The 57,671-nt window shown below is 39.1% G+C and carries 48 protein-coding genes and 1 pseudogene (1 of these 49 running past the window's edge); 26 read left to right on the top strand and 23 right to left on the bottom strand.

The features are described from left to right. A protein-coding gene (gene zigA / locus RMA95_RS08145) for a zinc metallochaperone GTPase ZigA (RefSeq protein WP_311070099.1) crosses the window boundary here: on the top strand, positions 1-360 show its 3' portion. The gene continues 906 nt to the left of window position 1, outside the view; only the last 360 of its 1,266 coding nucleotides appear in the window; its start codon lies beyond the left edge, outside the window; the stop codon is at positions 358-360. Positions 361-394: 34 nt separating this feature from the next. Here zigA and RMA95_RS08140 read toward each other — a convergent pair whose 3' ends face one another. Further along, positions 395-1,507: an acyltransferase gene (locus RMA95_RS08140; protein WP_311070098.1), complete on the bottom strand. Its 1,113-nt coding sequence runs from the start codon at positions 1,505-1,507 to the stop codon at positions 395-397. Between the two features lie 352 nt (positions 1,508-1,859). Between RMA95_RS08140 and hutC the strand changes: the two genes are divergently transcribed. From hutC to murI, 10 genes are all read left to right on the top strand, one after another. After that, on the top strand, positions 1,860-2,612 hold the full coding sequence (gene hutC, locus RMA95_RS08135) for a histidine utilization repressor (protein ID WP_311070097.1): 753 nt from the start codon (positions 1,860-1,862) through the stop codon (positions 2,610-2,612). Then, on the top strand, positions 2,609-3,184 hold the full coding sequence (locus RMA95_RS08130; RefSeq protein WP_311070096.1) for a HutD family protein: 576 nt from the start codon (positions 2,609-2,611) through the stop codon (positions 3,182-3,184). Before hutC ends, RMA95_RS08130 begins: the two co-directional genes overlap by 4 nt. 251 nt (positions 3,185-3,435) lie before the next feature. Then, entirely contained in the window at positions 3,436-5,112 is a 1,677-nt protein-coding gene (gene hutU, locus RMA95_RS08125) for a urocanate hydratase (protein ID WP_002054061.1), read from the top strand. A gap of 87 nt (positions 5,113-5,199) precedes the next feature. Then, the gene (gene hutH, locus RMA95_RS08120; RefSeq protein WP_311070095.1) at positions 5,200-6,738 is read left to right on the top strand and encodes a histidine ammonia-lyase; all 1,539 of its coding nucleotides are present in this window, start codon (positions 5,200-5,202) and stop codon (positions 6,736-6,738) included. A gap of 64 nt (positions 6,739-6,802) precedes the next feature. Then, positions 6,803-8,215, top strand: a complete 1,413-nt coding sequence (locus RMA95_RS08115; RefSeq protein ID WP_151749423.1) for an amino acid permease — start codon at positions 6,803-6,805, stop codon at positions 8,213-8,215. A 51-nt stretch (positions 8,216-8,266) separates the two neighbouring features. Beyond that, entirely contained in the window at positions 8,267-9,472 is a 1,206-nt protein-coding gene (gene hutI / locus RMA95_RS08110; RefSeq protein WP_191000949.1) for an imidazolonepropionase, read from the top strand. 10 nt (positions 9,473-9,482) lie between these two features. Beyond that, complete coding sequence (hutG, locus tag RMA95_RS08105) at positions 9,483-10,403, top strand: formimidoylglutamase (protein ID WP_311070094.1); 921 nt, start codon at positions 9,483-9,485, stop codon at positions 10,401-10,403. A gap of 254 nt (positions 10,404-10,657) precedes the next feature. Continuing rightward, the gene (locus RMA95_RS08100) at positions 10,658-12,484 is read left to right on the top strand and encodes a DUF885 domain-containing protein (protein WP_311070093.1); all 1,827 of its coding nucleotides are present in this window, start codon (positions 10,658-10,660) and stop codon (positions 12,482-12,484) included. Between the two features lie 98 nt (positions 12,485-12,582). Next, complete coding sequence (locus tag RMA95_RS08095; RefSeq protein WP_311070092.1) at positions 12,583-13,221, top strand: HAD family hydrolase; 639 nt, start codon at positions 12,583-12,585, stop codon at positions 13,219-13,221. Positions 13,222-13,244: 23 nt separating this feature from the next. Further along, positions 13,245-14,045, top strand: a complete 801-nt coding sequence (gene murI / locus RMA95_RS08090; RefSeq protein WP_311070091.1) for a glutamate racemase — start codon at positions 13,245-13,247, stop codon at positions 14,043-14,045. Positions 14,046-14,100: 55 nt separating this feature from the next. Here murI and RMA95_RS08085 read toward each other — a convergent pair whose 3' ends face one another. After that, on the bottom strand, positions 14,101-15,321 hold the full coding sequence (locus tag RMA95_RS08085; RefSeq protein ID WP_263614869.1) for a hypothetical protein: 1,221 nt from the start codon (positions 15,319-15,321) through the stop codon (positions 14,101-14,103). 997 nt (positions 15,322-16,318) lie between these two features. On the opposite strand from RMA95_RS08085, the pseudogene RMA95_RS08080 reads away from it, so the two are divergent. Further along, positions 16,319-16,613, top strand: a pseudogene (locus tag RMA95_RS08080) (hypothetical protein). 185 nt (positions 16,614-16,798) lie between these two features. Here RMA95_RS08080 and RMA95_RS08075 read toward each other — a convergent pair. From RMA95_RS08075 to RMA95_RS08025, 11 genes are all read right to left on the bottom strand, one after another. Further along, positions 16,799-18,226 carry a DNA cytosine methyltransferase gene (locus RMA95_RS08075; RefSeq protein WP_311070090.1) on the bottom strand — a complete coding sequence of 476 codons (1,428 nt, stop codon included), beginning with the start codon at positions 18,224-18,226 and terminating at the stop codon, positions 16,799-16,801. 62 nt (positions 18,227-18,288) lie between these two features. After that, positions 18,289-19,512 (bottom strand): PP_RS20740 family protein, encoded by a 1,224-nt coding sequence (locus RMA95_RS08070; RefSeq protein WP_311070089.1) that lies wholly within the window; start codon positions 19,510-19,512, stop codon positions 18,289-18,291. Between the two features lie 11 nt (positions 19,513-19,523). Beyond that, entirely contained in the window at positions 19,524-21,461 is a 1,938-nt protein-coding gene (locus RMA95_RS08065; RefSeq protein ID WP_311070088.1) for an ATP-binding protein, read from the bottom strand. 502 nt (positions 21,462-21,963) lie between these two features. Beyond that, a complete protein-coding gene (glmS, locus tag RMA95_RS08060) occupies positions 21,964-23,802 on the bottom strand; it encodes a glutamine--fructose-6-phosphate transaminase (isomerizing) (protein ID WP_199999757.1) in 1,839 nt (612 codons plus the stop codon). A 12-nt stretch (positions 23,803-23,814) separates the two neighbouring features. Then, positions 23,815-25,179 (bottom strand): bifunctional UDP-N-acetylglucosamine diphosphorylase/glucosamine-1-phosphate N-acetyltransferase GlmU, encoded by a 1,365-nt coding sequence (gene glmU, locus RMA95_RS08055; RefSeq protein WP_199999756.1) that lies wholly within the window; start codon positions 25,177-25,179, stop codon positions 23,815-23,817. An 8-nt stretch (positions 25,180-25,187) separates the two neighbouring features. Beyond that, positions 25,188-25,721, bottom strand: coding sequence for a phosphatidylglycerophosphatase A (locus RMA95_RS08050; protein WP_199999755.1), 534 nt, complete (start codon positions 25,719-25,721; stop codon positions 25,188-25,190). Continuing rightward, on the bottom strand, positions 25,699-26,616 hold the full coding sequence (gene thiL / locus RMA95_RS08045) for a thiamine-phosphate kinase (RefSeq protein ID WP_009503935.1): 918 nt from the start codon (positions 26,614-26,616) through the stop codon (positions 25,699-25,701). The genes RMA95_RS08050 and thiL overlap by 23 nt, the downstream gene beginning before the upstream one ends. A gap of 15 nt (positions 26,617-26,631) precedes the next feature. Next, the gene (gene nusB, locus RMA95_RS08040) at positions 26,632-27,081 is read right to left on the bottom strand and encodes a transcription antitermination factor NusB (protein ID WP_311070087.1); all 450 of its coding nucleotides are present in this window, start codon (positions 27,079-27,081) and stop codon (positions 26,632-26,634) included. Positions 27,082-27,084: 3 nt separating this feature from the next. Continuing rightward, positions 27,085-27,555, bottom strand: a complete 471-nt coding sequence (gene ribE, locus RMA95_RS08035) for a 6,7-dimethyl-8-ribityllumazine synthase (protein WP_001007829.1) — start codon at positions 27,553-27,555, stop codon at positions 27,085-27,087. Between the two features lie 11 nt (positions 27,556-27,566). Continuing rightward, positions 27,567-28,688: a bifunctional 3,4-dihydroxy-2-butanone-4-phosphate synthase/GTP cyclohydrolase II gene (gene ribBA, locus RMA95_RS08030; protein ID WP_311070086.1), complete on the bottom strand. Its 1,122-nt coding sequence runs from the start codon at positions 28,686-28,688 to the stop codon at positions 27,567-27,569. A 240-nt stretch (positions 28,689-28,928) separates the two neighbouring features. Beyond that, a complete protein-coding gene (locus RMA95_RS08025; protein ID WP_263614866.1) occupies positions 28,929-30,236 on the bottom strand; it encodes a hypothetical protein in 1,308 nt (435 codons plus the stop codon). Between the two features lie 59 nt (positions 30,237-30,295). Here RMA95_RS08025 and serB point away from each other — a divergent pair, with 59 nt between their 5' ends. From serB to RMA95_RS08010, 3 genes are all read left to right on the top strand, one after another. Continuing rightward, positions 30,296-31,519, top strand: coding sequence for a phosphoserine phosphatase SerB (gene serB, locus RMA95_RS08020; protein ID WP_200027011.1), 1,224 nt, complete (start codon positions 30,296-30,298; stop codon positions 31,517-31,519). Positions 31,520-31,928: 409 nt separating this feature from the next. Further along, positions 31,929-32,264 (top strand): ciprofloxacin tolerance protein AciT, encoded by a 336-nt coding sequence (gene aciT / locus RMA95_RS08015; RefSeq protein WP_004704819.1) that lies wholly within the window; start codon positions 31,929-31,931, stop codon positions 32,262-32,264. A 253-nt stretch (positions 32,265-32,517) separates the two neighbouring features. Continuing rightward, positions 32,518-32,997 carry an SCP-2 sterol transfer family protein gene (locus tag RMA95_RS08010; RefSeq protein WP_263614865.1) on the top strand — a complete coding sequence of 160 codons (480 nt, stop codon included), beginning with the start codon at positions 32,518-32,520 and terminating at the stop codon, positions 32,995-32,997. 39 nt (positions 32,998-33,036) lie between these two features. Here the strand turns inward: RMA95_RS08010 and dtd are convergent, their stop codons facing one another. Then, positions 33,037-33,480, bottom strand: coding sequence for a D-aminoacyl-tRNA deacylase (gene dtd / locus RMA95_RS08005; protein ID WP_005109240.1), 444 nt, complete (start codon positions 33,478-33,480; stop codon positions 33,037-33,039). A gap of 168 nt (positions 33,481-33,648) precedes the next feature. Between dtd and pncB the strand changes: the two genes are divergently transcribed. From pncB to RMA95_RS07985, 4 genes are all read left to right on the top strand, one after another. Then, positions 33,649-34,863 carry a nicotinate phosphoribosyltransferase gene (gene pncB / locus RMA95_RS08000; RefSeq protein ID WP_311070085.1) on the top strand — a complete coding sequence of 405 codons (1,215 nt, stop codon included), beginning with the start codon at positions 33,649-33,651 and terminating at the stop codon, positions 34,861-34,863. Between the two features lie 150 nt (positions 34,864-35,013). Then, entirely contained in the window at positions 35,014-35,862 is an 849-nt protein-coding gene (locus RMA95_RS07995; RefSeq protein ID WP_311070139.1) for a rhodanese-like domain-containing protein, read from the top strand. Next, the gene (asd, locus tag RMA95_RS07990) at positions 35,859-36,710 is read left to right on the top strand and encodes an archaetidylserine decarboxylase (protein WP_311070084.1); all 852 of its coding nucleotides are present in this window, start codon (positions 35,859-35,861) and stop codon (positions 36,708-36,710) included. The genes RMA95_RS07995 and asd overlap by 4 nt, the downstream gene beginning before the upstream one ends. A 135-nt stretch (positions 36,711-36,845) precedes the next feature. After that, positions 36,846-37,280 carry a hypothetical protein gene (locus RMA95_RS07985; RefSeq protein ID WP_263614862.1) on the top strand — a complete coding sequence of 145 codons (435 nt, stop codon included), beginning with the start codon at positions 36,846-36,848 and terminating at the stop codon, positions 37,278-37,280. A 56-nt stretch (positions 37,281-37,336) separates the two neighbouring features. On the opposite strand, the gene RMA95_RS07980 is transcribed toward RMA95_RS07985, so the two are convergent. Then, a complete protein-coding gene (locus tag RMA95_RS07980; protein ID WP_311070083.1) occupies positions 37,337-38,098 on the bottom strand; it encodes an AcfC family putative adhesin in 762 nt (253 codons plus the stop codon). Positions 38,099-38,337: 239 nt separating this feature from the next. On the opposite strand from RMA95_RS07980, the gene RMA95_RS07975 reads away from it, so the two are divergent. Continuing rightward, positions 38,338-39,534 (top strand): alpha/beta fold hydrolase, encoded by a 1,197-nt coding sequence (locus RMA95_RS07975; RefSeq protein WP_311070082.1) that lies wholly within the window; start codon positions 38,338-38,340, stop codon positions 39,532-39,534. 67 nt (positions 39,535-39,601) lie between these two features. Here RMA95_RS07975 and phoR read toward each other — a convergent pair whose 3' ends face one another. The 3 genes from phoR to RMA95_RS07960 form a co-directional block, all read right to left on the bottom strand. Next, positions 39,602-40,960 carry a phosphate regulon sensor histidine kinase PhoR gene (gene phoR / locus RMA95_RS07970; protein WP_263614859.1) on the bottom strand — a complete coding sequence of 453 codons (1,359 nt, stop codon included), beginning with the start codon at positions 40,958-40,960 and terminating at the stop codon, positions 39,602-39,604. 9 nt (positions 40,961-40,969) lie between these two features. After that, the gene (gene phoB / locus RMA95_RS07965; RefSeq protein ID WP_000650776.1) at positions 40,970-41,680 is read right to left on the bottom strand and encodes a phosphate regulon transcriptional regulator PhoB; all 711 of its coding nucleotides are present in this window, start codon (positions 41,678-41,680) and stop codon (positions 40,970-40,972) included. 255 nt (positions 41,681-41,935) lie between these two features. After that, on the bottom strand, positions 41,936-42,607 hold the full coding sequence (locus RMA95_RS07960; RefSeq protein WP_198071896.1) for a TetR/AcrR family transcriptional regulator: 672 nt from the start codon (positions 42,605-42,607) through the stop codon (positions 41,936-41,938). Positions 42,608-42,803: 196 nt separating this feature from the next. Between RMA95_RS07960 and RMA95_RS07955 the strand changes: the two genes are divergently transcribed. After that, the gene (locus tag RMA95_RS07955) at positions 42,804-43,637 is read left to right on the top strand and encodes an SDR family NAD(P)-dependent oxidoreductase (RefSeq protein WP_311070081.1); all 834 of its coding nucleotides are present in this window, start codon (positions 42,804-42,806) and stop codon (positions 43,635-43,637) included. Between the two features lie 55 nt (positions 43,638-43,692). Here RMA95_RS07955 and RMA95_RS07950 read toward each other — a convergent pair whose 3' ends face one another. The 5 genes from RMA95_RS07950 to RMA95_RS07930 form a co-directional block, all read right to left on the bottom strand. Next, positions 43,693-45,060 (bottom strand): MATE family efflux transporter, encoded by a 1,368-nt coding sequence (locus RMA95_RS07950; RefSeq protein ID WP_311070080.1) that lies wholly within the window; start codon positions 45,058-45,060, stop codon positions 43,693-43,695. A gap of 105 nt (positions 45,061-45,165) precedes the next feature. Next, on the bottom strand, positions 45,166-46,320 hold the full coding sequence (locus tag RMA95_RS07945) for a pyridoxal phosphate-dependent aminotransferase (protein WP_311070079.1): 1,155 nt from the start codon (positions 46,318-46,320) through the stop codon (positions 45,166-45,168). A 27-nt stretch (positions 46,321-46,347) separates the two neighbouring features. Continuing rightward, positions 46,348-47,658, bottom strand: a complete 1,311-nt coding sequence (locus RMA95_RS07940) for a DUF445 domain-containing protein (protein WP_263614855.1) — start codon at positions 47,656-47,658, stop codon at positions 46,348-46,350. Between the two features lie 13 nt (positions 47,659-47,671). Then, on the bottom strand, positions 47,672-48,235 hold the full coding sequence (locus RMA95_RS07935; protein WP_311070078.1) for a CC0125/CC1285 family lipoprotein: 564 nt from the start codon (positions 48,233-48,235) through the stop codon (positions 47,672-47,674). Positions 48,236-48,295: 60 nt separating this feature from the next. Next, the gene (locus tag RMA95_RS07930; protein ID WP_191028761.1) at positions 48,296-48,835 is read right to left on the bottom strand and encodes a DUF924 family protein; all 540 of its coding nucleotides are present in this window, start codon (positions 48,833-48,835) and stop codon (positions 48,296-48,298) included. A 168-nt stretch (positions 48,836-49,003) separates the two neighbouring features. Here RMA95_RS07930 and gshA point away from each other — a divergent pair, with 168 nt between their 5' ends. From gshA to RMA95_RS07905, 5 genes are all read left to right on the top strand, one after another. Continuing rightward, positions 49,004-50,581, top strand: a complete 1,578-nt coding sequence (gene gshA / locus RMA95_RS07925; protein WP_311070077.1) for a glutamate--cysteine ligase — start codon at positions 49,004-49,006, stop codon at positions 50,579-50,581. A 14-nt stretch (positions 50,582-50,595) separates the two neighbouring features. Further along, a complete protein-coding gene (locus tag RMA95_RS07920; RefSeq protein WP_263614852.1) occupies positions 50,596-51,111 on the top strand; it encodes a disulfide bond formation protein B in 516 nt (171 codons plus the stop codon). Between the two features lie 167 nt (positions 51,112-51,278). Further along, positions 51,279-54,599 (top strand): type VI secretion system Vgr family protein, encoded by a 3,321-nt coding sequence (locus RMA95_RS07915; RefSeq protein ID WP_311070076.1) that lies wholly within the window; start codon positions 51,279-51,281, stop codon positions 54,597-54,599. Further along, positions 54,586-55,200: a hypothetical protein gene (locus RMA95_RS07910; protein ID WP_311070075.1), complete on the top strand. Its 615-nt coding sequence runs from the start codon at positions 54,586-54,588 to the stop codon at positions 55,198-55,200. The genes RMA95_RS07915 and RMA95_RS07910 overlap by 14 nt, the downstream gene beginning before the upstream one ends. A 2-nt stretch (positions 55,201-55,202) precedes the next feature. Beyond that, a complete protein-coding gene (locus RMA95_RS07905) occupies positions 55,203-57,560 on the top strand; it encodes a hypothetical protein (RefSeq protein ID WP_311070074.1) in 2,358 nt (785 codons plus the stop codon). Positions 57,561-57,671 lie beyond the last annotated feature (111 nt).

The following is a 57,671-nucleotide window of genomic DNA, read 5'->3' as shown; positions in this document are numbered from 1 at the left end:
GTCGTGCGTTCTAAAGGCTTTTTCTGGTTGGCTGCTGAACCGACATTGGCTTATTCATGGTCACAAGCGGGAGCAATGGCTCGACATGGCCTAGCAGGTTATTGGTGGGCGGCCGTTGCAGAAGAAGATTGGCCGAGTGACCTTGCCAGTATTGAAGAAATTAAGAAAAACTGGGATGCACGCACAGGTGATGCGCGTCAGGAACTGGTGTTAATTGGTATGCAAATGGATGAGCAAGCTTTAATACAACGCTTCGACCGTTGCCTGTTAAGTGATGAAGAAATGGCTTTAGGACCACAAGCTTGGCAGAACTGGTCGAACCCTTTTAAGCAAGATGATGAAACTATGTTGATTGCTTAATAAAATAAAGCCCCTATTTTAAAGGGGCTTATTTTTATGATTTATCTTTAATGAAAATCTTTCGAATGTAGCTGTTAAGCGGTGTCGAATAATATTTTTCAATCGCTGCGCTGATAATAAAGGTCAGAATCAGATAGCCAATTAAAAGCATAATTTTGATGCTAGCGTCGGTTTGAGCTGGAACAAAAGCAACTTTCATAAGACCCAGCACAACCAGATGAAACAAATAAGTCTCATAACTTCTTTGCCCTAACCAGACCATCACTTTAGTCAATGAGTTATGCGCCTGTGTTTCGGAAGGATGCTGAAAACACAAAATGAGTAAGCCTGTGGCAAGAGCAAATAAGCTAATACCCCATGTGCTGACTTCTTTAATTGGCGCATATAAATATAGCGCGGTCATGCTCAAAATAAGCAACCAACAAAAAGGTTTTTTATAAGTCCAGTTTGGTCGATATGTATGAGAAAAAATCGCCGTTAAACAGCCAATCGCTATGCCATCAAAACTTGAAAAATAATGATATAAATAGGCGCCGCTTTCTTCCCCAAAATGCAGAGATCTAAAATAAGGCCCGTATAAAATTACTCCAACAAGTACAGCAATAAAGACCTTATTACTACGCGTGAACAGGCACAATAATGGAAAAACAAAGTAAAAAACTTCTTCTACAGAGAGCGACCATAACACGCCCAAAGCGTAGTTTACCCAACCAAATTTAATAATCAGGATATTCATCCAGAAGGTTAAAGCTGCAAATATGGTTAAGGGATAGGAAACCTCAATGCCATTGGGGGCTTGGTTCATAAAGGGTTTTAAGTCAAATGAACCAAGTATGCTGACCCCTAAAATGAGTAATATCAGACACGGTAAAATACGTGCTGCCCGTCGGATATAAAAATGCTTGAGGTTAATTGCGGAAAACTGTTTGTCTCGTTTTAACGTGTGATGGGTGATTAAAAAACCCGAAATCACAAAAAACATGGTGACGCCATAATTTCCGTTTCTTGCGATGACTGTGCTAAATGCTTCACCTAAAAAATCAAAACCTAAACATGTATCTTTAAGTTTATAAGGAATATTAAAATGATGTAAAAGAACCAACAGGATAGACATTCCACGCAGAATATCTATTTTATAATTACGCATTCGATGTGCTTCCAGCTTTATTAATATACTGTGTGGCAGAAGAATACTATCGATCAGTTATTTTAAATAAAAATTTTAAGCATCATTTCGTAAACCAGAAAAGACCATATTTTTGCTTCTTTGAATTGAGCCAAGGCATAGCAGAAATAATTATTAAATAAATATTTATAAAGCCTTTATATATTTGAATTTCTCTACATAAAACTTTAAATTAGCTCTTGTCGAGCTATGTTTATTTTTTAAACTTTTTAAAATCTATTTAATTCATCAATTAACATGTTGTATGTGGTTGTATATACATAGCATGTCAAATAAAATACTGTTTTGCCTGCCGCCTTTTTGAGTATTTGTTATGCCCAGAACATCAAAACAAGAACATGTTGAGCTTTCGATTGAAGCTGATAGTCCAGTTCCTTTATATCAACGCGTAAAACAACTGATTTCACAAAAAATTTATGAAGGTTCATGGGCTGTAAATAAAAAAATTCCTTCGGAAAGTGAGTTGGTCAATCAACTTGGCTGTAGCCGTATGACGGTAAACCGTGCGCTTCGTGAATTAACGACTGAAGGGTTGTTGGTTCGAATTCAAGGCGTTGGTTCGTTCGTTGCTGAAGGGCAAGGCCGAACTGCACTTTTTCAAATTAATAATATTGCCGATGAGATTATTGCACGAAACCATAAGCACCACGCTGAAGTTTTAGTCTTAGAACAAATTTATGCAAATGCAGAGCAAAGCGTGTTAATGCAGACTCGCGAAGGGCAAAGATTATTTCACTCGATTATTGTGCATTATGAAAATGATGTACCTGTTCAGGTCGAAGATCGTTTGGTTGATGCAGCGCTTATTCCAGATTATCTACAACAAGATTTTAAAACCATTACGCCTAATGCTTACCTCATGGCGAAAGCACCTGTGTCAGAGGGTGAACATATTGTTGAGGCAGTTTTAGCATCACCGCAAGAGTGTAAATGGTTGAAGATTACCAAAGCTGAACCATGCTTACTGATCCGTCGCCGTACATGGTCAAACAAACAACTCATTTCAAGTGCGCGTTTGATTTATCCGGGTAGCCGCTATTATCTCGAAGGGAAATTTAACCCATGATTGAATTGATCAGGGCCGATCAATATACAAAAATGCTTTGGAAAAACGGTGCGGGCTTTACTTTAGAGATTGCGCGAAGCCAAGGTGAGGCTGACTTTGAGTGGCGCATTTCGATGGCTGATGTGACCACTTCTGGGCCATTTTCGCTATTTCCCAATAAGCAGCGCATTATTAGCGTACTCGATGGACAGGGCATGGTATTGCATGTCGATGATCTTCCTGCCAAAACGCTGAACCAAGGCGATATTTTTGCTTTTCATGGTGAGAGTCAGGTTCAAAGTGAACTGGTCGACGGTGCAATTCGAGATTTAAATTTAATTTATGACCCTGCAAAGTTTCATGCTCGTTTTCAGTGGTTGAATGATGCAGCGGAGCAGGCATTTATTAGCTCGGCAGACCTGATTTTTATTTTTAATCAGGGTGGTGAAACACAAGTAAATGTGGATGATCATTCCGTTCAGCTTGCTGCTCACGAGACGCTAAAAATTGGGAAAAACGCTGGCGTGACATCAATCAGTTTTCCCAAAAAACAACTCAAAAGCTGCTATGTCATTGAGTTAATTCAACGATAAAAAGACATCATTTACGACTTAAAAAGCACATGTCGATTTAAAAGATATGTGCTTTTTTTATGCCTAATATAAAAATAAATTAATTTAATTCATAAGCTTATTCAATTTTTTTAAAAAAATATGGATCACCCTCTTCACGCCGAAAAATATTTGTGTAGTATATGGATGTATATACAAGTTAATACATTACTATACAAATGCAGAGACAAGTGATGTTCTGCTGATGTAAGCTCAAAGGAAGGAGTCCGACTGTGACAACAACGACAACAAAATTTCGTGATGTAGAAATTCGTGCACCACGCGGCACTGAATTAACGGCTAAGAGTTGGTTAACTGAAGCCCCATTACGTATGTTGATGAATAACCTTGATCCGGACGTTGCAGAAAACCCGAAAGAGTTAGTTGTATACGGCGGTATTGGTCGTGCAGCACGAAACTGGGAATGTTTCGACAAAATTGTAGATACGTTAAAAAATCTTGAAACTGATGAAACTTTATTGGTTCAATCAGGCAAACCAGTAGGTGTATTTAAAACTCATAAAGATGCACCACGCGTTTTAATTGCAAACTCAAACCTTGTACCGCACTGGGCAAACTGGGAACACTTCAACGAGTTAGACGCAAAAGCACTTGCAATGTACGGTCAAATGACAGCAGGTTCATGGATCTACATTGGTAGCCAAGGCATTGTACAAGGTACTTATGAAACTTTCGTTGAGGCAGGCCGCCAACACTACAACGGTGATTTAAAAGGTCGTTGGGTTCTTACCGCTGGTTTAGGTGGTATGGGTGGCGCTCAGCCTCTAGCTGCAACACTTGCAGGTGCGTGTTCTTTAAATATTGAATGCCAACAAGCAAGTATCGATTTCCGTTTACGTACCCGTTATGTAGACGAACAAGCGACTGATTTAGACGACGCTTTAGCGCGTATTGACCGCTATACAAAAGAAGGTAAAGCAATTTCAATTGCGCTTCATGGTAACGCTGCTGAAATTTTACCTGAGCTTGTTCGCCGTGGTGTACGTCCAGACATGGTGACTGACCAAACAAGTGCACACGATCCACTCAATGGCTACTTACCAGTAGGTTGGACTTGGGATGAATACCGTGAACGTGCGAAAACTGAACCGGAAGCTGTGGTAAAAGCTGCAAAACAGTCGATGGCAAAACACGTACAAGCGATGCTCGATTTCCAAAAAATGGGTGTCCCAACATTTGACTATGGTAATAACATCCGTCAAATGGCGAAAGATGAAGGCGTAGCAAACGCTTTTGATTTCCCAGGCTTCGTACCTGCGTACATCCGTCCATTGTTCTGCCGTGGTATTGGTCCATTCCGTTGGGCAGCACTTTCTGGTGACCCAGAAGATATTTATAAAACAGATGCCAAAGTTAAAGAGTTAATTCCTGATGATGAACATTTACATCACTGGTTAGACATGGCGCGTGAACGCATTAGCTTCCAAGGCTTACCAGCACGTATTTGTTGGGTTGGTCTAGGCTTACGTGCAAAACTTGGTTTGGCATTTAACGAAATGGTTCGTAGCGGTGAATTGTCTGCACCAGTTGTGATTGGTCGTGACCACTTAGACTCAGGTTCGGTTGCAAGTCCAAACCGTGAAACTGAAGCAATGCAAGATGGCTCAGACGCAGTATCAGACTGGCCTTTATTAAATGCGTTGTTAAATACAGCAGGCGGCGCAACTTGGGTGTCTTTACATCACGGTGGTGGTGTAGGTATGGGCTTCTCTCAACACTCAGGCGTTGTGATTGTGTGTGATGGTACAGATGAAGCTGCTGCACGTATTGCTCGCGTACTGACCAATGACCCTGCAACAGGTGTTATGCGTCATGCCGATGCAGGTTATGAAATTGCGATTAACTGTGCGAAAGAGCAAGGCTTACACTTGCCAATGATCACGCAATAAAAATACATGGAAGAACTAGCGGTGCTTTTTGCAATTGTGAAAAGCACCGTCTCAGCAGAATATAGTGCAAAAAATTAGGAAGCCAACATGGAATTACTTATCCAACCGGGAAAATTGACCTTAGCCGATTTACGTCAAGCGTACCTTAACCCGATCAAAGTTAAATTGGATGAAAGTGCTTCATCTGCAATTGATGCAAGTGTGGCTTGCGTTGAGAAAATTGTAAATGAAGGGCGTACAGCTTACGGTATTAACACGGGCTTTGGCTTACTTGCGTCAACCAAAATCGCTCCTGAAGATTTAGAAAAGTTACAACGTTCATTGGTTCTTTCGCATGCAGCAGGTGTAGGTGAAGCACTTGATGATGCAATGGTTCGTTTAATTATTCTATTGAAAGCAAATAGCTTGGCGCGTGGTTTCTCTGGTATTCGTCGTAAAGTAATTGATGCTTTGTTGGCTTTAATTAATGCCCAAGTTTACCCACACATTCCACTTAAAGGTTCAGTAGGCGCTTCAGGTGACTTGGCACCACTAGCACACATGTCTTTAGTGTTACTTGGTGAAGGTAAGGCACGTTATAAGGGTGAATGGTTACCAGCAGTTGAAGCTTTAAAAGTTGCAGGTTTAGAACCAATTTCTTTAGCTGCTAAAGAAGGTTTGGCACTTTTAAACGGTACACAAGTGTCAACTGCTTATGCATTACGTGGCTTGTTTGAAGCTGAAGACTTGTTTGCTGCTGCAACGGTTTGTGGTGGCTTAAGTGTTGAAGCAATGTTGGGTTCACGTGCACCATTCGATGCTCGTATTCACGAAGTACGTGGCCAACGTGGTCAAATTGATGTAGCTGCGGCTTATCGTGACCTTTTAACAGACTCAAGTGAAATTGCACATTCACATGAAGACTGTAGCAAAGTTCAAGACCCGTACTCTTTACGTTGCCAACCACAGGTGATGGGTGCATGTTTGACGCAAATCCGTCAGGCTGCTGAAGTATTAGAAATTGAAGCAAATGCTGTATCGGATAACCCGCTTGTTTTTGCTGAACAAGGTGACGTGATTTCTGGTGGTAATTTCCATGCAGAACCTGTTGCAATGGCGGCAGATAATTTAGCATTGGCGATCGCTGAAATTGGCTCACTGTCTGAACGTCGTATTTCGATGATGATGGACCGCCACATGTCACAACTTCCACCATTCTTGGTTGCAAATGGCGGTGTTAACTCAGGCTTTATGATTGCACAAGTGACAGCTGCTGCACTTGCGAGCGATAATAAGGCATTAGCACATCCTGCAAGTGTTGATAGTTTACCAACTTCTGCCAATCAGGAAGACCACGTATCGATGGCTCCGAATGCCGGTAAGCGTCTTTGGTACATGGCTGACAACGTTCGTGGCATTTTAGCTGTTGAATGGTTAGGCGCTTGTCAGGGTTTAGACTTCCGTGAAGGTTTAAAAAGCTCGCCTAAACTTGAACAAGCTCGTAAAATCTTGCGCGATCAAGTTCCTTACTACAGCGAAGATCGTTTCTTTGCTCCGGATATCGAACAAGCTAGCGAATTGCTTGCGAGTGGTTGCCTAAACAAGTTACTCATTCCAAAACTGCTCCCTAGTTTATCTGAAGTGTGATTGATAAAACGGTCACATGGAGTGGCCGAATCCAACTAAATTTCCTCAAGGATTGGAGATTAAAATGTCACAAAACTCCACACTACAGCGGGGTTTGAACACCCGCCATATTCGTTTCTTGGCATTGGGCTCAGCAATTGGAACTGGGCTTTTCTATGGTTCGGCAACTGCCATCAAAATGGCAGGGCCTTCAGTATTACTTGCGTATATCGTTGCAGGGATTGCAATTTATATCGTTATGCGCGCACTGGGTGAAATGGCTGTCCATAACCCTGTCTCTGGCTCATTCAGTCACTATGCATCTCAGTACATTGGTCCGTTGGCAGGTTTTACGACTGGGTGGACTTACGTGTTTGAAATGGTGATTGTTGCAATTGCCGATGTCACTGCGTTTGGTATTTATATGGGGTTCTGGTATCCCGATGTACCGCGGTGGATCTGGATTTTGTCTCTCATTATGTTCTTGGGTGCAATTAACCTTATTCATGTAAAAGTCTTTGGTGAACTCGAATTTTGGCTTTCAATTGTCAAAGTCAGTGCCATTGTTGCCATGATTATCGGTGGTTTAGGCCTTATGTTTTATGGCTTCCATGTTGATCACAGCAATGTTGTACCGGGGCTTCAAAACCTATGGATTTATGATGGTTTCATGCCGCATGGTATTGCAGGTTTAGTGGCATGTTTATCTGTAGTTGTATTTGCCTTTGGCGGTATCGAAATTATTGGTTTAACCGCAGGTGAGTCACAAGACCCGAAAACCACCTTACCAAAAGCAATTAATGCTGTTCCAGTCCGTATTTTACTGTTCTATGTACTCACTATTTTTGTACTGATGTCGATTTTCCCATGGAACCAGATTGGTAGCCAAGGTAGCCCGTTTGTACAAATTTTTGAAAACTTAGGCATTAAATCTGCTGCAAATATTTTAAACGTTGTGGTGGTAACTGCTGCAATTTCAGCAATTAACAGTGATGTATTTGGTGCAGGCCGTATGTTGTACGGTATGGCAAATCGTGGTCAAGCACCGCAAGTGTTCAAGAAACTTTCACGTAATGGTGTGCCTTGGATGACTGTTGTGGTTATGGCTGGCGTGCTGTTAATTGGTGTGGTACTGAACTACCTGATTCCTGAAAATGTATTTGTCATCATTGCATCAATTGCAACGTTTGCAACTGTTTGGGTATGGCTCATGATCTTGCTTTCGCAAGTGGCAATGCGCCGTAAATTATCTACTGCTGAAATTAAGGCACTGGATTTCCCTGTATTCGGCTGGCCATATGCACCTGCTTTTGCAATCGGGTTTATGGTGTTCATTTTAGTGATGATGGGCTACTTCCCAGACTCGCGTCCTGCAATTTATGTAGGTGCGGCATGGCTTGTTCTGTTAACCATTGCGTATCGCATTTGGGTAAAGCCGGAGCAAAGCTTGGGAAAGGAAAGTGAGCCTGTCCAGCAAAACATAGAAATGGAAAGCTAACAAATCAACTGCCCAATGGTTTTACTGTTGGGCAGTTTCGAGGATAGGCTAATGAAAAAACTTTGGCAGAACTGCCATATTGCCACCATGCAAAATGGGCAATATTCTTATATCGAAGATGCTGCAATTGTTACCGAAGGGCATCTCATCCATTGGATTGGAAAACAACAACAACTTCCTACCGACACTTATTCCGAAACAGTTGACCTAAATGGTGCTTGGGTGACCCCAGGTTTCATCGACTGTCATACGCATAGTGTATTTGGTGGCAACCGTAGCGTTGAGTTTGAAAAGCGCTTACAAGGCGTAAGTTATGCTGAAATTGCTGCAAGCGGTGGCGGTATTGCAAGTACAGTACGCGCAACCCGTGAAGCCAGCGAAGAACAATTACTTAAATCAGCCCTTAAGCGTATTCGCTGCATGCAGCAAGACGGTGTAACGACTATCGAAATTAAGTCTGGCTACGGGCTCAACTACGAAAATGAGCGCAAAATGCTGCGTGTGATCCGTCAAATTGGTGAAGCTTTACCAATGACAGTCAAAAGCACCTGTTTGGCTGCTCATGCTTTACCGCCAGAATACAAAGACCAAAGCGATGCTTATATCGAGCATATCTGTACAGAAATGCTGCCTAAATTGCACGCTGAAGGTTTAGTCGATGCTGTAGATGCATTCTGCGAGCATTTGGCATTTTCACCCGCTCAGGTCGAACGTGTTTTTAAAACAGCACAATCATTGGGGCTACCCGTTAAGCTTCATGCTGAGCAGCTTTCATCGCTAGGTGGTTCAAGCTTGGCAGCACGTTATCATGCTTTGTCGGCTGACCATTTAGAGTACATGACCGAAGATGATGTCAAAGCTATGGCAGAGTCGGGTACGGTTGCTGTGTTATTGCCGGGTGCCTTTTACCTATTACGTGAAACACAATACCCACCGATTGAAAGCCTGATTAAGCATGGCGTGCGTATTGCGCTGTCGAGTGATTTAAATCCGGGGACATCTCCGGCACTTTCTGTGCGTTTAATGCTGAATATGGGCAGTACGCTCTTCCGTTTAACGCCTGAGCAAGCATTAGCAGGTGTCACCATTCATGCGGCACAAGCGCTTGGTTTAGAGCAAACGCACGGCAGTTTAGAGCAAGGTAAAGTCGCTGACTTTGTGGCTTGGGATATTGAACATCCATCTGAAATTGTTTACTGGCTTGGCGGAGATTTGCCTAAGCGAGTCGTTCAGCATGGACAAGAAGTTATTTTTTAAACGGTGTCACATGAATCACACATTTAAATGGCAAGGCCGACATGATGGCGAGGGTGAAGCACATCAACGTATTCACCATATTGTGAATACCACCCAACATGCCGAATTTGCCCTGATTGGTTTTAGCTCCGATGAAGGCGTGAAACGTAACAAAGGCCGAGTTGGTGCTGCCGATGCGCCAGATGCGATTCGCACACAACTGGCTAACTTACCGATTCATCACCCAGTGAGTCTGGTTGATTTGGGTACAGTGACTTGTGAATATGAGAATTTAGAGCAAGCACAAAGCGAGTTAGCAGAACAAGTCGCAAATAGCCTGCAAAATGGTTTAAAGCCGATTGTATTGGGCGGTGGACATGAAGTTGCATTTGGTAGCTTTAGTGGTCTGTTCCAATATGTACAAGCCCACGCGCCAGATAAAAAAATAGGCATTATTAATTTCGATGCCCATTTCGATTTGCGTGAAGCAGAGCATGCCACCTCTGGAACACCTTTTTTACAAGCAGCAAGGCTTTCAGAACAGCATCAAAAACAATTTAATTACTTATGTATTGGGGTTGCCAACCATGCCAATACTAAAGTTTTGTTTGATACCGCCGATGCTTTAAATTGTTCATATTTAAGAGATCATGAGGTTAATATTTTTAACCTACCAAACGTGCTTGCAGCGGTAGATGCTTTTATTGCAAAAGTAGATTGCCTGTACGTTACGATTGATTTAGATGTCTTCGCGGCTGCGGTTGCACCGGGGGTCAGTGCGCCAGCCGTAAAAGGAATTGATTTAGCCACTTTTGAAGCAATTTTTAAGCATATTCAAGAGACTGGAAAAATCAAACTTTTAGATATTGCCGAGTGCAATCCAAAATTTGATTTAGACAATAGAACAGCAAAACTGGCTGCCTATATTGTTTATCAATATTTGTTTTCTTGAGAAACAATTTTTAATGTAGAAATGAAAAAGTGCACTGAGATCGCTCATGTGCGCTTTTTTTTGACTTTCTGGTAAATTAAAGTCAAATAGGGAATATAGATAGCAACTATAAATAATTTAATTAAAAAGAAAATTAATTTATAAAATCATTGAGTTAAAAAAATACTCGATTTTTACACTATTTTTTAGGTTGCTTGGCACGTAATTTGTTTTGTCTATATTTTAAACTTCGTTAAATATGTTTGGATAATTAAATGAAAAACAGAACCTTACATTTTGCTTGTATCAGTATTTTATTTTGGATGTCTCATTCTTCTAATGCTACACCCCCCGAAATAAATACAAATACCACCGAAAAATCACAAGCTAAACAAAACAGTAATGTCTCTGTTCGGGTGAAAGCTTTAAATCAGCTTTTACAAGAACAATGGGAATATACTTTGAAAAATAACCCTGAAACTGCCACGACATTAGGCGATTTACGCTACAACGATCGATGGACCGAGTCTTCAAAAAATCAGATTGAGAAAGATAAAAAAACTACTCAAAATTTTTTAAAACGTTTTGAAGCAATCGATAGCACAGGATTTTCAGCAACTGATCAATTAAATAAAGATTTAATGATTTATCAGTTGAAAGAGACACTTAAAAGTTATGATTTGAAATTGTATGAGATGCCTTTTAATCAAATGTGGGGGCTACATTTACAATTTCCGGGATTTATTAGTTCGATTCCCTTTGATAATGCTAAACAATATCAAGACTATATTGCTCGTTTAAAACAAATTCCTATCATTCTTGATCAAGGTATTCAGTTAGCGAAACAAGGGCAAAAAGACGGGTTGATGCCACCCAAGTATTTAATTGAAAAAGTGGCAAAGCAGATTAATAGCATTGCAACTCCCGCAGGGAAAGACAGTGTGTTTGCTTCTCCATTAAAGCAATTTCCAAATAATATTTCGAAAGCAGAACAAGAACGTTTAAGCCGTGAAATCCTACAGGCCATAGATCAAAATGTTCGGCCTGCTTATCAAAAACTTGGAACGTTTATTCAGAAAGATTACTTACCTCATGGACGACAACACGAGGGTATATGGAGCTTGCCAAACGGTGACGAGCTTTATCGTTTTTATGTAGAAAATAATACGACCACACTAGAGAGCCCTGAAAATATTCATCAGCTCGGATTGAAAGAAGTTGCTCGTATAGAAGCGGAAATGCTGAAAATTGCTAAAGCACAAGGTTTCAATGACTTAAAAAGTTTCCAACAATCCTTAAAAACAAATCCCGCTGTTTTCCCAAAATCTCGTGAAGAAATTTTAGAGATTTATCGCGGGTATATTGCCCAAATGCAACCAGAGTTGCCGAAGCTATTTGGTTTATTACCTAAAAATAAAGTCGAAGTTTTACCTGTAGAGCAATATCGAGAAAAAGAAGCGGCAGGTGCGGAGTATCATCAAGGCACGCCTGATGGTTCACGCCCCGGACAAGTTTATGTAAATACTGGCGACTTCTCTGAACGTTCCAAAATATCAATGGAAGCGACTGCTTACCATGAGGCAATTCCCGGCCACCATATGCAGATTGATATTGCCCAAAACCTGCCAAACTTGCCGATGTTCCGAAAGCAGCCCAACCATACCGCTTATATTGAAGGATGGGCACTTTATGCCGAGCAGTTGGGTAAAGATGTTGGTTTCTATAAAGACCCGCTTTCGGACTATGGAAGACTATCGAGTGAGTTGTTCCGTGCTTGTCGTTTAGTGGTGGACACTGGCGTACATTATAAAAAGTGGACCCGTCAGCAAATGATTGATTTTATGCGGGAACACTCAGCTTTAGATGAACCTGATATTCAGGCAGAGACTGATCGCTATATCGCTATTCCTGCCCAAGCATTGGCATACAAAATGGGCCAACTCAAAATTTTAGAGCTACGAGAGCTTGCGAAACAGGAGCTTGGAGACCGTTTTGATATCAAAGCGTTCCACGACATGGTTTTAAATGCAGGAACCTTGCCTTTAAATATACTCGATGCCCGTATTAAAAATTGGATAAAGGAACAAAAAGCGGCAGCTTAAAATAAATTCGAAATTTAGGTCAGGTCCTCGTTGGGCCTGATTTAAAAACCAATAGAAAACAGAATATAATAATAAAAAATATATTTTCGAAACTAGAAATGGAAAAAAACCTAAAAGAATATCAGGCTATTATTTTTGATTTAGATGGCACTTTAGTCGACTCCTTTCATTTTTTTCTAAGCGTTTTAAATCAACTTTCCGCAAAGTATAAGTTTAAATCGGTAAGCCTTCACGAAGTCGAGTACTACAAACAACTTACGCCTAGAGAAATTATGAAAGAGATGAATGTCTCTCGATGGAAACTGCCTTGGATTGCGAAAGATTTTATTCAGTTAATGAAAGAAAGAGATGAAGAAATTCATTTGTTTGAAGGTATGCGGGACCACTTAATTGAACTGCATAAGCGTGGATATACGCTCGCAATTATTACTTCAAACTCTAAAGAAAACTGTCAAAATGTACTGGGTAAAGAACTCTGTGAGCTTTTTAGTCATATTGATGGCGGCTCGTCTATATTTGGCAAAGCGAAGCGGATAACGCGTGTTCTCAACATTTTGGATGTAAGTAAAAACCATGCCATTTATGTCGGCGACCAAACCACTGATGGCGAAGCTGCACATAAAGCAGGCATTGATTTTGCTGCGGTAGGTTGGGGTTATACATCGGCCGAAAAATTAAAAACCATTCAGCCCAAAGTCGTGCTCACAGACTTGGCAACCATGAAAGAATTCTTCTAAATACATGAAATACAGGATAAATCATGAATAACAATAACAACCCGATTGGAATGATTGATTCTGGTTTAGGCGGGCTGTCTCTCTTTAAGCATATTCGGGAGGCTCTTCCAAATGAAGATATTATCTATTTCGCCGACTCGAAATATGTCCCTTATGGAGATAGAGAAAGCGACTGGATTGTTTCACGAACCACGCATTTAATTTCAAACTTAGTTACTCATGGCAAATGCAAAGCGATTGTGATTGCTTGTAACACCATGACGGCCGTAGCGGTTGAAACGATTAGAGCGCAAATTAATGTGCCGCTTATTGCGATAGAACCAGCGGTAAAACCTGCTGTGGCAATGACCGTGAGCAAGCATATTGCTGTTTTGGCAACTGCCACCACTGTGAAGGGCAAAAACTTAAAAAGTTTAATTGAAACGTATGCGCAAGATATTAAAGTGTCTTTGGTGCCTTGTATTGGTTTGGCCGAAAAAATTGAAACGGGCAAAGCACATACCGCGGAGGTTAAAGATTATTTAAAAAATATTTTGGCACCGTTGGTCGAGCAAAAAGTCGATACGATTATTTTAGGATGCACACATTATCCATTTGTTTCAGACACGATTCAGGAAATTGTAGGCTCTGATATTCAAATTATTGAGCCTTCGGAAGCTGTAACAGCGCAATTAATTCGGCAGCTCAATCAATATCATTTAAATTCTGAAAGTCCAAATGAGGGAAATCATATTATTTGGACCAGTTCAGACCCGTTGGAAGTTGCGGATGTTACTTTTTCTTTGTTAGGTAAGCATTTACCTGTAAAAGATATCGCAATATAAATTTTATAAGGATGGTAAGAGAGCTTTCTCTTACCATCTTATGTTCTAGCCCAAATTAAGCACTTTTAAGTTCCCAGCGCTGTTTTGGGTCATTAGATCGTTGACTAATACCTACAGATGAACCCCAAGTATGTGTCAGTACAGCATCTGGTTGGCCTTCTACAAAGATATAACCATCTTCAAATGCCCACTTAGTTTGGTACTGGCGACCCGCACCTTGCAAGAAAACACGGCCACTATGCCAATTAATTGGTTTTATTTCTTTACCATTGGTACTGTTTAATGCGGTTTGGAGTTGTTCAAAAGACTCATTTGACTGTAAACCTGTCTGCAAAATCTTTTTGACCGTATCCATATTTTTTTCATTCGTATGTAAATCTAGAGTTTTTCTAAGCTCTAAAAGAACTTTTACGGCTTCTTTTTTAAGGTCTTGAGTATTTTCATATTCTTTAAATACTTTTGCATGAAGCTCATGAATGCTCTCTTTCTTGATTTTTTTTAGAAGAGTATCAATATTTTGATGGTGTAAATGCAATCGGAACTCTGACCTTGAAGTCCAATCTTTTTGATCCAAGACATCTAATTGCACCGCGGCAAGAATGATCTTATAAAGTTGTTCATTATGCTGAGCGAAAGGATTCACAGACAAATTTTTAAGTTCAGGAATATCTAAACCTAGAAACGGAGATTTAGCATATTCATGGAACTTGTGTTCGATGCTACGAATTGAATTATGAGCCAGTACCGTATTTAAAGAATCATTCAGCTTAGTTTCATCAAGTTTGCCAATGAGTTCGGATTTAATTGTTTCTTCGCCGTTACTATGAATAAATGTTTTTAATAAACGAACAATATCAAGACCTTCACTTGTTTGTAAATGGGCTAGTGTTTCTTCATCTTGTTTTGGCAAAAGACTAAGGAAATGTTCTAAGTCTTTGTCTAATAATTTATATGCAACCGCATTTGTCTTAACATGAGCACCGAGCACCCAACGAGAACGGATATCTTTAACTTTGTTATAAAGCATATTCACTCTGTGACCCCAACTGTCTGCACTACTGTCAAAATACCAAAGCTCTTCGTCTATATTTTTAACCTTGTCATGTACCGTAAATTCACGGTCATTTGTATGAGAGTAAGCTAACTTACCCGTTTCACCACGCGCAGTTACTGCATCTTGTACACCATTGGTTTGACCACCATACAAACTTGAAATACATGCACCTGTTTCTTTGTTAACGATTCTAAAGTTTCCTTCTGGAAAGCCATTAGCCATGATATGTCGCTCCTTATAATTAGAAAGTTTTTGTAATAGTCGAAATTAATAGTTATCAAGTAAATTTCGAAGCGTGATTTATACCATAATTTTCCACATATAAATCCAAGTGTTTTTGTTGGTTTTTGTATATAACATGTTGATTTAATTGTATTTATTAGAATGTCTTAATAAAGGCCAGAGACTATGCTTTAGAGCTTTATAAATTCAATAAAGCTATAGAGAAATAAGTTTTAGAAAAGATGCTAGAAGTGTTCGCTTATCAACTTATGGGGTAGGGCGCTCTATAAGATGTTTTATCCCTAGATATTTTTCATTTTAGACATATTTATATAAACTATTAAATTAGAATTAACGATTAGTCTATTTTATTAACTAAATATATATAACCCAGGTTTATATTTTAAATTTAATTAAAAGCTATAAATATAAAATAAGGGTTAATATTATTTAAACATTAATTAAATTATTATATTTAAACTTTTTCATTAAAATAAATTGACGTAATTAAAATCACCGATTATTATCTCGTTGCTGGCCTACATTGCCAGCCGGTTTTGACAGACCGAGTCTAGCGTATGGGTTATACTTCCTCAGTATTTCCCTTGTGGAACCTTTGTGCCCCCTTTTTCTCTATGGTAGGGCGGAAGGGGGACGCGTACGCGCGTGCTGATCGCTAGACCAGTCTGTCAACCCTCTTTCGTTCTACCACCCTAAATTAATTCGCGGTGATTTGGTGGTAGAACTCCATTTTTAAGGAGTTGGCCATGCCATTATTTAAACTCATTTTCTCTGTTATTTAATTATTTTATTTATTTAAAATTTAGGTTTTTGCGACCTAATTTTTTAAATTTATAAATTATTTCTATTTTAAAATTTTAATTATTTTATTTTCCTATATTTGTGGGAGGATTAACTGTTATTTAAAAATTATTTTAATATTTATTTTAATTATATTTTTACTTTATTTAAATTTATAAATAATCATGAGAATAATATGAAACTTCATAAATTTATATTGGTTTTAAACCTTGTGGTTGGTGCTTACAGTATTACAAACGATGACGCCAATGCTCAGCAGGAATTTAAAAGAATTTGTTGGTCAGGTGAACACATGCAAGCCAGTTGTAATTGTGTTTGCCAACAGCTTGCACAGGTGTATTCACCTCAAACCGTACAACGTTTAAAACGCACCAGTTTGCAAAGTCCTGTTCTCCCACAGGACTTTGCCCCTAACTTGTTTAGCAGCATTCAACGCTGCGATAAAACTCAAATGGGCTAAGTTCGCTTAGCTCCTTTATCTCTGTGTCGCAATGATCTCTCAAACTTTAAATCAGCGCAAAAGTAAAAGTCCGTTGTGGCATAGGGGCCTAGGGGAGAGTTCTTTATGTTCTGGTATGAACGCAATAAAAAAGCCCGATAGGCAATTAATGCGTATCGGGCTTTTTAATATGAGTTATCAAACTTTGGAGTAGATCTATGCATTAGCAAGCGTTTTCGAAGCCTTACCATCTAAATTACTGCCTTGATGTTCCGCTATTTCTTTCTGGTAATTAAGTAATTCTAGTTTTAGCTCATGACAAATATTGTTAAATTCATTTAATAAAAATAACCCAATACCCTCAGCCATTAATGGAGGAATGGCATTCCCGACTTGAGTATATTTAGGGCAGCTTACTTTTCTTCTATCCCCACCAGTTGTATAAGGCCCATGAAATTCGAACCAATCCGGAAAGGATTGCAAACGAGCACATTCTCGGACAGTCAAGATACGTGGCTCATCATAGTGTAATAAATCATCTGGCAATGTTGTGATAGTTGGGGCACATTCCGATGCATCTAAAACTTTAGTAATCTGTTTTTTTGTATTGAAAGTATCTAATACATAATCTTTTGGTAAAGTTCGCATCCTCCGTAATTGATATTTTTCAGATAGATAAGGGCTATTTAGGTCTTTTAAAATTCTTTTAAACTTTGCTTTGATTATTGGAGTATGGTTAGCTAATCTCAGACCAGTAGGTAAAAAATCCTGACTAAGACCATTTCTCATTAAATCAATGTAATTTCTATTTAAATTTTCAGGATGATGTGTACTGGAGATTTGTAGAAACTTATCACTTGAAATATCAGTGACGTTTTTTAATTTATAGGCACGATTATACTTGTTTAAAGTTTTTAAATCAGCAATAGCTTCTTGAGCAGAAACTTTGTCTGGCAAATTCTTTTTAGATTTAAATACTTTAGCAAATTGATTAAATCGCTTTTCAAAGAAAGGAGTAATTTTTTGACTAAATTCCAATATTTGTTTTTGAGATAAGGATGAATTGATTTCAATTATCTCTTCAAGGCTAATACCAAATAATATAAATCGAATTCTATGCTGAGGAACACCCCAGACAGAGCAATCTTCAATAAACGTTAGTGGCAAATAGCCTAATTCTGCTAATTTACTTTTGATACTATTAGCCGTGGCTGGTTTATCTTTGATTTTATATGTTATTCCTTTAACATTTTCCATTAAAATAATTTTAGGGCGTACCAAAGAAACTACTTTCAGATAGTCATAGACTAATGTACTTCTTGGGTCATTGGGATCTCTACGCCCAGCAGTTGAGAAACCCTGACAAGGAGGACCTCCAGCAATTAAATCAATAGATTTAGTACGACCTAATTCTGCTAAAAGATGAGATTTTTCTAATATAAGCTTGTGTATATCATAAGGCTGAATAGGTAGATCTTGTTGACTCCACTGATATTGATTAGAACTTGTTCCATCAATTAAGTTGAATTTTAAAGATTTAAATGCATCTGGATTTTTTTCTATAGCAAAATTACCCGTAAGACCTGCCTGAAGAAGTCCTAAAGAAAGTCCGCCACAACCTGCAAATAAATCTATAAAGTGCATAACTCTATTTCATAACCAAACATAAGTAATGTAAAGGACAAGGTTGAAGAAGTCCAGGAGTATTATGCTTTATCACTACTCATGACTTCAGTTGATATTAACGGTTGAGGTTGTTCTAATCCTTCCATAATACTATTGATGTGTTCAGCAGTTGTTTGTAATTTCTCCAAGTCATTAGTACATATTTGATTTAAATAATCATCAGTGTGATAACCAGCCTCTTTTAAAAGATCAATTTGTTCTTTAACGAATTGAGCATAATATTCAACGCCACCTTCAATCATTATGTCATCTAAATTTTTAATATTTGATAGCTTATTTAAAGGATTTTTGGCTTGTTCAGCTTTGGTTGGAAGAGGTGGATTAGCATCAGGAAAGTTCATGACACGTGTAAAGACAAAACACATAGACATCATATCATTGGTGTTTTCTCCAGTAATGTCGTACCGAACCACGTTACTCAATTTTACTTTAAAATGCCGATTATGTGCAGTTTTAATAAGCCAATTCATTAAACCAACAACGAGCATATTGATATGCTTTTGATTTTGTAAATCAGATCTAACAACCAAATTATTATTCAAGAGAATATTGGAAAAGACTCTAATAAACTCTTGGAAATAAATTTCTTCACTTAAATTCTCATCAATACAGGCAACTAGTTCTTCATAGAGTGTCGAATTTGTAGTGTCCTTTGATGATCTTGTGGTGATAAATAGCAACCAACCTTCGGAAATCTTTTGAAATTGATACTCCATAAAGTTGTGCAAAGCTTTCAAACGATTTTCAGTAGCATTCGGGATGACATTTTCACAAAAATCCAAATTTACTACATCGAAGCAGCCAAACTCATTCAATTTATCAAATGCAATAGATGAGGTGTTTTCAAGATAATCAAAATTGAGTTGCTCAACTTTAGAGCTTTTATCAACCCCATCTAAATCCATAATTTTACTAAGTTGAGTTTGGGCAGACGACCAACCTTTTTCAGTGTTAATTAAACCAAATAAACAAATCTTTTTCTCAAGTGATGGTAATTTTTGCTGAAAGAAACGAATATCCAATAAATCATTACCTGGTAATCCAAAATATTTAATAGTATCTATACCAGGCTTTAATTTTCTTACAATGTGTTCATCAATCTGCTTCCACCATTGTTTGTGGCGAATCCACTGTTTTCTTGGTTTATGCCATGGTAAGAACTGTTTTTTTTCACTGACATTATCTGTAATTACTTCAGATGTTCCAAAATCATCAAATGTAGTATCAAAATCATCAAATTTCATTTTTATTACTCTCAATCTACATTCAAAACTTTAGAAATCATTTCAAATATGGTTTTTCTATCGTCAGCAGATAAACCGTCGAGTAAATCAAAAGAATCAAGAACTTGAATAATAGCTGACACTTTTTCCTTTAATACTTCTTGGCGTGGGTTTGGCCTTTCATCACCAATCCATCTTGAAAATTCATTCTGATCTATTACATAACTATCAATTTTACTTTCATTATTTGAAACAAACTCAACAGGTCTAATTTCATCAATTTCTTTACCTTGTTTCTTAGCAGCATCAATGACCAAATCTGATAATGATTGACTACGAAAATTAGTAATAGTTTCAGAATTCTTATGACGTTCTTCTCTTTTAATCTCTTTATACTTACTAATAACTTGTCTTAAGGCATCGTGAAGCCAACGCATAATAAGTTGATAGTGTGGATGTGATATATTAAAAGACTCTCTATCAATATTTAATGCTGAATCTAAACCTTCATTTAGAAAAATTTCAGCTGTTAATTGCCCTCGAATAGTATATTCTGAAACTTGATATTTCATGAATGTAGTGTCAAATAGAATACCAGAAGCATTATTTATTCTTAGAATAACTCCATTATGCTCTTTAGGAATTACTTTTGGACACCATAGAATGTAGGCATCAAAAGATAATTCTCCACCAGTAATATTTGGCTCATATCTGCTTAAATCTGGTTTTGCTGAGCCAATAAATAGAATAGGTTCTTTTACAATAGCTTGAGTAGAGGGTAGTTGGGTAAATTTAATAGGTCTAAATAACTCAACATCATCAATAAAAACTTGGAAACCAGTAGAGTTCGTTTCAGTTTTAAGGGTAAACAAATCTTTAATAGTTGTATTATTATTCAATAAAATTTTTTCTGATTTACCACCTTTTTTATTGCTTAATTGAAAAACATGAGGATATTCATCATTAGTTAATAAAAATGGATGCTTTTCAATGTAATCTACGGGAACAGATAAACCTAAGACCCATAACATATTTAAATAGTTATCAAGGTCTTCTTCTAATTTTGGTGTAACTGTAGTATTCGTCCTTTCAATCATAGAATTATAAAATTTAGTAAATTTTTCTTTTGGAGTATCTTGTTTATCCCAAGGTAACTTTGGTTCAATTTCTAACTTTTCATGATCATTGATATCTGTACATCCTATATGAAAGGTTCTTTGTATCACTTCGCTTTCATCATCTACAGATTCTTGAAGCCAGAGATCAACACTCTTAAGTTGGTCTTTAGCACTTTTTTTTATATTTTTTAAAATAATATCAGTACCATGCGCCTTAGTGTTAGATGTTTTCTCAGTCTTAATCTTTACTACGCCAGTATCGAAACTTTCCCCTCTTTTTTCTTTTGAAGAAATAATTTGTTCTGAGTAATTATTAAGTTCAATGTCTGCAATAAGATAATAATCTGTACCAGCTTGTTTCGTCACAATAGTAAATGTTCGAGTAAGTTGAGCGACACTAAATAAACCAATCCCAATTTTACCTATAAGTTTTCTTTTTTTCTGAGGACTTAAAGTAGGATCATCTTCATTTGTTATACCTAGAGATGTATTTTTAGGATTGGCACTTCTTTTGGCACTGCCACCAATGTGATAAATCAAATTCGCTAAAACTTCTATGGACATACCATTTCCATCATCTCTGATAGTCATATGGTTAAATCTAGGAGCATCGGTATCTATATATACTGTTTCAGCATCAGCATCATAGGCATTTGAAATTAATTCACGAATTGCTGAGGAGGGTTGGCGATAGATACCATCGGTAACTCTTGCTAATACTTTCTCATCAGTAGAAAGTTTTGCCTCAGAAACCTCGCCATTTTTTAATTTGGTTATTATGTCAGTAACTAAAGTATCTTGTTTGTTATTTATATCATCTGATGGTGTTGTATTTTCAAGTTTATTTGTCACGATTAAGTCCCAAACTTACAATATATTATTTATTAATTTAGACATAATATATGAAAATTTACGTAAATTTAACTTTCTAGATAATTATTTAGTCTATTAAGCCATGTTTCTATTTCATTTGCAGAGATTTCTTGTTTATAGGTATCCATCCCTTGGATGATTCAAAATACTATTCTTTAAGCTTATTTCTTTCAGAATGCCTTTAGGCAAACGTGAATATTGAGTGATGATCAGCTCAAGTACTTTAGCTCTATCACTATATTCCATTGATTTATATCTTTAAGGAGTAGTGGTTTCTTATAGTCAGAAAGATCACTATCTAAGATCACAATATTTTGATTATTAAACTGCAAACTGACTTTGGCTATACATCTAGGAATGCCTTCATTTTTATATCGATTTTTTAATCAGGCAATAAAAAGCCCGATAGGCAATTAATGCGTATCGGGCTTAATCAATCAGTTATTAAAGCAGGTGATGCCTTAATAATGATCTTTTTGAATTACTCTACAGTTACTGACTTCGCCAAGTTACGTGGCTGGTCAACGTCTGTACCACGTAATACAGCAACGTGATAAGACAACAACTGAACTGGTACGCTATAAATGATTGGAGCAAGCCATTCGTTTACTGCTGGAATTTGTACAACGTGTTGACGATCTTTTTCGACTACGCCGCTATTTTCATCAGCGAAAACAAATAATTCACCGCCACGTGCCTGAACTTCTTCCATATTCGACTTAAGCTTATCAAGCATTTCGTCGTTTGGCGCAAGAATCACGATTGGCATTTCAGTATCAACAAGTGCCAATGGGCCGTGCTTTAACTCACCAGCCGCGTAACCTTCTGCGTGAATATATGAAATTTCTTTAAGCTTTAATGCACCTTCCAAAGCGATTGGATAGTGTGTGCCACGGCCTAAGAATAAGCAGTGTTGTTTTTCAACGAACAATTCTGATAAACGTAAAATTTCAGAATCTTGCTTAAGCGTATCAAGAATGACTTTCGGGCTGTGCCACAATTCACGAGCAATCTCTTCAATCATGACATTGCTAATACGCTGTTTTACTTGTCCAATTTTTAGAACGAGTAGCATAAGCGCAGCAAGCTGAGTCGTGAAAGCTTTCGTTGATGCAACACCAATTTCAGGTCCAGCAAGGGTCAATAAGTGGTGATCAGTTTCACGAACCATCGAAGACGTAGCAACGTTACAGATAGTCAAAGTTTGAATATCGATATTGTTTGCTTTCGCACGTTTTTGAGTTTCACGTAATGCAGCTAAAGTATCAGCTGTTTCACCTGATTGAGAAATACAGATATAAAGCGTATTTTCAACAATCACAGGTGTGCGATAGCGGAATTCACTTGCGATTTCAACTTGGCAAGGCACGCCAATCAGTTGTTCAAACCAATACTTCGCGATCATGCCTGAGTGGTAGCTTGTACCACACGCAATAATTTGTACGCTTTGAATTTTGCTGAAATCTGCCTCTGCATCTTGCAAGAAATCTTCGCGTAAGCTGTTGCCATCAAGTGCTTGAGAAATCGTTTGTTTGATTGCTTCTGGTTGCTCATAAATTTCTTTGAGCATGTAGTGCTTGTATTCACCTTTTGAAGCATTGCTTACTGTTGCGTCAAGCTCTTTCACTGGACGTTCAACAGGTTGACCGTTTGCAAATACTTCAATTGAGGTACGAGTCAGGCGAGCAATATCACCTTCTTCTAAATACATAAAACGGTTAGTTACAGGTAACAATGCAAGTTGGTCTGAACTAATAAAGTTTTCACCAATACCCACACCAATTACGAGTGGTGAACCTTCACGTACAGTGATTAACTCATCTGGGTAATCGCTATGGATAATACCTAGTGCGTATGCACCTTTAAGCTGAGGAACAACTGATTCTACTGCTTCAAGTAAGCTGTCAGTGCTTTTTAGTGCTTCTGCAACTAAGTGAGCAACAACTTCTGTATCTGTTTGAGAAGTAAATACATACCCTAGAGCTTGAAGGTCATCTTTAAGCTCTTGATAGTTTTCGATAATACCGTTGTGAACTACTGCCACTTTACCCGACATATGTGGGTGAGCATTATTTTCAGTTGGTTTACCATGTGTTGCCCAACGTGTATGAGCAATACCGACTACCCCAGTGAGCTGGTGTTCAGCAACAGCATCGGCAAGATTAATCACCTTACCTACACGACGCTCACGTAAAACTTCTTCATTATTCAGTACAGCAACGCCCGCTGAATCATAACCGCGATATTCAAGACGTTTTAAACCTTCGATTAAAATCTCGGTTACACAACGCTCTGCAACGCCTCCGACGATACCACACATAATTCAATCCTCTTATTTTTTAACCTTTTGGGGACGTTGATAATTTGCCTTAGAAATTTGTTGAGCACGTTCAAAGGAGAGACTTTGTTCAGCTACATCTTTCGTAATCACAGAACCCGCACCGACTGTTGCTCCATTTCCAATAGTCACAGGCGCAACCAGCGAGCTATTAGAACCGATAAAGACTGCATCGCCAATAGTGGTTTTGTGTTTATTTGCACCATCATAATTGCAGGTAATTGTACCTGCCCCAATATTTGAGTCAGCACCGATCTCGGCATCACCTAAGTAGGTGAAATGATTCGCTTTACTGCCAAGACCAATGGTTGTATTTTTGACTTCAACAAAGTTACCAATGTGGACTTCGTTTGCCAATTTAGCACCTGGGCGTAAGCGTGCAAATGGACCAATTTGGGTGTTTTCACCCACAATTGCACCATCAAAAACGCTATAAGCTTGAACTTTGGTTCCTGCGGCAATTTTTGTATTTTTCAAAATACAACCCGCACCGATTTCTACAAAGTCACCGAGTTCACAGTCACCTTCAATAATGACATTTACGTCAATACGAACATCGTGTCCAACTTTTACAGAACCGCGTAAATCAAAACGGGCAGGGTCTGCAAAAGTTACGCCTTGTTGCATAAGTTCTTTTGCTTGCTGTTTCTGAAAATCACGCTCAAGTGCTGCAAGTTGTAAGCGGTCATTCACCCCTTCAACTTCAAAAGCAAGTTCAGGCTGAATAGACGCAATTTCTAAGCCATCTGCAACCGCCATCGCAACGATGTCAGTTAAATAGTATTCGCCTTGCGCGTTTTCATTTGAAAGCTTAGGCAACCATTCATGAAGTTTTGCGTTGCTTACACAGTAAATACCTGTGTTGATTTCTTGAATTTGGCGCTGCGCATCAGTTGCATCTTTATGTTCAACAATCGCTTGAATTTTTCCGTCTTGGCGAACAATACGGCCATAACCTGTTGGGTTCTCGACATGTAAAGTAATCATGCCAATACCGGTTTTACTTGATACTTCGACAAGTTGCTCTAGCGTTGTTTGACGAACTAAAGGAACATCACCGTATAAAATTAATGAAATACCGTCTTTAGGAAGTACCGGTAAAGTCATTTGTACCGCATGACCTGTACCTAATTGTTCTGCTTGCTCAACCCATTGAATGTTTTCTTGTGCAAACGTCTGTTTTACGTGATCGCCGCCATGTCCATAAATGGTAATGATATTTTCTGCTAATAGTTGTTTTGCTGTCTTAATAACATGTCCTAGTAGCGGGCGACCAGCTAAAGGCTGTAGTACTTTAGGTAGTTGTGAACGCATTCGCGTTCCTTTGCCTGCAGCAAGGATAATGACGGTAGTTGACATGAGTAAACCTACTTAAATGGCGTTACGCCCCAGAAAGTAATAAATATGATGATACAAAGTGCCGCCCAAAGCCCTGCAATGATGTCATCCAGCATAATTCCGAAACCGCCAGCAACTTTCTGGTCGGCTACACGGATTGGCCAAGGTTTCCAAACATCAAACAGGCGGAATAAGCAAAAACCAATTAGTGCCCATTGTAACGACATTATATTAAAAAATATTAAAGGCAGAAGAGTAATTGATTGTCCTGCAAATTCATCCCAAACAATTCGCCCATCATCATGAACATCAAGGACTTTTGCCGTTTGACCGCAAATATAAATACCCACCAACGACATGATGAGAATAGCGATTAAACTTAAGTTAAATCCGAGAGATAACCAGATAGGAATGAAAAGTAAGGCAAAAGCAGAGCCAAAAGTACCGGGTGCTTTAGGAGCGAGACCAGATCCAAAACCAACCCCACAGAAAACGATGCAGCGGTTGAACCAAGACATGTTCTTAAAATGAATCGGCGGTTTATGCAAAGTGTTGGTATCCATGAATTTGCAATGGGTAATCTGAACCCAAATGCTCAAAAGTTAGTTTTGTTTGTTCAACGATCTGTCCAATCATTGTAATCTTAACGTCCAGTTGTTTTTGCAAAAGTTTTTCATAATTTTGCGGTGTTATTGTAAAACATAATTCGTAGTCATCACCACCTGCAAGTGCATATTGCCAACGTTGTTGTTCTTCGAGTTGTTGCAATACAGGATCAACAGGTAATTTTTCCAAGACGAGTCGAGCTCCAACCTTGGATGCTTTTAAAATATGTCCTAAATCTTGAGCTAAGCCATCTGACACATCAATCATGCTAGAGGCAAGACCTTTTAGCTCTTGTCCAAGCTGACAGCGTGGCGTCGGATAGTCGAGTCGTTGTTGTAGCGGATGGCCTAAGTGCTGTAAACCGTAGGCTGCATCGCCCACCTGACCGCTCACACACACATAATCACCGACTTTTGCGCCTGAACGTAACACGGCTTTTCCGGTTTCTATCCAGCCCATTGCGGTAACGGTAATGGTGAGATGTGGGCCTTGGGTGGTATCTCCACCAATTAAGGCAACACCAAATTGATTACAACAGTCATAAATTCCCTGACTAAACCCTTTAAGCCACTCATGGTCAACTTGAGGCAAGCTGATTGCTAGTAAAATACTGTGCGGTTTGGCACCCATTGCAGCAATATCTGAAAGATTTACAGCAACACTTTTCCAGCCAATCGCATGAGGTGAGGTTTCAAGAGGGAAATGACGTCCAGCAACAAGTGTATCTGCACAGATCACCAGTTGTTGATTTGGAGGGGGAGTAATTAAGGCTGAGTCATCACCAATACCAAGCGCGACATCGGAGTTTGACTGCCGATTAAAGTACTGGTCAATAATTGAAAACTCAGCCATAGAACACCAAGCCTATTAGTTTGCTTGTTGTTTTTCTGCGCTACGCAGTGTCGAACTTAGGCGGTCTAATACACCATTGATGTATTTATGACTGTCTGCTCCGCCAAAATGCTTAGCGAGTTCGATAGCTTCATCAAGTACCACACGGTATGGAATTTCTAAATGATCACGTAACTCGTAAGCACCTAAACGTAAAGTCGCGAGCTCTACACCATCAAGTGCGTCAATTTCACGGTCAAGTACCGGAATAAGTAACGCATCAAGCTCTTCATGCTGAGCGATAACTTGAGTAAGTAGTTCGTGATAATAGCCTAAGTCGACCTTGTGCATTGCATTTTCAGCACGGGTACGTGCTTCAATTTCATGTACAGGGTTGTGACTCATTTGCCACTCGTAAATACCTTGTACAGCAAAACGACGTGCTTTGCGTTTTGCTGCATAAGCGGCTTGCAGTGTTTGAGACATGCTTTAAATTGCCTTTAATAAATTAACCATTTCAATTGCAGTTAAAGCAGCTTCGCTACCTTTGTTTCCTGCTTTTGTACCTGAGCGTTCGATTGCTTGCTCGATGCTGTCAGTAGTTAATACACCATTGATAACAGGCAAGCTGCTTTCTAACGCAACTACACCTAAACCTTTTGCACATTCACCCGCAACAAAGTCAAAGTGAGGTGTGCTGCCACGAATCACTGCGCCAAGAGCAATGATGGCATCAAACTGGTTTGATGTAGCTAATTTTTTAGCAACGATCGGGAGTTCCCATGCGCCAGGAGCGTGAATAACAGTAATGTTATCTTCATTTACGCCGTGACGTTTTAATGTGTCGATCGCGCCTTCCAATAAGTGTTCAACAACAAAGCTGTTGAAACGACCCACTAAAATCGCATAACGACCTTCGCTTGCGAGATGTAATAAACCTTCAATACGGCGAATTGCCATAGCAACCTCGATTATTTCGTTGTGATTTGATCAGCAGTGACATATTCCACTACTTCTAAATTAAAGCCAGATAAAGCATTGAAACGTAATGGTGAGCTAAGAAGCTTCATTTTTTCAACACCTAAATCACGCAAAATTTGAGCACCTACACCAATGGTTTGATATTGATGTGAAAGTGCTGCATTGGATTTCACCGGTTTTGGCTTGTTTAAATCATCCAACGCTGGTCCCAAGTCTTGCAAATGATCTTGCCCGATCCAGACTAAAACACCGCGATTACTCGCTGCAATCGTCTGTAGTGCACGGTCAAGATTCCAAGCAGGTTCGCCGTCAGCCTTATTCAGCTTAAGCAAATCACGAATTGGGCTGAAACCATGTACACGTACCGTTGTAACACCTTCTTTAGGCTCGCCTTTAACCAAAGCCAAATGAATGTCCGGGTTACCAATCTCACGATAGCGATAGAGCTCAAATGAACCGTATTCTGTTTGAATCGTTTTTTGATCCAAACGTTCTACAGTCTGCTCATTCGTCATACGGTAGTGAATTAAGTCGGCAATTGTACCAATTTTTAGGCCATGCTTCTCAGCAAAAATTTCTAAATCTGCACGACGTGCCATTGTGCCATCTTCATTGATGATTTCACAAATGACAGAAGCTGGTTCAAGACCTGCTAAACGTGCCAAATCACAACCCGCTTCGGTATGACCTGCGCGGTGTAATACACCACCTGGTTGTGCCATGAGTGGGAAAATATGACCCGGTTGTACGATATCGCTTGGTTTAGCATGCGCTGCAACAGCAGCTTGAATGGTATGTGCACGCTCTGCTGCCGAAATACCAGTGGTAATACCTTCAGCAGCTTCAATAGATAACGTAAAGTTAGTGCTATGCTGAGCGCCGTTCTGGTCAACCATGAGTGGAAGATTCAACTGCTTACAGCGTTCACGGCTTAACGTCAGGCACACTAGACCACGTGCATGGGTAATCATGAAGTTAATATCTTCAGGACGAACATGCGTTGCTGCGATGACAAGATCACCTTCATTTTCGCGATCTTCGTCATCCATCAAGATAACCATTTTGCCTGCACGAATATCGGCGACAAGATCTTCAACACGACTCAGCGGCATTCGCTTTCACCTTTTTTTGTCGTAAGACAATTTCTATTGAATAAATTTCGCATAGTTTACGCTGTTTATAGAATTTTGCCTATGATTCTGATTTATCCAAATTTACCACCCAACATAATAGATCTGGATTTATTTATCTGAATAAATCATAAGAAAATAAAATTATTTAAACTAAATACCATGAATTTAAATAAAAAAAACCTAGCCAAAAGGCTAGGTTTAAATGCGCACAATGACTTTTTAAGAAGCTGCACTACTTGGACTGTCATTTTGTGGGATTGATTTTTTACCCATCAAAATTTCAGTTCTAATATTTTGCGCAAGCTCTGCACATTCAGCGTTCATGCCATTAATCATAAATGCATGACGAGTCATGATATTACTTGGGTTTGGCATTGCAACAAGCTGATAACTGTCTTGAATAGCTTTAAGCTGATCATTCTCAAGATAAAGCGCAGACTCTTTCGCATGAAGATGTTGTGCTAAACGCTGAGCGGCTTCTTTCGCATCAATTTGCATTGCTTCTACGGCATGACATACAGCGCTTCGAGTTTGCAGCGCAAAGCGTTTATCTTCACGGTAACGTTTATATAAAACGTCTGACAGTAATTGGAAAACTGTACCTACCATAAGTAAGCATTCTACAGCGTGCGGATGTGAAGTTGAGATTGCGAGTGTTGCGCCTTCTGCATGAAACTCATCTACCACCTCAATATCAGTCGCCTTTAAATGATAATGCTTTGTGCATAGCTCGATACTTTTATTTAAGAAGAGCTGACAAAGTTTAAAATAAGGAACCGAAACAGACTGGTTAACGCTACTTAATAACTGTTTAGGGTCATAAAACTGAATATTAAGTGCTAAGGTATCTTGGTCTGTAGCTTCTGTGCTTTTTTCTGGTTGTGGGCGAACCAGTGGTTTCGCTTTAGCTTGCTGCTGAGCTTGAGCAACCAAGGTTACTGTATTTTGTTTTTCAAGCGCGAGGGCTTGGGTTAACTCTTGAATTTCATGTTTTAAACGATTTTCTTCGTTAATACGGGCTAAGTATTCGCTACGGGTTGGACGAGCGATGGCACGGTAAGCAAGCCATAATAAAACATGTAGGAACAGTGAAGCTAAAATCGCAAGCCATTGGGTACGAAGAATTTCCCCAATACTTGGTTGAATAAGTGTAATTTCAATAGAACCGACTTTCTTCTCGTTTTGAAGAGCATCACGAACAAAAATTTCACCTTCGCGAGTTTTTGACATGCCGCTTGTTGCCAAAACTTGTTTATTGGCATCAAGAATACGGATAGATGCCACACTTGGATTGGTCGCATAGCGATTGGCAATAAGCGCCAAAGATACCGTATTGGCAGGCTCAAGCTCAGATAAGCTGTCTGCTACGAGTTGGCTGGTCATGAGCTGACCTTGACTCGCACGGTTTTCATTGAGCTGGTGTGTCGTTGCAATCACCAATAAAAAGGTATGCAATGCAAAACTAATGATCAGTAGGCTAGCAAATAGCCCTTGTCTAGGCGCAATCAAGTTAAACTTCCAAGGCAATTATATTGAAATTCGATTATGATTCTTACAATAGTTGTCACTCAGACTAGAGTCAATTCATGCGAGAAATCATTCTTATATCCTTTTTAGGACCGGACCAACCAAACCAGTTTACCCGATTAATGCAAGTACTATCCGTACATTCATTGCAAATACTGGATGTAGGTCAGGCCGTTATTCATAATCAACTGACATTGGGCATCGTGGTCGCTTCAGATAATGAAACTGCGACAGCGTTGGCAATGAAAGAGATTTTGATTTTAGCACATGATATTGGCTTAACAGTGCGCTTTAAACCAATCTCGGGCGCAGAATACGATCAATGGGTAAGCGAAGGTGGACGAACCCGTTATATCGTCACGGCTTTAGCGCCAGAACTGACTGCTGCACATTTACAAGCAGTTACACAAATTGTGTCTACACAAGGCTTTAACATCGAAACGATAACGCGTTTATCCGGCCGTGTAGACCTTGAAAAAGACAGTACATTGCCTCGTCGTGCTTGCGTACAGTTTGGTTTAAGCAGTGGTCCAACTTTAGATGCACAAGCAATGCGTGCAGCTTGTTTACTTCTTTCAAGCGAATTAAATATTGATGTTGCTGTTCAAGAGGACAACGCATATCGACGTAACCGCCGCTTAGTGTGCTTCGATATGGACTCAACCTTAATTGAGCAAGAAGTGATTGATGAGTTGGCGATTGAAGCAGGGGTAGGCGCACAAGTTGCTGAAATTACTGAAAGAGCAATGCAAGGCGAACTTGATTTCCAACAAAGCTTCCGTGCCCGTGTTGCATTATTAAAAGGGCTTGATGCTGCTGTTTTACCTAAAATTGCTGAGCGTTTAACTATTACCGAAGGTGCAGAACGCCTCATTTCAACGTTAAAAGCACTTGGATATAAAACGGCTATTTTATCAGGCGGTTTCCAATATTTTGCTGAATATTTACAAGGCAAACTAGGCATTGATGAAGTTCATGCCAATGTTTTAGACGTACAAGATGGCGTTGTGACAGGTGAAGTAAAAGGTGTAATTGTTGATGGCGCACGTAAAGCAGAGTTGCTGCGTGAGCTTGCCAACAAACTCGATATTTCATTAGAGCAGGCAATGGCTGTCGGTGATGGCGCAAATGATTTACCAATGCTTGCGATTGCAGGACTTGGCGTAGCATATCGTGCTAAACCGCTTGTTCGCCAAAATGCGAATCAGGCGATTTCAAGCGTTGGTTTAGATGGTGTACTGTATTTACTCGGTATGCATGACAAAGATTTAAACCGTGCTTAAATAATACTGAACAATCATTAAGCGCTGCTCAAGAGTAGCGCTTTTTTTATGCAGAATAGTCATAAAAACAAGCAAGTTATGACAGAATTGTGCACAGAAAAAAGGCAATAAAAAAAACTGAAAAAAACTTATTTTCACGCAAAAAAACAGCATAGTTTTTTGTAATGACACGCCAGAATTGATGCCATATAGGACGTAGAACTTTTTCAAATTTACAAAAATGTAATGACAAAAGAATGTTGCGACAAAGTATGTCGCATCGACAAATAACAGGTCTTTTTTTCTAAAAAAAAACATCCATAATGCTTTCTAAGCTTCAACACAAATCATGAATTAAAGTTGTTTTTGGAATGAGGTCTGGTGTTCAGACCGAATGTTTTTAGACGTTTTCATTAAGACGGAGGTTTCTATGGTAACAGCGAATTTTGCCGCTATCGCCGGATTCAGCTTAATTGCTGTCGCGCTTGTTGCTGTTTTCTTTTCTCCTTACCGTCGTTGGCTTGGTTTTATGCTTGCAGGGATGTTTTTTTGGGGGCTATTGGAAGTGGTCCGTTTTGGAGTTCAAGTCACTTTTGAAATGCCAGTCACATATAGTTATTTAACTGCACTAAGTCTAGCGATGGTAATGGTCACATTTGTTTTATTACGTGAGGATAAACAGGCACAGAAGGCTTTGGCAAATCGCCAATATATAGAACATACGCCAGTATATGAAGATGATCAGCAGCAATGTTCTAGCCGATAATTAAATTGTTATCTAACGGTAAAAAGGTATGCACAGCATGCCTTTTTTATTTACGAAAACATGATTTTTATTATACAAAGCATTTATTAAAAAATAGCCAGTTATGCTACGATAGGCTGGTCTGTTGACGTTTCATATATAGATTGCGTTGCCAATTAGAATATCATCAGTCGATGCACAAAACAGGCAATGGGGAGCCCTTGCTGAGTTTTGCCCCAAGGTTTTCATAAAAATACAATAGGCGTGAATGTTCATGAAACTTTCTTCTATACCTGTAGTCAAGTTACCACTTGTTGATGTCAGTACAGACCCGTTAGATTTATTGGTAGCAGGTTTGGCACTGCGTATGAAACAGTTGGCACGTACAAGTCCTAAGTTTATTGAGCTAGTGCATGACCGCGCATTCCGCATTCAAATTGGTACTGATTTAGGTGTTGCTCGCCAAATTATTATTAACAATGGTCACATCGATACAGTCGCTGGCTCACCTGAAAAAGCTGACTTTATTTTGCAATTTGCAGATAGCGAACAAGGTGTAAAAACTTTACTTAAAGGCGACCCAACTGCATTTATGACGGGTATGCAAGACGGTAGCATCAAAATGGAAGGCGATTTCAGCCTGCTCGTTTGGTTTAACCAAGCAGCTAAACTCATTCCACCAAGATTACCAAAACCAGTAAAAGATAAAGTACGTCAAGCACGTGCTTTTATTAAAGAAAAAACTGGTCGCTAAGATCTAATAAAAAACTCCCGATTGGGAGTTTTTTTATATTTATGCTTCAACTTCTAAATTGAAAGTGACTGGCCCATCATTAATGAGGTGTACTTTCATGTCAGCAGCAAAAATACCTGTTTGAACATTTTCAAACTGTGAACGGGTATATTCCACCAACTGTTCATAGAGTGCTTTTGCGTCGCTAGGTGGCATAGCTGGACCAAAGTCTGGACGTAAACCTTTTTGGGTTTGAGCCATGAGCGTGAACTGAGAAACAAGCAGGACTCCGCCATTTGCCTGAGATACATTCCAGCCCATTTTGCCTTGCTCATCATCAAAAATACGATATTTCAAAATTTTATCGATGAGCTTCTGGCCTATGGCTAAAGTATCGTCTCGGCCAATTCCTAAAAAAACCAATAAGCCATGCTGGATTTCACCGGTCGTTTCACCGTCTACCACCACTTTAGCTTCAAGAACTCGTTGTATTAAAGCGCGCATTGTTAGAGAGAGTTTCTGCAATTATTTGAATTGATGCAGTTTAGCAGAAATTAATTTAAATGATTTTTAAAAGGAAATTTCATGGAGTTGCAACAATGGTATAAAAGCTCATAATTCATCTATAAAAATATGCTTTAATGCTAAGAAGCAAGCGAATAATCATTGACTATGTCTCCAATTATCCATTCTTTACTTGATACAGACTTGTACAAATTTACAATGCTACAAGTGGTTTTGCATAAATTCCCGCAAACACATAGTGTCTACCATTTTCGTTGCAGAAATTTAGAAGATACTGTTTATCCATTAGTGGATATTTTGGATGACTTAAACGAGCAACTCGACCATTTATGTAATCTCAAATATAAAGAAGACGAACTACAATATTTAAGAAAACTACGATTTATTAAAAGCGACTTTGTCGATTATTTAGAACTATTCCAGCTTAAACGACGTTTTATTCAGGCCAGTATAGATGCCGAAGGCCGACTAGATATTCGTATTGAAGGGCCGATGGTTCAGGCCATGATGTTCGAGATTTTTGTCCTAGCCATTGTAAACGAGTTATATTTTAGCCGTATTAAAACAGATGAAGTCTGGGCTGAAGGTGAACGCCGTTTAAAAGCCAAGCTTGAATTGATTCAGCAATATGAAAAATCGCAACAGCCGAATGACCCTCCATTTTTAGTTTCTGATTTTGGTACACGTCGTCGCTATAGCTTTGAATGGCAAAAACATGTGGTTGCTGCATTTCATAAAACTGTCCCAAATGTGTTCCGTGGAACGAGTAATGTTTTGCTGGCTAAAGAATTAAATATCACGCCAATTGGAACCATGGCACATGAATTCCTACAGGCGTTTCAGGCGCTTGATGTCCGCTTACGTGACTTTCAAAAAGCTGCTTTAGAAACATGGGTTCAAGAATATCGTGGAGACTTGGGAATCGCTTTGACCGACGTTGTTGGTATGGACGCTTTCCTCAGAGATTTTGACCTGTATTTCGCAAAACTGTTTGATGGCTTACGTCATGACAGTGGTGACCCATATGAGTGGGGTGATAAAGCCTACGCGCACTATCGTAAATTAAAAATTGATACCAAAACTAAAATGTTGACCTTTAGTGATGGTCTCAATTTGCCAAAAGCATGGGAATTGCACCAATACTTCAAAGACCGTTTTCAGGTGAGTTTTGGTATTGGAACCAATTTGACCAATGATATGGGGCAAACACCGCTCAATATTGTGTTGAAACTGGTTGAGTGTAATGGTCAGTCGGTTGCCAAAATTTCGGATAGCCCAGGAAAAACCATGACCGACAATGATACGTTCTTGGCTTATTTACGTCAGGTTTTCCAAATTGAAGAGTTTGAAGAAGCTGTTTAATTACAATGTAGTTTTACAGCTTGGCAGGCACTTAACGCTTAAGAATGTGTATATCTGATTTTTTGCTAAACGGTAGCAGAAAATCAGAGTTTGATAGATATAAGCTTATGCTAAGATAAAATTAAGCTGGTATAAAAAGTAACCATGACGATGACACTCCCTGATTTTAAACTCAATTTATTAATAGAAGCAGAAGAGTTAGTGCCTTATTTAGGCAATGAATATATCCGTATTGTAGATTTGAGCCGCGCCTCGGTTTATGAACAGCTCCATATTCCACATGCCATTCACTTACAGCCTAAATGGTTGGTGGCTCAACATGAAGAAGCCACTGGCATTTTGCCAGATGAAGCTGGTTTACAAGCGCTCATTGAAAAATTGAATATTTCGCCAAATCACCATGTAGTGGTCTATGACGATGAAGGTGGGGCATGGGCTGGTCGTTTAATCTGGAATTTGCATTGCTTAGGATTTACCCGCACCAGTTTAATTAATGGCGGCATTCATGCATGGCTTGGCGCAGGTTTACCCACCACAGCTGAGGTTGAAGAACTACCTCGAGTTGATAACTTAATTCAGATTGATTTATCACATGCTGCTCAATTTCGAGTGAACTATGAGGAGCTACGCAAACAGGTTGAACAGGAAAATATTCAACTGTGGGATTGTAGGACGATTGATGAATATAGTGGTGTTCGTTTAGCGGCTCGACGCGGTGGTCACATTCCAAATGCACTCCATTTTGAATGGAGTACTGCACTTAATCGTCAAAATCATCTAAAATTGCATCCGCTTGAACGCACGCGGCAGCGTCTTGAACAACTTGGGTTCGATTTAAAACAACCTGTAGTCGTATACTGCCAGTCACATCACCGTTCTGGTTTGGCCTATATTTTGGCTAGACTTTTGGGTTGGGAAGCAAAAGCCTATGATGGTGCGTGGAGTGAATGGGGCAATCGCCTCGATAGTCCTATCATTACTGGAGAATCGCCGTCTTGAGTTTTACATCTCGCTTAAAAAAAGAATTATTTATTAAGGCACAAAATCTTGTTCCTCAGCATCAGTTAAGCCGTGTGGTGGGTAAAGTTGCTGCAAGTGAAAATCCAGTATTAAAAGCTGCAGTTATTCATGCATTTAAAACCAAATACGGCATTGATTTATCAATTGCTGAACAAGGTAATGCACTCAAATATAAATCTTTTAATGATTTCTTTACTCGTGCATTGAAAGATGGCGTACGTCTAGTTGACGAAAATGCTGATAGCATCGTGTCACCTGCTGATGGTGCAATTTCTCAAATTGGTAAAATTACTGCTGGCGAAGTTTTTCAGGCAAAAGGCCAAAGCTTCTCTGTAGAAAAATTAATTGGTGACCCACAACTTGCTCAACCTTTCCAAGAAGGCGAGTTTGCAACGGTTTATTTATCTCCACGTGATTATCACCGTGTTCATATGCCGTTTGCAGGTACATTAACTGAAACTTTATATGTACCGGGTGAGTTATTTTCAGTAAATCAGGTCACTGCTGAAAATGTACCGGGTTTATTTGCCCGTAATGAGCGTATGGTTTGCTTGTTTGATACTGAGCTTGGTCGTATGGCTGTCGTTTTAGTCGGCGCTATGATTGTTGCAGGTATTGAAACTGTAGCAACAGGTAAAGTAAAACCGTCGGGTCGTATCGAATTACAGCATCATCAGTTGAAGTTAGAGAAAGGTGCTGAGCTTGGCCGTTTTTATTTAGGTTCTACCGCAATTATTTTATTTGAAAAAGATAAAATCGAGTGGGAAAAACGTTTTAAAGCCGAGTCTGTTGTTGTGATGGGCGAACGTATGGGCCATACGCTTTAACCCATCAATAGATTTAAAAAGAGAGCATTTGCTCTCTTTTTTATTTACATTTCTATAATTAACTATATTTTTAAATATAATGTTTACCAGTAAATTAATTTTTAACTCATTATAAATACTCACGAAGAGAATAAAATGTCCCCAACTCCTATCATTAGTTTATATTTTGCTTCGGCTTTGACTTTCGTGGCCGCGTTACTTCATTTTATTTGTGTGTTTTGGGGAGCAAATGGTTTTCGGTTTTTAGGGGCTGGGAAAAGTATTGTTCAGATGGTCGAAAGGGGACATTGGTATCCGAATTTTACAGCTATAGCTGTGGGGATCATCCTAACAGTATGTTCTATGTATGCCTTCTTTGCAGCAAAAGGACTACAGCTATTACCTTTTACCGAAATTATTTTGTCACTTGTTGCAGCCGTGTTTCTTATTCGTGGTTTTGCTTTTCCATGGTTAAAATCAAAATTTGTTGGGAATAGTGATTTATTTTGGTATATCAGCTCAGCCTTTTGTTTAATACTGGGTACTTTATATGCCGTAGGCGTATATTCAATATCAAAGAATATATTTTAGCTTAGGCAGAGTTAATACTTTTCAAAATTAAAAAGGGAGTATGACTCCCTTCTTCATTATTTAGTCCAACCATATTTTTTGAAAATAGCATTGCCTTGTTGAGACGATAGAAAATCCACAAAACGTTTAGCTTCAGTGTCTTTTAAACTATGCTTGGTTAAGGCTACACCTGTATCTCGATAAATAACTAGCTCTGGTTCAATTCGTATAATTTGTCCAATATCTGGGTTACTGGCTCCCCAAATATTAAAGACTAACCAAGCATCATAGCTGCTATTTTCTTCCCAGTTTTTCTTGGCAATTCCTGTATTGGCTGCATAGGTGGCAATATTTTTTCGAAAAGATTTGGTTAATTGAATATTTCCAGTTCTGCCAGCAATATCTTCCCACATACCGACTTGACCTGCGCCATGCGTAACTAAAACCTTAACACCGGGTTTAGCGAGGTCTTTAAAACCTTTAATATTCTTAGGGTTTCCCTTTCTCACTAAAATGGCTGCGGGACGTAAATATAAAGGCTCTACCGAGTCTTTTATAATTTGCTCAGAAAAAGCATTTTCAAAATCAGACATCATGGCTTCGGAACCGCTATATATAACATCGGCATCTTGTTTCGCTTTTTCCGACCATTGAGAAGTAGGTCCAGAAGTCACATGGACTGCTATGCCCGTTTTATTGGTGAATTGTTTGGCGGCTTCTTTCATTGCGGGTGCTGGACCACCAGGACCATACACTTGTACGTCTGCAAAGCTATGGATAGATACAGAACCGAGAATAAGACAAATTAGGTACGGTATAAATTTATATTGTTTTGACATTTTAATCGCTGTAGTAATTAGGAAGATATCAGCATATATTTTTTATTATTTAAACGGGATTAATTTTTGCAACTGTATTTATATTAAATATTTTTAAAATATAGTTTTATTAAATTTCAGTAAATCTGTTTTAATGTGTTTTTAGATTGAATATAAATTATAGATAATTTTATGGTAATTTATATTTTATAAATTGATTATTTAAATAGATGCAATGTAAATAATAGAGGAGTAATCCCTTGATTAGAAAAAGTAATTCCTTTTTTAAAATTTTATTTAGCAGTATTTGTTTGACGTCTGGTTCTGCTATGGCTGCTCCAATTACAGATTTGAGTAAGCAAATAGTGAGCGAAAAACCGGGTTCAATATTGTCTATAGAACAGCAAGATGTAACGAGTTTATTTCCCCATGCCGATCAGCATTTGTTGATCAATTATCGTAGTCGAGGTGTGAATGGCGAGCCTATCGTTGCCTCAGCGTTTATTTTATTACCGAAAGGAACACCACCAAAAAATGGCTGGCCGATACTGGCTTGGGCACATGGTACGACAGGAGTTGCTGATACTTGTGCACCTTCGGGTGATTATGCCGGTGGACCAGTTCACTCATACCAAGAAGTTGCTTCAAAAGCGTTAGATGGTTGGCTTGCACGAGGCTATGCAGTAGTAGCACCTGATTATCAAGGTCTGGGTACTTTAGGCGCACATCCTTATATGAATGCAAAGAGCCAGCTGCACACAGTAGTAGATGCTGTACGGGCGTTACATATGCTTAAGCCAAAAGATTTCAATAAACAATGGTTGGTAATGGGCCATAGCCAAGGCGGAGCTGCTGCTATTGCTGTGGCGGCGTATGGTCAAAAAGACGCTCCTGAACTCGATTTAAAAGGAGCGATTGCACTTGCTCCAGGCGGCTATCAATATGAAGGCATTGCAGAATATGTGAAAACTAATCCAAACCCAGAACCAAGTGTGGCAGCTTTCTTCCCGATTGTGTTATTGGGAGCGCAAGCAGCGGAGCCAAGCATTGTTCCTGAAAATTTAGTCAGTGCAGAAATGAAGGCGGTGCTAACTCAAGCGCGCAGTCGTTGTTTATCTGAACTTCAATCTGATTTGAAGAAATCTCCTTCTAGCATATTTCGCCCTAATGCAGATTTAAAACCTCTTTTGGCTTATTTAAAACAACAGTCCATTGAAAATATGGTGCCTACCGTGCCATTAATGATTGTTCAAGGTTCTAAAGATCATTTGGTTGACCCTAGAGGGACATCTGCTTATTATCAACAGCTATGTAAATTAAAAAAAACAGCGATTTATCAAACAATTGATGGCGGAGATCACCGTGATGCATTGCGCCAGAGCAACACTTTTGCCACCAACTTTTTAAATGTTATAGAGAAAAATCAGGCTAAATCTTATTGCTCTAATTTTAAATAAATGGATTTAAATGTGACAAAAAAGCCGACTTTTCATGAGTCGGCTTTTTAAATGTGAGAGGGTAACTTTAGGTCATGTTATAGAGTCTTTCTTTTGGAAAAACTGCGGTAAATGTTGATCCTTCGTTTTCTTTAGACTGCACATCTAAATAAGCGCCGTGTTGCATCAGCACATGTTTTACAATCGCCAAGCCTAAACCTGTACCACCTGTTTGACGACTACGGTCGCTATCAACACGATAAAAGCGTTCAGTCAGTCGTGGCAAATGTTTAGGATTAATTCCAATGCCCGTGTCTTGCACACTAAAGTAAGCATGTTCACCATCATCATGCCAGCCAATGGTAATAGTTCCGCCTTTTGGTGTGTACTTGATGGCATTGGTAATTAGATTACTAAATGCGCTGGCAATTTCCATATCAGAACCAATCAGGTCACAGTGGCTATCAATGTGTAAATTGAGCGTGTGTCCATAATCGGCATTGTAGGCCTGAGCATCATCAAACAATTGATTCATTAAACTCGGCATTTCAATAATCTGATTTTTTGCAATTTTCTTATTATTTTCTAAATTAGATAACAGCAGTAAGTCATTGACCAACGCATTCATACGCTTGGTTTGTGACTGCATTTGATCAAATGCACGTTTCCAGCGTGGACTAATATCTTCCTGATCGGTAAATGTCTCGATATAACCACTCAGCACCGTTAATGGCGTACGAAGCTCATGCGAAATATTATCGACAAAGTCTTTACGCATCTGCTCAAGGTTATGCATACGAGTCACGTCGTAAGCCACCAATAAACGACTTTCTCCACCAAATCTTGTGAGCTTAACCTGCACATAGCGGTCATCATCAAGACTCGAATGGAGTTTAATCCCATCTGGTGCTTGATCAATATTGTTAAAATATTCAATAAAAGTAGGCTGGCGCAAAATGGTTAATAAGTTACGACCACGGTCGAGAGGACTGATTCCCAATAAACGCTCTGCGGCAGGGTTCCACCATTCAATTTGATGTTGATCATCAATGAGTACTACTGCTTCAGCGAGGGCAACTAAAGAAGATTGAGCACGGTCAATCAGCCCCACCATTTCGGCCTGAACAATACGTTCCTGACGCTGAGCACGATACACATTAAATAATAATGCCCCCCAAATACCACTTAGGTTGGGAGGAACATCGTAAGGGTTGTTGGCAATCCAGTCATTCACCAAATATAAAGAACGCAACTGGAGTGCAAAAAACACCACGAAGGCGATAAAAATACAGCTCCAGAAATACCCAACCCCTAAACCGACTAAACCTGCAATAATCAGGAAAAATAATAAAAGTCGTAAATCTTGTTTAGCAAACGTCCACAAACTACTGTAACGGGAAAGCTTTTGTTCACGTACCTGTTCAGGGACGGGGTAGGGTTCATACATAAATTTTGGTTAACCTGCGGCTAAATCTGCACGTGTAGAGAAACGATAACCTGTACCACGTACGGTTTGAACAAATCGGTCAACACCAAAAGGTTCTAACACTTTACGTAAACGACGGATATGTACATCGATGGTACGATCTTCAATGTATACATTACCGCCCCATACCTGATCGAGCAACTGGGCACGTGTATATGCACGTTCCGGATGGGTCATAAAAAATGCAAGTAAGCGATATTCAGTTGGTCCCATATCTAAAATGCTGTTACCAAAGCTCACGCGTTGGCTTACAGGATCAAGAATTAAACCATTGGCATCAATTGTTTTTTCACCGCTTAATGCATTTGCGCGGCGTAGAACAGCTTTAATACGAGAAACCAGTTCACGGGTTGAAAATGGCTTAGTCATATAGTCGTCTGCGCCAGCGTCTAGACCTTGTACTTTGTGGTCTTCTTCTCCGCGAGCGGTGAGCATAATGACTGGAATTTCTGCTAGATTTTCATCACGTTTTAAGCGGCGGCATAAATCCACACCACTTACGCCTCCAGGTAACATCCAATCAAGCAAGATAAGCGCCGGACGTTGGTCGACGATAATTTGATGAGCCTGTTTGGCATCTTCAGCCTGTAAACATTGAAAGCCTGCCATATCCAAAGAAGTATGGATCATTTCACGAATGGGAAGCTCATCATCGACAATTAAAATATAGTCATCTTTCACAGCGTAATACCTTGTAGATTTTAACGGTGAACCGTTTTGTAGTTATGACAGGCTTATTACAAAGATTAATTATGACAATTTCATTGCAGAAAAGTCTATAAAATCGAATTTAGCAATAATTTGTGACAAAAATACGGCAAGCACATGACTGAATGATGACAGGGCGGCATAAATTTTCTTAAAGCCATTCAAGGTGTTACCAATTTGCTTTCAGCTAGGTTTTTGGACTTAAAGTAGTGTCAAAAAACTTTAATATTATTTTGAAACTTGTGCCAATAAAGACAAGAAAACAATACGGCAGGCTGTCAAAACTTGTTCAAGAGACTGCTCAAAGCCACCCATGACCCATCGAATTGCAATTTGCGTAACATATCCGTTTAGCCCTGTTGCAATTAAAGAAAGCTCATTTTCCTTATGCTGTATTTGTGGCATGGTCAGCATAACGAACGCTTGGATCATACGGTCAAACTGAGCAAGGGTTTCCTGAATGGTGGCCTGATTATGTAATTCCTGAACCAGAACTGCATCAACGTAGACGATACGAGCTAAACGAGGATCTTCTTTTAAAGTCGTCAGCAGTGCTCTTAACCCTGCATCGACCATTTTTTCTGGATCTGGCGCAGCTTTAATCACAGCTTGCATTAAGTTTTGCTGTAACTCTTCAATCATTTTTAAAAAGATGGTTTGGAATAAATCCTCACTCTTTTTAAAAGATTCATAAAAATAGCGTTCGGTGAGTTTTGCTTCTTGGCAGACATCCTTTACCGTCACTGAAAAAAAGCCAAGGGTCCCATAAGTCGCAATACCCGCTTCAATGAGTTTTTCACGGCGTGCTTCTTTACGCTCAGAAAGAGATAACCCTTTGAACTGACGTTCTTTACTCACAGTTTTTGTTTTCTTTTTACTGGTTGAGTCGTTTGTCGCCATAAATAAATGGTTTCCTGATTTATCGGTTTTTCGGCAAATATGAGGCCTATGATAAAGCGGTCAGCAGAATTGTGCCAATCTATCTGAAATTACAGTGTACTATATTGACAATGAATATTGTCAAAATTATATTAAAAGAGTCTAAAGTGCACATGCAATGAACCGGTTGTGCAAATCGAAAAACAAAGGATGGACAATGAAAAATTTTAAAAACAAAGTCGCTGCAATCACGGGCGCAGGTTCTGGCATTGGGCAACAATTAGCAATTCTCTTGGCAAAACAAGGCTGCCATCTTTCGTTAAGTGACATTAATGAAAAGGGCTTAGAGAAAACTGTTGAGCTATTAAAACCCTACAGTAACATTACTGTAACAACCAAAAAGTTAGACGTTTCTGACCGCGAAGCAGTAAAGCAGTGGGCACAGGAAACCGTGCAAGATCATGGTTCTGTTAATCTCATTTTTAACAATGCTGGGGTAGCTTTAGGCTCAACTGTAGAAGGGGCAACCTACGAAGATTTAGAGTGGATTGTTGGAATTAACTTCTGGGGCGTGGTTTACGGGACCAAAGAATTTTTACCGTTTATTAAGCAAACTCAAGATGGTCACATTATCAATATTTCTAGCTTATTTGGTTTAACAGCTCAGCCAACTCAGTCTGGCTATAATGCGACTAAATTTGCGGTACGTGGTTTTACCGAATCGTTACGCCAAGAGCTAGATATTGAAAAATGTGGTGTAAGCTCGTTATGCGTACATCCGGGAGGAATTCGTACCAATATTGCGAAAGCTGCAAAAATGAGTGATAGCTTGAGTAGTTTAGGTATGGACCCAAATAAATCGATTGAAAACTTTGATAAGTTCCTACGTACCCCACCAGAAGAGGCAGCCCGTCAAATCTTAGACGCAGTTTTGAAAAATAAACGCCGTTTACTCATTGGTAGTGACGCAAAAATTCTGGATGCATTCCAACGTTTGTTCCCGACAGGCTACCAACGTGCTTCAACGATTGTCACGAAATGGATGAAATAAGATTTAAATTAAAAAAGCCATCAATTGATGGCTTTTTTTATAAGGTTCAAGCTTTTTAAATCAGGACTTTGATCTTCTTTTTCTTCCAAATAAACTGGTAATACAAGCCTTGAACAATACAGAGGCTGACAAATGCCAAGGCATAGGCAAACCAGATTCCTTTAAGTCCCCATATTGAGCTAAACCAGTAAGCACATGGAATTTCAATAAATAAAATAGCTGAGATATTGAGTAACATTGGAGCTGTCACGGTTCCGCTGGCACGCATGATGGATGCAAAAATAGCACCTGCACCAAAGAATAAAATTGCCCAAAGTACAATAAATAATAGCTGCTGCCCTAATACCACCACGGTTGGGTCGGTAATAAATAAAGCCATTAAGTATTTTGAAAAGAGATAGCCAAGCGCAATTAAGGTACCTGTAAATAAAAAGTTCATACCTAAAGCCGTGCGGGTAACACGTGCGAGTAGGTCTGATTTACCTGCACCAATGGCTTGTGCTGCAAAAATTGAAGCCGCAATTGAGATTGATAAAGCAGGGAACTGAATATAGTTGAGTACTTGGTTTACGGCACCATACGCAGCTGTCGCATGCGCTCCAAAGCGGTTAACTAAACCTACAATCACGAGTCCCGCCATTGAGGTCGTAATCATTTGAATACCGGTTGGCACACCTAAACGTAAAATGATTTTGCTCAATTCTGGGTTGTGACGGATATGTTGCAAAAGCTGGCGGTTCGGTCGAAGCGGATGTTTTTTCTTGTTTAGGTAAATCGCAAGAAAAATCAAGATAGCCACATAGCCTGTAATAGTCGCAATCGCTGGAGCAATAATTCCCAGAGCAGGCAAGCCAAAATAACCCTTAAGCAAAATTGGGGTAATGACCAAACCAATTACGCTAGTTAAAGCAAGGGCCAGCAAAGGCGTGGTGCTGTCACCCACACCACGTAAAATTGAGGTATAGATAATATAGACAAATAGAAGTGGGCTACCTGCCAACATCCATTGCACATAAGGCAAAGAAAGATGCATGACCTTTGGGTCGGTGCCTAAAAGCTCTAAAATATCATGGGCAAAAAATACACCAATAATCGCGGTAATGATTCCCCCAATAATGGTCATAAACAGGGTGGAGCCAACCACACTTTGAACTTTTTCAATATTCTGTGCACCCCATGCTTGTCCTACTAACACTGTGGTGCCTGTTGAAATTCCGATAATAAAAGCCAGCAGTAAAAATAAAATAGGGAAGAAGACAGAGACTGCGGCAATTGCATCGACTCCCATCATCTGTCCAACAAAAATGGTGTTAATGGTGCCAGATAGATTTTGCAAAATATTGGTTGCAATAAGCGGCAATAAGAAAACAAAAAATGTTTTCCATAGATTTTGCTGATGAATTAAAGACTGTCTTGGTGGCATGTATTCTCCATCGCCCATCTCTTTGATGAGCGGGGCAGATATTCAACTTAGCATATTTAGAGGAAATTTCTTGTAGTGTTTTGCTATGCTAAGTTTCTAAATTTATTAACATTCATTCAAGATTTCTCCTGCTTTTTGCAATGTTTCATCATTTTTAGCAAAGCAGAAACGAATGAGGCGTAAAGACTCAGGTGCTTGTTGGTAAAACACCGAAACTGGAATGGCCACAATTTTATGTTGCTCGGCAAGAAACTGGCACATTTCAACATCGTTTAAATCTGGTCTAATCTGGCTGTAGTCAAGGTTTTGGAAATAAGTGCCTTGAGACGGTTTAAGTAAAAAACGGCTATTATGAATTGCGTGATTAAATCGATCCCGCTTAGTTTGATAAAACTGTGAAAGTTCCCGAATATGTTCCGGATGCTGTTGCATATATTGCGCTAAGGCAATCTGACAAGGTGTCGTGCCACAGAAATTCGCATATTGGTAAATCTGACGGAATAAACCCATTAATTTAGGTGAAGCCACACAGTAACCTGTTTTCCAACCTGTCACATGAAAGGTTTTCCCAAAAGAACCAATCACAAAACTACGTTCTCTAAGCTCTGGAAAATGCAACGCACTAAAGTGTTGCTGACCGTCAAAAACTAAGTGTTCATACACTTCATCAGATAAAACCACAATATTTTTATCTCGAATCAGTTCAATAAGCTCTAACCAGTCCTGTTTTTCCCATATGGTGCCAGTTGGATTGTGGGGCGTATTCACCACAATCATACGGGTTTTGTCATTAATCAAATCTTTGACTTGTTGCCAGTTCACCTTAAAGTCAGGTGCTTGCAGGGCAATACGAACAGCTTTACCACCTGCTAGCTGAACAGAAGGCCCATAGCTGTCATAACTCGGGTCAAAAATAATGACTTCATCACCTGTGTTGATACAGGCTTGTATAGCACAGAAAATAGCGATGGTCGCGCCAGGTGTAATCGTGATCTGGGTTACAGGGTCAAGTTGAAGTTGATCACGCTGTTGAAACTGTAAAGCAAGCTGTTCACGGAGTGCGAGAATGCCATCACCAGGTGGGTATTGATTGTGTCCAGCTAAAGTTGCCTGTGAGAGGGCTTCGAGCAAAGCAGGAGGGGCTGGAAAGTCTGGGAAACCTTGTGAAAGGTTAAGTGCACCCAAGCGCTGTGCCATTGCCGTCATCGTACTAAAAATAGTCACCCCTTGTGCGGGCAATTTTGACTGAAGCTGTAGCATGTTGTTCTCTTAAAGAAATTATTAAGGTTATAAAATCGATTCAATCGCTGCGCGGATTACACCTAGAGTTAAACCGATAAATGCACCAACTACAACGCCATTTACTCGAATCATGTGTAAGTCGCCACCGACTTCATTTTCAATTTTTCCAATCATTTCACGTGAGTCCCATTCATGAATGCGCTCACTCACATAGCGTATGATTTTATGGCTATATTGATCCGTAAAGTTCATGGCAAGTCCTGTCATTTCTTTGTTGAGAACTTCGCGTACTTTTACATTTTGGACAAGATTTTCACCCAATTGCTGAATGGCAGCTCTCAGGTTCATCGCAATGCCGGAGTCTTCTTTCATTAAATCTGCTTTAATGGCATCACATAAAATGGTGACAGCACCACTAATGAAATTTAAAACTTGTGGACTATCTAGCAGTGCATCCTTACCGCTATTGAGGCGTTGACTGGCAACACTGTCAGGATTTGCTAATTCGAGCATAAGTGAATGAGCAACTGTTTCAATTTCCTGTCGCCATGGGTGTTCGTGGTCAGCCAACATCGACTCTACTTTTTCAACCAGTGAATCGATGGTACGTTGTTGAACATCAATACCAATCCAGCTTGCACCTTTTGCAAGAGACCAGACACCCAGTGCTTTAAACATTTTTCGGGTTAACTCACGGGTTTTATCCGGGTTTTGTACCACCCACTCATGCGCAATATCGAGACCACGTTGCAATACATCTTGGTGGAAATCATTTTCCAATACTGCACGTAGCATTTCACTGGCGAGTTTATTGACTTGAGTGTTACGAACCCATTGCACGCTGTTGTTTTGCACGAAATTAGCAATTTGCTCTTGGCTCACAAATTCAAAAATTTTCGGGACAGTTTGCTGAATGAGCTGCACTACTTGTGTGTTGTTTTGTGGGCTGGCTAGCCATTGCCCAATGGCAAGGCTTAGGTCAGTTTTTTCTAAGCTTCGTTCTACTACTTGAGGTGACAGAAAATTTTCCTGCACAAATCGGCCCATTGACTCTGCAATACGAGCCTTATTGCGCGGAATAATTTCAGTATGATCCCGCAAAAATTTTGGGATAGGAAGCTTGCCAAATGGGTTTCGAAACAGGACGGTAATGGCATACCAGTCTGCGAGTCCACCCACTACGCCAGCTTCCGCGCCTAACATTAAAATATGAATTAAGTTGGTGTACTCTGGCAGAAAGCGATTGGCAATCAATAACCCAATCCACAGCACTACCACAATAATAAGTGCCAGCGTTGCAAAGTATTTGCTGCGCTTCAGATTGGGTGCATGGTGTACTTCTTCTGCCATATTCATACGGTCATCCTATTCATTTTTGTTTTACTGGCGGCTCAGGCGGTGGCAGCAATTCTCCTGTCGGGCTTAAACCATATTTTTGTCCGATAGATTTGAGAATTAACGTTGCATCAAAAGCGTCCTGCGGAGCCTGCTTTTGATCCCGATAACATTCAATAGTATACGACACTTGAACAGGGTCGATATTGACCACTTGTGGGAAATCATAGAACGGATCATGCCAGAAGCCCGGATAACGGCGACCATAACCATACGGATAAAAACTCGGCGTAGATGGGTAAACCACGGCCTGACGAGGTGGTTTTTGGCTTTGATTGCTTGGGTCATTTTGCACTTTAAAAAAGCGGAAGCCTTTTTGTACGGTCGTTTGTGCTGCTTTCACCAAGGTAATTTCTTCAGCTGTTCCATAGCTCATGTTTGAGTCAGCTTGGAAGCTGATTCTGAACGTTTGTGCATTTAACGGATAGGCTGAAAACTGGCCAAGCTGATTGAAGGTTTTGGGTTTGCTCGGTAGGGTTGAACAAGCACTTAAAGTTAAGGCAGTGCCTAAAGCTAAACAAAGAGAGAGATATTTCATGGTGAACTCCCAGCTGAGCATGGAAGAATGGATAACTCAGCATTAAAAAATAAAGCGGTCTTAAAAACTGCTGTTCGGTTCTAATAAAAATTCGGTTTCCTCTGGTGTTGAAACACGTCCGAGGATGGCATTGCGGTGAGGATAACGGCCAAAGCGATCGATAATCACTTTATGTTTTTTCTCAAAGCTTAAATTAATTTCATTGCCGAGGCGTTGAAATAATTTTAAGGCAAATTCATGAATCAGCTTCGATTCACTATGCATAAACGGCATGTATAAAAACGAGCGCTGTTCAGGGTTAAGCTGTGCATCGAGTTGCAAGCTAATTGCTTCTTGTGACAAAGCTAAAGCGAGGCTGTCGTAAGCAAAAGATTCGGGTTGATCACGATAAATGTTGCGAGAAAACTGATCTAGCACAATAATCTCTGCAAGACGGCCTTCTGCCGTTTTTCGCCAAGACCAAAGTTCTGCTCGAGTTGCCTGACGATGAATGTCTGCAAATTGATCACGAATTTTTGTGTCAAATTCATCACTTTTTGCAAACCAAAGTGAACGGTGTTCAGGTGAAAACCAGAAGTTTAAAATGTCTTGATCGTTCATGATATTGACAACTCTTTAGCAATTATTCTTCAATAAAATCACAATTCTTTCGTGTCTTAAATAACAAGATTGTGATAAAAATTGCCAAACTGAAATGATGTGATCATATCAACATCCATATCATGTCACGATTTTGTATATAGTGATCTTTTATAAGCGAGCAAATGCATGAGTCAACCCACTACACCATCTCAATCAGTTATTCCTGCTTGGGTGGATTCGTCGCTACTACAAGGCATGTTACGTGGAATAGAACGTGAAAGCCTACGTATGCAAAGTAATGGGTTCTTATCACAAGAGTTACATCCAAAAGCATTAGGTTCAGCTTTAACACATCCAAAAATTACAACTGACTATTCAGAAGCGTTGATGGAGTTTATTACTTCACCACAGCCAACGATTGGGGATGCCTTGCATGAGCTCACCGATATTCATGCGGTTGTACACCGTCATTTAGAAAATGGTGAAAAACTCTGGCCGTTGTCTATGCCATGTATGCTAGATGACAATGAGGAGCGTATTCGTCTAGCGCAATACGGTACTTCTAATATTGGGCGTTTCAAGACGCTTTATCGCCGTGGATTGGGTATTCGTTATGGTCGCCGTATGCAGACGATTTCGGGCGTACACTATAATTTATCTTTTCCAGATTCGCTTTTTACTGCCTTGCAGGCACATGAAACTGACGAAAAATTAAAAGCACTCAGTCTGCAAGATTATCGTAGCCACCGCTATTTTGGGCTTATCCGTAACTTTATTCGCTTAACGCCACTGGTAATGTTCTTAGTCGGAGCGAGTCCTTCGGTTTGTCGTTGTTTCTTGACTGGACATGAACATCATTTGTTGCCTTTAATCAAAGGGTCATACTATTTACCGTATGCTACAGCCCTGCGTATGGGACGTTTAGGCTATCAAAACTCGGCACAAAAAAGTTTAGGTATTCACTACAACAACCTATCTGGTTATCTGGCTGGTTTACAAAAAGCAGTACATTCTCCTTACCCGCCATTTAGCCGTTTAGGGTTAAATGATGCCTCTGGTGAACCGTTGCAAATTAATGACCATGTTTTACAAATCGAGAATGAATATTACAGTCTCGTGCGTCCAAAACAGGTGCCTCACGCAGGTGAAACACCATCTCAAGCCTTGCAAAATCGAGGAGTGGGTTATGTTGAACTCCGTGCAGTAGATGTAAATCCATATTCACCAATTGGTGTAAATGAAACAACGGCTGGTTTCCTTGAGGCATTGGCGCTTTATTGCTTACTCAGTGATAGCCCTGAGTTGTTATGTCCTGAGCAAGATTTGATTGAGAAAAACCAGACAGAAGTGGTTAACCGTGGCCGAGCGCCAAACGCAACCATTACTGATTTAAGCGGGTCTTACCATATTGAGGACTGGGCACGTCAGCATATTTCGAACATGCAGGCTTGTGCCAAATTACTTGATCAGACCTATGCAACAACTCTGTACAGCTCGGCTTTGACCGTAATGCAAGAACGCATTGATGAAGTAGATGAAACATTATCTGCACATGTGATTGATGACACATTAAAGCATGGTGGAACCTGGAGCTTTGGCAGTCATATGGCACAGATGCATGCTGAAAGTTATGAAAAGCATGAAATCAGTGCAGAGACTTTACAATATTTTGAACAATTGGCTGCACAATCTTTACAGCAGCAAGAACAACTTGAACAAGATAGTCAGATCAGTTTTGATCAATATCTTGAACAATATAGATAAAAATGAGGTTTTACATGCGATTAAGTTACCGTTTGGTGAGTGGACTGCTTGTACTGGCAAGCATTGTCGGCATGTCTTTTGCGTTATATTTGGAACATGTAAAAGGGTTAGAGCCATGTCCGCTCTGTATTTTTCAACGTGTTGGCTTAATGGCAATGGGATTTGTGGCGCTCATTGCATTTTTGCATAACCCAGTTTCCAATGCGATTAAACGCTTCTATGCATTTTTAGCTGGTATCGCAATTTTATGGTCAGTCGGCGTGGCAGGCCGTCATGTTTGGATACAGCATTTACCAGCAGACCAAGTACCAAGCTGTGGACCGGGTTTAAATTATTTAATCGATGCTTTACCGATGAAAGCTGTTTTACAAGAAGTGCTTTCTGGTTCAGGTGAATGTGCGGCAATTGACTGGACTTTTTTAGGCCAGTCTTTACCAGTGTGGTCATTAGTGTATTTTGTTTTGCTATTACTGGTTTGTTTATGGCAATTATTCCGTTTTTATCCAGTATTTAAGACGGCTAAAAACTAAGTTTAATATGATTAAAAAAAGCTCAACTCAAGTTGGGCTTTTTTTAATCATATTAGAATAAGTGAGAATATAAGAAAAATTGATAAAAATAACGCATAATTTTGTAGACAGATAGTTCTGTTTTTTATAAAGTGCACCCGTTTATATATCCTTACGATTATAAAAAAATGCTTTTTAATATATTTAGTGTCTTGGAAAAAATAGGGCTAAATGCTCAGAAACGTGCTATCCATGTACAGTTCTCTAATGAACTACTCAATAACCAAATATTCTTACAACGTATAGAAGGCCAACATCAGCTGAATGGTGGCCTAATGGCAGAGTTGATTTGCCTTTCAACCAATGCCCAAATTGCATTGAAGCAATTTATTGGCGTTCAGGTCGCTGTTGATCAGGTTACGGATTCGGGCCAATTGTTCCGAACAACAGGTATTGTGACTGAAGCCAGTTATGGACAAAGTGATGGTGCTTTAACGCTTTATAAGCTGACTTTAGAAGATGCGACAAATTTATGGCACAAACGCCGTAATAGTCGTGTTTTTATGAATAAAAGTATCGTAGAAATTACCGAAGTTTTATTTAAAGAGTGGCAAGAAAAAAGTCCACTGTTTGCTGCGAGTTTAAGTCTTGACTTGGGTGGGTTAAGTCAAAACTATGATATTCGACCTTTCACCATGCAGCACAATGAGTCTGACTATGACTTCCTTACGCGTTTATGGCGAAGTGAAGGTATTAGTTGGCTCATTGATGAATCAGAGCTTTTTGTTCCGCATTTTACTGCGCCAATACAAGCTCAAAAACTAAGACTCATTGATGACAATAGCCAGTATCAGGCTTTAGCGCGTCGTAGTATTCGTTATCACAGAAGTAGCGCAACCGAATATCAAGATAGTATTACTGGTTTTGTTGCAGTGCGAAGCTTGCAACCGACTGCGGTACATGTGCAGCGTTGGCAACCCGATGCCCTTGCACAAGAAGAGGGTAATGGTTCGGTTATTACTACGCATACACATTCAGATAACTTTGACTCAGCCACTTTAAGTCTTGAACAAGCATGGCACGTAAGCCCTGCTTGGATGCAAGATTTAAAAGGGGAAGATCAGGCAACGGCTTCGGGTAGTAGTCAGTTAGAAAAATTAAATCAGCACTTCACCGACATGCATGCGAGTCGGGCCAAATATTTTAAAGCCTATAGTAGTGTCCGTGATAGCCAAGTCGGCTATTGGTTTAATCTACGCGAACACCCTGAAATTGATCAGCATGAAGGGGCGGATCAAGAGTTCTTGATCATTGCTAAAAACTTCTATAATCAAAATAACTTACCTAAAGATTTACATCAGCAAGTTAGTCAGTTATTAACCCAAAGTCGTTGGGATCAACATGGTTACGATGACATCGAACGTCAAGGTAATGAGCTGACCCTAATACGCCGTCAAATCAAAACTGCGCCTGAATATAATCCAGAACAGCATCGACCAATTGCCTACCCGCAAAGAGCGAAAGTCGTGGGACCGCAAGGAGAAACCATTCATGTCGATGAATGGGGGCGCATTAAAGTACGTTTTCTATTTACCCGTAGTGATGATCATGGCCATGATGGTGGTGCAGGTAGCAATGACAATGATACCGACTCAGCTTGGGTGGATGTACTGACTCCTTGGGCAGGAGAAGGCTATGGGGCACGTTTCTTACCACGTATTGGTGAGGTAGTTGTCATTGACTTTTTTGATGGCAATATTGACCGTCCATTTGTGACTGGGCGCATCCATGAAGCACAGCGCTCACCCACCAAGTTCGATGTAAAAGGTCAGCTTCCTGCAACTAAAAAACTGAGCGGGATTCGCAGTCAGGAAATCAATGGAAGCGGCTTCAACCAATTACGCTTTGATGACACAACCGGACAAATTAGTACCCAGCTCCAAAGTAGTCATGCAGCAACACAGCTGAATTTGGGTAACTTAAGCCATCCGAAAGAACAAGAGACAAGCCAAGGGCGTGGTGAAGGCTTTGAGCTGAGAACCGACGCTTGGGGTGCTGTGCGTGCGGGTAAAGGTATGCTCATTAGTACCTATGCACAAGAGCAGGCGATTGCAGACCATTTAGAGGCTGCTCAAGCACAATCCTTACTTTCACAAGGTTATGAAAGCATGAAGATGCTCAGTGAAGTTGCAGCCAAGCAACAAACTGATGCTTTGAATGTGATTAATCGCTTACCCAAATTCATCCAGTCGCTTGAGTTAAAAACCACAGGACAGGCATTAAATAGTACGGTGAATCTATTTAAAGAAGGGATTAATAACGACCCTATTCACGCTTTAAAAGACTGTGGCGGCTTTATTCAAGACATTGGTGCACTAGGTGGAAATGCAAAAGGCGTTGTAGATGAATTTAATGCTTTCTTTACCGATGCCAAAGATGCAGTAGAAAATTTAAAAGCGTTTATCGAAAACGTTGAAGAACATGGTGCCGACATCGTTAAAGGTAAACTTGCCAGCATTAAAGATCGCATTCATAAAAATCCATTTGAGAGTATTAAAGAGGTCGGAAAAGTCTTAGCGAATGTCGAGACTAAAGACTTTGACATGATGAGTGTATGCGGCACTTTTAGTAAAGGCAGTAAATTGGAAGTATCACCTTCTAAAGCATTGAGTTCTTTACAAGGCTTTATGGAGGGCTATACCCAAGGTTTAGAAAGTAGTTCCGATACTAAACAGCAAGAACAAGGCAAGATTTTTAGACAAGCGCTTATGTTATTAGCATCGCCAAATGGCATTGCTTTGACGACGCCTGAAAATATTATCCTGCAAGCGTCGCAAGATATTGCTGAAAGTGCCAGCGGTTCAATTAATTTGAGTGCACAGAAAAATATTATTGGACATGCACAAGACAAAATCAGTTTGTTTGCTGCACAAAAAGGTTTGCGTGCTTATGCAGCAAAAGGAAAGCTCGAACTGCAAGCACAAGATGATGCTATTGAAGCAATTGCTAAGAAGGTTATCAAACTCATTTCTACTGAAGAAAAAATCGAGCTTACGAGTCCTAAAGAAATTGTATTAACAGCTGGTGGGTCACAACTCAAAATTAATGCCAATGGCGTATTTTCAACAACAGGCGGTAAGTTTGAAAGTAAAGCTGGGCAGCATTTGTTTACGGGTGGGGCAACAGTAAATGCTGAGTTGCCGAAAATGCCAGAAACAGGAATGTACAGTATGAGATTTGATTTAAGTCAAATATTTGATACTAACATTTTAAAAAATATGAAGTATAAATTGATTAATCACTCTAAGAAAATTGAAGCTGTACATGAGTTTGATCAAGAAAGTAGCGCGAGAGTTTATAGTGATTCTGTTGATAATGTAGAACTCGCTTTAGTACCAGGAGCTTATTTAACAGAAATTAAAGAGTTAATTCCTCAACAGGAAGCTGAATTACTAGACGGTGAAGAGATTGATGGCTGTGGGTGTGGAGAAGAGCATGAACATGATTGAAATATTTAAACGAAAAACAACGCAAGTTTCGCGATTTAATATGAAAAAGACTTTTATATCAACTTTTTTATTGAGCACAATTATTTTTAGTTTTAATCTTTACGCAAATGACGATACTTTTGTAGTTTCGGCGAAATGTAAGGATGAATATAATTCTAGTTGTGACATTGTGAGAACTGTAAATGCTCAGAATGAAATAGTTATAAAAGGTGTCAAACTTTTAAATATTTCAAAAATAAATCAAAACTTATATAAAGTAAAAACATCATGTGGGTCTCCATGTTCAGTTACGCTTTTCTATAGTCAAAATAAAGAGGATGCCACAGACGAATTTATTGCCATTGATAATAAAAATAATTGTTTGATCGAAAGTGATAGCAAAAAGAAAGTCATTTATGCAAGAAAATTGTTTACAAATAAGCCTAGAAAAATTGTCAATTTAAAAACTAAAGAATTTAATGGGTTGCTACAAAGATTTGATTATTATACTTATTTTAAAAATATGAGTTATTTTTCACCTGATGGTGGTTTAAATTTAATAGCAAGTAATGAATCAACTATATTAGCTAATAAAAAAATAGCTAATCCATGTGGAGAATAACGATGAGTTATTCTGAAGAATTTATTGATTTTATCGCAACTGTAAAAGGCGAAGCGGGTATTTGTGGAGACATTTCAAAGAGAGCCGTTGCACATTGTATAATGAATAGAATAGGTTTTGGTGAATGGGTTAAACACACAAGTATAATGGGATATTTAAAAGATGATTTTGATGCTTTAACAAATGAAACTGATGCTGTTCGCCAAGTTAGATTGGAAATGAAATCTAATAAAATTTCTAAATCTACTCAGCATATTATTGATTTAGTGTCGCCAATTTATAATAGACAAGAAGAGGATTTTACAAATGGCATCGTGCTATATTGGAGTCCAAAAGCTCAAGCACAACTACATAAAGAACAGCCAAAAATTTATAAGTATCCACCAGCATTTTTAAACTCTGAAACGGAAAAAGTTGAAATAAAAGGTACTGAAAATGATGACATGAGTTGGCACAGATACAAGGGTACTTCACGGTTTTACGTGCAATTTGTAGATAAAAGTGCTAGCCCATTAGTTAACTCTACAGTAAGTGTTGGTTACAAAAAAACAAAAGTAGTGCCAACTCTTAGTAATTTATTGACAAATAGTCAAGGAAAAATTAGATCTATTTTAGTGAAAGGAGGATGGGGAGCAAGGATTACCGTTGATGGAAAACCTGTTGTTGATAATAATCAAAAGCCAGTACTATTAATTGCTGATGGTAAAAATCATTCTGCAGTTTTGGTGGTTGCAAATGGTATAAGCGGAATCAAATCCCAAACAGATATCCATACCCAACAACCGACTCCTTCGCAGAAACCGGTGCCTGTGAAATTAGAAAATAAAGCAAGTGTTGAGCAAAACGCGAAAGTAAGTAAAAGTAATGATCAGCAAAAAAATGTTAATTTTAGTATTAAAGTTATAGACAGTGAAAATAAACCGATTCCAAATTTTTCTTATTTTCTAAAATATAAAAATTCAGAAAAGAAGCATAGTGTAGGTACTAATGGTATTGAAAATAACTTAGTAGCGTTAAGTGGCGAGGAGATTACATTTTTAATTAGTGGGCTAGACTCAAAACAAGAAATTATTCGTTTTACAGCACAAGAAGGTATGGGCGAAAAGACGATAAAGCTTAATTTACATACTTTTAATATTCTTTTTAGACATAAAGATACGAAAAAACCTATAACAAATTTGAATTTAATTCAAAAATATAGAAATCAGATAAAGCAAAAAAAGACTGATGGTAATGGAAAGATAACTGTTAGTGCAATGCCAGGATTCGAGCTGAATTATAAATTAAGAGATGAACGGAACTTATTGACTATCAAAGTTGATAAAAATAAATCGCTTCGTGTTATTGATGTTGACTCGTCAGCAATAGAGCAAGCATCAAAAAATATAAAGACAGGGACTAAAGTTGTAGAAATAGCTCAATCTAAACAACAAGTTCCTTCATTAAAACATAAACAACCAGTTGATAAGCCAGTTGAAACTCATGACTCTACTCCTAAAAGAGATGAAAACACTGCGGTAAGTAAAGATGGTCATCCCAAAATGGTGGTTAATGATAGTAGAGAAGTTGAATTTACAGTTTTAACTTATGACGTTAAAACTAATCAATTATTTAATGGTGGTAGTTATATTGTTGAGTATAAAGGAACAAAACGTAGTCATGTCAGTGGTGCAAATGGGCTGGGTAAAAAAATTCATAAGGGGGTAATAAATGAATCTATTAGAATTATAGTTTTGGAATCCAATAAAGAGAAAATTATTTTTGATGGAAAAATTGAAAATAGTATGGCAACGATTAATTTGAAAATTCAAAAAGCAGAAGTAGCTAAGGTTGAAGGAGTAAGTGTTCTATTTAGCGGCGTGAATGAAGAGTGGAGACGAAATATTGTTTCTGAAAAAACCAAAAAAATATTAGCATTTTTAGCTAAAGAAGCGGGAATGAATAGAATATATATAACAAGCACAATTCGAACAGCTGAATCCCAAGCTAATGCAATGTATAGTCAGAATATTAGGTATACTGCGCCGGGAGAAGAAGTAAAAAGAGTCAGAGATGAATGTAAAGCCAAGAATATGAGGAAGGAACAAACTATTAGTAAAATGGTAGAGAAAATTATTGAATTACAAAGACAAAATAAAAAAGTTTCCAAACATTGTGTCAGTACTGAACAATATAACAAGGTTAATGTAGTAGATATAGGATTAAATAGTAATGGTTTTGGTACTAATAGTCACTTGAATGCACAAGGGAAAAAATTTAAGCAAGCCTGTAAGGATGCTAAGCTTAATGGTATCATTAGTGGCTTTATTTCTGGGGATGAACCTGGAGAAGGTGCAATGCATATAGAGATAACCCAATGAAAAATACTTTATTATTAATACTAGTTTTATTAATTTCTGGATGTTTCAATACAGCTAATACAGCTAATACAGCTAATACAGCTAATACAGCTAATACAGCTAATACAGCTA

Origin of the sequence: Acinetobacter sp. V110_1, assembly GCF_031798975.1 — a bacterium.
Classification (GTDB): Bacteria; Pseudomonadota; Gammaproteobacteria; order Pseudomonadales; family Moraxellaceae; genus Acinetobacter; species Acinetobacter nosocomialis_A.
This window is presented reverse-complemented; position numbering and strand designations above follow the sequence as displayed.

Bases quoted from the DNA above. Each gene is read 5' to 3' on its own strand.
- RMA95_RS08140 (WP_311070098.1), bottom strand. From the start codon at position 1,507: ATGCGTAATTATAAAATAGATATTCTGCGTGGAATGTCTATCCTGTTG.
- hutC (WP_311070097.1), top strand. From the start codon at position 1,860: ATGCCCAGAACATCAAAACAAGAACATGTTGAGCTTTCGATTGAAGCT.
- RMA95_RS08130 (WP_311070096.1), top strand. From the start codon at position 2,609: ATGATTGAATTGATCAGGGCCGATCAATATACAAAAATGCTTTGGAAA.
- hutH (WP_311070095.1), top strand. From the start codon at position 5,200: ATGGAATTACTTATCCAACCGGGAAAATTGACCTTAGCCGATTTACGT.
- RMA95_RS08115 (WP_151749423.1), top strand. From the start codon at position 6,803: ATGTCACAAAACTCCACACTACAGCGGGGTTTGAACACCCGCCATATT.
- hutI (WP_191000949.1), top strand. From the start codon at position 8,267: ATGAAAAAACTTTGGCAGAACTGCCATATTGCCACCATGCAAAATGGG.
- hutG (WP_311070094.1), top strand. From the start codon at position 9,483: ATGAATCACACATTTAAATGGCAAGGCCGACATGATGGCGAGGGTGAA.
- RMA95_RS08100 (WP_311070093.1), top strand. From the start codon at position 10,658: ATGAAAAACAGAACCTTACATTTTGCTTGTATCAGTATTTTATTTTGG.
- RMA95_RS08095 (WP_311070092.1), top strand. From the start codon at position 12,583: ATGGAAAAAAACCTAAAAGAATATCAGGCTATTATTTTTGATTTAGAT.
- murI (WP_311070091.1), top strand. From the start codon at position 13,245: ATGAATAACAATAACAACCCGATTGGAATGATTGATTCTGGTTTAGGC.
- RMA95_RS08085 (WP_263614869.1), bottom strand. From the start codon at position 15,321: ATGGCTAATGGCTTTCCAGAAGGAAACTTTAGAATCGTTAACAAAGAA.
- RMA95_RS08075 (WP_311070090.1), bottom strand. From the start codon at position 18,226: ATGCACTTTATAGATTTATTTGCAGGTTGTGGCGGACTTTCTTTAGGA.
- RMA95_RS08070 (WP_311070089.1), bottom strand. From the start codon at position 19,512: ATGAAATTTGATGATTTTGATACTACATTTGATGATTTTGGAACATCT.
- glmS (WP_199999757.1), bottom strand. From the start codon at position 23,802: ATGTGTGGTATCGTCGGAGGCGTTGCAGAGCGTTGTGTAACCGAGATT.
- glmU (WP_199999756.1), bottom strand. From the start codon at position 25,179: ATGTCAACTACCGTCATTATCCTTGCTGCAGGCAAAGGAACGCGAATG.
- RMA95_RS08050 (WP_199999755.1), bottom strand. From the start codon at position 25,721: ATGGATACCAACACTTTGCATAAACCGCCGATTCATTTTAAGAACATG.
- thiL (WP_009503935.1), bottom strand. From the start codon at position 26,616: ATGGCTGAGTTTTCAATTATTGACCAGTACTTTAATCGGCAGTCAAAC.
- nusB (WP_311070087.1), bottom strand. From the start codon at position 27,081: ATGTCTCAAACACTGCAAGCCGCTTATGCAGCAAAACGCAAAGCACGT.
- ribE (WP_001007829.1), bottom strand. From the start codon at position 27,555: ATGGCAATTCGCCGTATTGAAGGTTTATTACATCTCGCAAGCGAAGGT.
- ribBA (WP_311070086.1), bottom strand. From the start codon at position 28,688: ATGCCGCTGAGTCGTGTTGAAGATCTTGTCGCCGATATTCGTGCAGGC.
- serB (WP_200027011.1), top strand. From the start codon at position 30,296: ATGCGAGAAATCATTCTTATATCCTTTTTAGGACCGGACCAACCAAAC.
- aciT (WP_004704819.1), top strand. From the start codon at position 31,929: ATGGTAACAGCGAATTTTGCCGCTATCGCCGGATTCAGCTTAATTGCT.
- RMA95_RS08010 (WP_263614865.1), top strand. From the start codon at position 32,518: ATGAAACTTTCTTCTATACCTGTAGTCAAGTTACCACTTGTTGATGTC.
- dtd (WP_005109240.1), bottom strand. From the start codon at position 33,480: ATGCGCGCTTTAATACAACGAGTTCTTGAAGCTAAAGTGGTGGTAGAC.
- pncB (WP_311070085.1), top strand. From the start codon at position 33,649: ATGTCTCCAATTATCCATTCTTTACTTGATACAGACTTGTACAAATTT.
- RMA95_RS07995 (WP_311070139.1), top strand. From the start codon at position 35,014: ATGACACTCCCTGATTTTAAACTCAATTTATTAATAGAAGCAGAAGAG.
- RMA95_RS07985 (WP_263614862.1), top strand. From the start codon at position 36,846: ATGTCCCCAACTCCTATCATTAGTTTATATTTTGCTTCGGCTTTGACT.
- RMA95_RS07980 (WP_311070083.1), bottom strand. From the start codon at position 38,098: ATGTCAAAACAATATAAATTTATACCGTACCTAATTTGTCTTATTCTC.
- phoR (WP_263614859.1), bottom strand. From the start codon at position 40,960: ATGTATGAACCCTACCCCGTCCCTGAACAGGTACGTGAACAAAAGCTT.
- RMA95_RS07960 (WP_198071896.1), bottom strand. From the start codon at position 42,607: ATGGCGACAAACGACTCAACCAGTAAAAAGAAAACAAAAACTGTGAGT.
- RMA95_RS07955 (WP_311070081.1), top strand. From the start codon at position 42,804: ATGAAAAATTTTAAAAACAAAGTCGCTGCAATCACGGGCGCAGGTTCT.
- RMA95_RS07950 (WP_311070080.1), bottom strand. From the start codon at position 45,060: ATGCCACCAAGACAGTCTTTAATTCATCAGCAAAATCTATGGAAAACA.
- RMA95_RS07945 (WP_311070079.1), bottom strand. From the start codon at position 46,320: ATGCTACAGCTTCAGTCAAAATTGCCCGCACAAGGGGTGACTATTTTT.
- RMA95_RS07940 (WP_263614855.1), bottom strand. From the start codon at position 47,658: ATGAATATGGCAGAAGAAGTACACCATGCACCCAATCTGAAGCGCAGC.
- RMA95_RS07935 (WP_311070078.1), bottom strand. From the start codon at position 48,235: ATGAAATATCTCTCTCTTTGTTTAGCTTTAGGCACTGCCTTAACTTTA.
- RMA95_RS07930 (WP_191028761.1), bottom strand. From the start codon at position 48,835: ATGAACGATCAAGACATTTTAAACTTCTGGTTTTCACCTGAACACCGT.
- gshA (WP_311070077.1), top strand. From the start codon at position 49,004: ATGAGTCAACCCACTACACCATCTCAATCAGTTATTCCTGCTTGGGTG.
- RMA95_RS07920 (WP_263614852.1), top strand. From the start codon at position 50,596: ATGCGATTAAGTTACCGTTTGGTGAGTGGACTGCTTGTACTGGCAAGC.
- RMA95_RS07915 (WP_311070076.1), top strand. From the start codon at position 51,279: ATGCTTTTTAATATATTTAGTGTCTTGGAAAAAATAGGGCTAAATGCT.
- RMA95_RS07910 (WP_311070075.1), top strand. From the start codon at position 54,586: ATGAACATGATTGAAATATTTAAACGAAAAACAACGCAAGTTTCGCGA.
- RMA95_RS07905 (WP_311070074.1), top strand. From the start codon at position 55,203: ATGAGTTATTCTGAAGAATTTATTGATTTTATCGCAACTGTAAAAGGC.